This window comes from Streptomyces sp. NPDC091972 (genome assembly GCF_044756385.1).
GTDB lineage: Bacteria > Actinomycetota > Actinomycetes > Streptomycetales > Streptomycetaceae > Streptomyces.
Genome location: NZ_JBIVSV010000012.1, coordinates 282,517 through 324,232, shown reverse-complemented (window position 1 = coordinate 324,232; position 41,716 = coordinate 282,517). Strand labels below are relative to the sequence as shown.

Annotated in this window: 30 protein-coding genes, 1 tRNA gene and 1 rRNA gene; 17 read left to right on the top strand and 15 right to left on the bottom strand. The window is 70.8% G+C overall.

Going from position 1 to position 41,716, the window contains the following annotated elements; all coding sequences use genetic code 11:
- The 3 genes from rrf to ACIQJT_RS31765 form a co-directional block, all read left to right on the top strand.
- Nucleotides 1–91 (top strand): 5S ribosomal RNA (rrf, locus tag ACIQJT_RS31775); the annotation flags it as partial.
- A 114-nt stretch (nt 92–205) separates the two neighbouring features.
- The gene (locus ACIQJT_RS31770) at nt 206–868 is read left to right on the top strand and encodes a DegT/DnrJ/EryC1/StrS family aminotransferase (RefSeq protein ID WP_365457195.1); all 663 of its coding nucleotides are present in this window, start codon (nt 206–208) and stop codon (nt 866–868) included.
- A 75-nt stretch (nt 869–943) separates the two neighbouring features.
- Nucleotides 944–1,019, top strand: a tRNA-Thr gene (locus ACIQJT_RS31765).
- A gap of 47 nt (nt 1,020–1,066) precedes the next feature.
- On the opposite strand, the gene ACIQJT_RS31760 is transcribed toward ACIQJT_RS31765, so the two are convergent.
- A complete protein-coding gene (locus ACIQJT_RS31760) occupies nt 1,067–3,820 on the bottom strand; it encodes a SpoIIE family protein phosphatase (RefSeq protein ID WP_402649292.1) in 2,754 nt (917 codons plus the stop codon).
- Between the two features lie 397 nt (nt 3,821–4,217).
- Between ACIQJT_RS31760 and ACIQJT_RS31755 the strand changes: the two genes are divergently transcribed.
- The 8 genes from ACIQJT_RS31755 (at nt 4,218) to ACIQJT_RS31720 (ending at nt 18,021) form a co-directional block, all read left to right on the top strand.
- On the top strand, nt 4,218–9,689 hold the full coding sequence (locus ACIQJT_RS31755; RefSeq protein ID WP_402649291.1) for a HAMP domain-containing protein: 5,472 nt from the start codon (nt 4,218–4,220) through the stop codon (nt 9,687–9,689).
- Nucleotides 9,690–9,933: 244 nt separating this feature from the next.
- Nucleotides 9,934–10,614 (top strand): response regulator, encoded by a 681-nt coding sequence (locus ACIQJT_RS31750; protein ID WP_365456267.1) that lies wholly within the window; start codon nt 9,934–9,936, stop codon nt 10,612–10,614.
- Between the two features lie 165 nt (nt 10,615–10,779).
- Nucleotides 10,780–13,506: a DNA translocase FtsK gene (locus tag ACIQJT_RS31745; RefSeq protein WP_365456270.1), complete on the top strand. Its 2,727-nt coding sequence runs from the start codon at nt 10,780–10,782 to the stop codon at nt 13,504–13,506.
- Nucleotides 13,507–13,751: 245 nt separating this feature from the next.
- The gene (locus ACIQJT_RS31740) at nt 13,752–14,585 is read left to right on the top strand and encodes a RodZ domain-containing protein (RefSeq protein WP_365456273.1); all 834 of its coding nucleotides are present in this window, start codon (nt 13,752–13,754) and stop codon (nt 14,583–14,585) included.
- Nucleotides 14,586–14,677: 92 nt separating this feature from the next.
- Nucleotides 14,678–16,171, top strand: coding sequence for a 30S ribosomal protein S12 methylthiotransferase RimO (rimO, locus tag ACIQJT_RS31735; RefSeq protein ID WP_365456276.1), 1,494 nt, complete (start codon nt 14,678–14,680; stop codon nt 16,169–16,171).
- The gene (gene pgsA, locus ACIQJT_RS31730; protein WP_365456279.1) at nt 16,168–16,989 is read left to right on the top strand and encodes a CDP-diacylglycerol--glycerol-3-phosphate 3-phosphatidyltransferase; all 822 of its coding nucleotides are present in this window, start codon (nt 16,168–16,170) and stop codon (nt 16,987–16,989) included. Before rimO ends, pgsA begins: the two co-directional genes overlap by 4 nt.
- On the top strand, nt 16,986–17,531 hold the full coding sequence (locus ACIQJT_RS31725) for a CinA family protein (protein WP_365456282.1): 546 nt from the start codon (nt 16,986–16,988) through the stop codon (nt 17,529–17,531). The genes pgsA and ACIQJT_RS31725 overlap by 4 nt, the downstream gene beginning before the upstream one ends.
- Before the next feature lie 109 nt (nt 17,532–17,640).
- Nucleotides 17,641–18,021, top strand: coding sequence for a helix-turn-helix domain-containing protein (locus tag ACIQJT_RS31720; RefSeq protein WP_007385114.1), 381 nt, complete (start codon nt 17,641–17,643; stop codon nt 18,019–18,021).
- Between the two features lie 516 nt (nt 18,022–18,537).
- Here ACIQJT_RS31720 and ACIQJT_RS31715 read toward each other — a convergent pair.
- From ACIQJT_RS31715 to ACIQJT_RS31700, 4 genes are all read right to left on the bottom strand, one after another.
- On the bottom strand, nt 18,538–19,302 hold the full coding sequence (locus ACIQJT_RS31715) for an SDR family NAD(P)-dependent oxidoreductase (protein ID WP_402649290.1): 765 nt from the start codon (nt 19,300–19,302) through the stop codon (nt 18,538–18,540).
- Between the two features lie 32 nt (nt 19,303–19,334).
- Nucleotides 19,335–20,189: an Fpg/Nei family DNA glycosylase gene (locus tag ACIQJT_RS31710; RefSeq protein ID WP_402649289.1), complete on the bottom strand. Its 855-nt coding sequence runs from the start codon at nt 20,187–20,189 to the stop codon at nt 19,335–19,337.
- A gap of 245 nt (nt 20,190–20,434) precedes the next feature.
- Nucleotides 20,435–25,390, bottom strand: a complete 4,956-nt coding sequence (locus tag ACIQJT_RS31705; RefSeq protein WP_402649288.1) for an ATP-dependent helicase — start codon at nt 25,388–25,390, stop codon at nt 20,435–20,437.
- 375 nt (nt 25,391–25,765) lie between these two features.
- Nucleotides 25,766–26,683 (bottom strand): hypothetical protein, encoded by a 918-nt coding sequence (locus ACIQJT_RS31700; protein WP_402649287.1) that lies wholly within the window; start codon nt 26,681–26,683, stop codon nt 25,766–25,768.
- A gap of 80 nt (nt 26,684–26,763) precedes the next feature.
- Here ACIQJT_RS31700 and ACIQJT_RS31695 point away from each other — a divergent pair, with 80 nt between their 5' ends.
- Together ACIQJT_RS31695 and ACIQJT_RS31690 are read left to right on the top strand one after the other, a co-directional pair.
- Nucleotides 26,764–26,958 carry a DUF3046 domain-containing protein gene (locus ACIQJT_RS31695; protein WP_355734159.1) on the top strand — a complete coding sequence of 65 codons (195 nt, stop codon included), beginning with the start codon at nt 26,764–26,766 and terminating at the stop codon, nt 26,956–26,958.
- Between the two features lie 123 nt (nt 26,959–27,081).
- The gene (locus ACIQJT_RS31690; RefSeq protein ID WP_402649286.1) at nt 27,082–28,344 is read left to right on the top strand and encodes an AI-2E family transporter; all 1,263 of its coding nucleotides are present in this window, start codon (nt 27,082–27,084) and stop codon (nt 28,342–28,344) included.
- Between the two features lie 13 nt (nt 28,345–28,357).
- On the opposite strand, the gene ACIQJT_RS31685 is transcribed toward ACIQJT_RS31690, so the two are convergent.
- Nucleotides 28,358–29,158 carry a hypothetical protein gene (locus ACIQJT_RS31685; RefSeq protein ID WP_402649285.1) on the bottom strand — a complete coding sequence of 267 codons (801 nt, stop codon included), beginning with the start codon at nt 29,156–29,158 and terminating at the stop codon, nt 28,358–28,360.
- The gene (locus tag ACIQJT_RS31680) at nt 29,158–29,406 is read right to left on the bottom strand and encodes a hypothetical protein (protein ID WP_402649284.1); all 249 of its coding nucleotides are present in this window, start codon (nt 29,404–29,406) and stop codon (nt 29,158–29,160) included. The genes ACIQJT_RS31685 and ACIQJT_RS31680 overlap by 1 nt, the downstream gene beginning before the upstream one ends.
- A gap of 344 nt (nt 29,407–29,750) precedes the next feature.
- On the opposite strand from ACIQJT_RS31680, the gene recA reads away from it, so the two are divergent.
- Nucleotides 29,751–30,875, top strand: a complete 1,125-nt coding sequence (gene recA, locus ACIQJT_RS31675) for a recombinase RecA (RefSeq protein WP_053848833.1) — start codon at nt 29,751–29,753, stop codon at nt 30,873–30,875.
- Between the two features lie 4 nt (nt 30,876–30,879).
- Nucleotides 30,880–31,812 (top strand): recombination regulator RecX, encoded by a 933-nt coding sequence (gene recX, locus ACIQJT_RS31670; protein WP_402649283.1) that lies wholly within the window; start codon nt 30,880–30,882, stop codon nt 31,810–31,812.
- A gap of 64 nt (nt 31,813–31,876) precedes the next feature.
- Here recX and ACIQJT_RS31665 read toward each other — a convergent pair whose 3' ends face one another.
- The 7 genes from ACIQJT_RS31665 to ACIQJT_RS31635 form a co-directional block, all read right to left on the bottom strand.
- Complete coding sequence (locus ACIQJT_RS31665; RefSeq protein WP_402649282.1) at nt 31,877–32,413, bottom strand: cysteine dioxygenase; 537 nt, start codon at nt 32,411–32,413, stop codon at nt 31,877–31,879.
- A 76-nt stretch (nt 32,414–32,489) separates the two neighbouring features.
- Nucleotides 32,490–32,537 (bottom strand): hypothetical protein, encoded by a 48-nt coding sequence (locus tag ACIQJT_RS31660; protein ID WP_309506048.1) that lies wholly within the window; start codon nt 32,535–32,537, stop codon nt 32,490–32,492.
- Between the two features lie 116 nt (nt 32,538–32,653).
- Nucleotides 32,654–34,258 (bottom strand): FAD-dependent monooxygenase, encoded by a 1,605-nt coding sequence (locus tag ACIQJT_RS31655; RefSeq protein WP_402649281.1) that lies wholly within the window; start codon nt 34,256–34,258, stop codon nt 32,654–32,656.
- Nucleotides 34,259–34,446: 188 nt separating this feature from the next.
- A complete protein-coding gene (locus ACIQJT_RS31650) occupies nt 34,447–35,361 on the bottom strand; it encodes an amino acid ABC transporter permease (RefSeq protein WP_402649280.1) in 915 nt (304 codons plus the stop codon).
- Nucleotides 35,358–36,026 carry an amino acid ABC transporter permease gene (locus tag ACIQJT_RS31645; protein WP_365456321.1) on the bottom strand — a complete coding sequence of 223 codons (669 nt, stop codon included), beginning with the start codon at nt 36,024–36,026 and terminating at the stop codon, nt 35,358–35,360. The genes ACIQJT_RS31650 and ACIQJT_RS31645 overlap by 4 nt, the downstream gene beginning before the upstream one ends.
- A 108-nt stretch (nt 36,027–36,134) precedes the next feature.
- Complete coding sequence (locus ACIQJT_RS31640; protein ID WP_053848839.1) at nt 36,135–36,980, bottom strand: glutamate ABC transporter substrate-binding protein; 846 nt, start codon at nt 36,978–36,980, stop codon at nt 36,135–36,137.
- Between the two features lie 61 nt (nt 36,981–37,041).
- On the bottom strand, nt 37,042–37,818 hold the full coding sequence (locus tag ACIQJT_RS31635) for an amino acid ABC transporter ATP-binding protein (RefSeq protein ID WP_365456327.1): 777 nt from the start codon (nt 37,816–37,818) through the stop codon (nt 37,042–37,044).
- Nucleotides 37,819–38,130: 312 nt separating this feature from the next.
- On the opposite strand from ACIQJT_RS31635, the gene ACIQJT_RS31630 reads away from it, so the two are divergent.
- Both ACIQJT_RS31630 and ACIQJT_RS31625 read left to right on the top strand, forming a co-directional pair.
- Nucleotides 38,131–38,817 carry a response regulator transcription factor gene (locus ACIQJT_RS31630; protein WP_365456330.1) on the top strand — a complete coding sequence of 229 codons (687 nt, stop codon included), beginning with the start codon at nt 38,131–38,133 and terminating at the stop codon, nt 38,815–38,817.
- Between the two features lie 209 nt (nt 38,818–39,026).
- A complete protein-coding gene (locus ACIQJT_RS31625; protein ID WP_402649279.1) occupies nt 39,027–40,409 on the top strand; it encodes an ATP-binding protein in 1,383 nt (460 codons plus the stop codon).
- Here the strand turns inward: ACIQJT_RS31625 and ACIQJT_RS31620 are convergent.
- Nucleotides 40,399–41,394, bottom strand: coding sequence for a TAXI family TRAP transporter solute-binding subunit (locus ACIQJT_RS31620; RefSeq protein ID WP_402649278.1), 996 nt, complete (start codon nt 41,392–41,394; stop codon nt 40,399–40,401). The genes ACIQJT_RS31625 and ACIQJT_RS31620 overlap by 11 nt on opposite strands.
- Nucleotides 41,395–41,716 lie beyond the last annotated feature (322 nt).

The window sequence follows — 41,716 nt, the reverse complement described above, 5'->3', positions numbered from 1 at the left end:
GCCCGGTTACATTCCGAACCCGGAAGCTAAGCCTTACAGCGCCGATGGTACTGCAGGGGGGACCCTGTGGGAGAGTAGGACACCGCCGAACAATTCTTGAAAGGGTTGGATCCTGAACTTCGGTTCGGGGTCCAACCCTTTTTTGTTGTGCGTCACTTGAAGTTCACGTTGCGCCACCACCATCCGCAGCATGGGTACTGCTGCAATGCTCAGGGCCGCCGGCGTCGGAGTCGGTGACGAGGTCGTCGTACCGGCCTTCGGGAACGTCGAGGTCGCCGAGGCGGTGACGCTCACGGGTGCGCTGCCGGTGTTCGCGGACATACATCCGGTCAGTTACTGCCTTGACGCGTCCGCTGTCGAAGCGGCCGTAACTCCGCGTACGGCGGCCGTCGTTGTCGTCCACCGGTTCGGGCGGCCGGCCGACATGGCTTCGCTGCACGCGGTCGGGCGGCGGCACGGGTTGCTGGTGCTGCAGGAGGGCGAGTCCGATGCACCGTACGACGAGATAGCGCAGCGTCGGGAGCGGGCCTGTTATCTCGACGGGAAGTTGCGCGGGGTGCGCACGCCCGATGGCGGGGACGGGCACACGTATCAGCAGTACGTCGTGCGGGTGCCCGGCAACGGGCGGCCGGACCGGGACGCGTTCGCCCGGGCCCTGCGGGGCAAGGGTGTTGAGTGCCGTGTTCCGGTGAAGACGCCCGTGCACCGGCTGCCCGAGTTCCGGCGTTGTGTGTCGTTGCCGGAGACCGAGTCGGCCGCCGACGAGACGCTCGCCCTGCCGGTGGATGCCTCGCTGACAAAGCGGGACATGCAGCGAGTCGTGGCCGCGTGCAATGCTCTCGGGGGACTGCTTCAGCCCGCTTTCTGAGCGAGTTGGGAGCACGGGTCTGTTCGGGGTATGATCTATTCCGTTGCCGCGGGGGAAACCTCGAAAAAGCGACAGGCCCCTATAGCTCAGTCGGCAGAGCGTCTCCATGGTAAGGAGAAGGTCAACGGTTCGATTCCGTTTGGGGGCTCCAGCCAAAAGGCCCCGCCCATTCGGGCGGGGCCTTTTTCGTGCGCTCTCTCAGTCGTTGTGCAGGCCCGGGACGCGCATCGCCAGGATCGCCATGTCGTCGGACGGGGCGTCCGAGGCGAAACGCTCGACCGCGCGCATGATGCGGGCGGCGACCGCGCCGGCCGTCAGGCCCGTGCAGGTGGTGAGGACGTCGGCGAGCCCGTCGTCGCCCAGCATGCGGGTGCCTTCCCGGCGCTCGGTGACGCCGTCGGTGACGCAGAGGAGGACATCGCCCGGGTCGAGCGTGACCGTCTCCTCGTAGAGCTCCAGGTCGTCCATGACGCCGAGGAGGGGCTGGGGTTCGGCGGCCGGTTCCACGGTGCCGTCCTGACGCAGCCGGAGCGGGAGGGGATGGCCGGCGCAGACGACCTTCAGGCGGGCGCTGCCGTCCTCCTGCGGCCACAACTCGCCGTAGAGGAGAGTCAGGAAGCGGCTGCGGGCGCCCTCGTCGAGGATCGCGGAGTTCAGGCGCTCCAGGACGGCCGGGCCGCTCAGGCCCTCCCTGGCCAGGAGGCGCAGGGCGTGCCGTGCGAGGCCCGTCACCGCCGCCGCGTTGGGGCCCGTGCCGCAGACGTCGCCGATGGCGAAGCCGTACGCGCCGTCACTGATGGGGAAGACGTCGTAGAAGTCACCGCCGACCTCGTTGCCCTCGCCGGCCGCGCGGTAGATGACCTCGACCTCGACGCCGTCGATCTCGGGGAGCTCGGGCGGCAAGAGGCTGCGCTGGAGGGACTGGCTGATGGCCGTGCGCTCGGAGTAGAGGCGGGCGTTGTCGAGGGCGAGGGCGGCCCTGCGGCTCAAGTCCTCGGCCAGTTCCAGGATTTCCTGGCGGAAGTGTTCGTCGGCGGGCTTGCCGAGGGTCAGCATGCCGATGACGCGGTTGCGGGCGACCAGGGGGAGGACGACGGTCTCGCCGCCGACCGCGGAGGCCGTGGCGAGCGTGGGGCCGATCCCGGAGGCGATCTGGTGGGTGGGGCCGCCGCTGAGGCCGAGGCTGCGCATGGAGCTGCGCAGGGCCGCCTGGTGGGCCGCCTCGGAGGGGGCCGACCAGACCCGGGCGCCGGGGGTGGGGACCGGGTCCGGGGGCTGGATCTTCGACAGCAACGACTTGATGCCGTCGATGAGTTCCTCGTCCTCGTGCAGGACGTACGACAGATAGGGATCCGAGGCCTGGTCGGCGATCGTGTAGACGGCACACCAGGTGGCCAGGGTGGGGACGGTCATCTGGGCCATGAGGGCCAGCGTCTGGTCGCGGTCCAGGGTGCCCGCGAGGAGGTCGGAGGCCTCGACGAGGAAGCTCAGGGAACCGCGGCGCAGGCGTTCGAGTTCGCCCAGGCGGGCCGACTCGACGGCCAACGCGATGCGGTCGGCGGCGAACTGGAGGCGCAGGGCCTCTTCGTTCGAGTATCTGCCGGCTCCCTCCGCGGCCACGCCGAGGGAGCCGGTGAGGCGGCCCTCGACCTTCAGCGGGACGGTGACGACCGAGCGCATGCCGGTGCCGCTCAGGAGCGGTACGGCCCCCGGGACGGCCGACAGGTCGTCGTGGACGGCCGGCATGCGGGCGGAGCCGTATCTGCCGGGGCCCGCCTCGACGGGCACGCGCGCGAAGCGCTGCCGGGCGGAGGGCAGGCCGGTGGAGGCGCGGACCTCCAGCTCCGTCTCGTCGTCGGTCGCGAGGAGCAGGAAGGCGGAGTCGCCGTCGAGCATGTCGCGCGCGCGTTCGACCGTGCGCTGGAGGAGGCCGTCGAGGTCGTCCGGGGCGGGGGAGCCGATGAACACCTCGAACGGATCGGTGCTCTGGCCGTCGGCGGAGGTGGCCGTGTCGGTGGCGGGGCCGCGCAACGGTGTCTGGAGTACGGCCCGCTCGTGGTCGCGCACCAGGAGGCAGACGGTGGAGGGCTCGCCGCCGGTGTCGCGGACGCGCAGGTGGGAGGCGTAGACCGAGGTGACGCGGCCGTTGGCGGCCCTTATGCCGTAGCTGCCCTCCCAGCGCGAGAGCTGGAGGGCCTCGGCGATTCCGGTGCCGGTGCCCGGGGTGTGGGGCCAGGCCGCGAGGTCCGTCAGGGGCTTGCCGATGACCTGTTCGGCGGCGTAGCCGAAGAGTTCCTCGGCGTCCTCGTTCCACGAGGTGATGGCGCACGTGCGGTCGATCTGCACCACGGCGACGCGGACGCGGCCGTCGGCCAGCGGGAGGAGGTCCGCGGGCAGCGAAGGGCCGGCCGTGCGGGTGCCCACCGGGCGTTCGGGCAGGTCGAGTTGGAACCACACCTGCTTGTGGGTGGGCGTGTACTCGACGCCCCACCGGCCGGCGAGCGCCGCGCAGAGCTGGAGGCCGCGGCCGCCCTCGCGGTCGAGGTTGCCCATGTTGACGGCCTGGCCCTGGAGGGGGATCTCCCGCTCGGGGTAGCGATCGGCCACCTCGATCCGTACACCGTCGTCGCTCCGCAGGCACAGCACGTCGGCGGAGGTGCCCGCGTGCACCACGGCATTGGTGACGAGCTCGCTGGTGAGGACCACCGCGTCGTCGACGATGTCGGCGAAGCCCCAGCCCTGGAGGGTGTCCCGGACGAAGGAACGGGCGGTCGCGACCGATCGTCCGAGGGGCTCGAAGCTGGCGGCCGCGCGCGCGGTGATCACAGAACTCCTCGACCGGTTGTCGACGTGCAGGGCTGCCTGGCCGACCGGCTCGTGCCGCTGCTGCGGCAGACCGCCCGTCGGCCGGGGATCCGGGTTCTGTCCCCCGGGGATCAGTCCGGTGGTCATGTGTGCGGCCGCCCTCCGATGCCCGCTCGTGCTCGTGCCACCGCCCAGGCCGGACGGGACCGGCTCGGCTGGACAGCCGCATGCAAGGTTACTTACCTTCGACGGCCATGCGGATGCCGGTCTGCAGTGTTTCCGTCCGGAGGGTGTGCGGACGATGTGCGAAGCTGCCGAACTGTTATGGCCGGGTTCTACCAGGGTGAAACACTGGGCAGGCTTCTGAAGAAGGTTCGGGCAGGCCGAGTGGCTCGCGCGTACGGCGGGCAGCAGCCCGTGGTACGGCTCCGCACGCCTGGCTGAAATATCGCTGTAGTAGGCAGAAGCACGCGACAGCAACCGGTGTGCCGCGCGGTGGCACCCGAGCACAGCAGTAACGGTCGACCCCTGCGGGAGGGACACAGTGGAGTCTGGCGCAGCGACGCGGGGCACTAGGACGCGCGCGAAGGGTGGACAGTCCCCGAGCGGCCAGCGCAAACCGCGGGGCGGGACCACCGCGGTCGACACGGCTGCGCTGGACCGGCTGCTGACGGCGCTGGTCTCGATGCGCGACGGGAACTTCCGCAAGCGGCTCACCGTGTCCGGCGACGGGGTGATGTCGGAGATCGCGGCCGTCTTCAACGAGGTCGCCGACCGCAATCTGCATCTGACGGGCGAGCTGTCCCGGGTGCGGCGCATGGTGGGCCGTGAGGGCAAGCTCACAGAACGGCTGGAAACAGGCGCCTGTGAGGGCTCCTGGGCGGCCGCCATCGACGCCTCCAACGCGCTGGTGGACGATCTCGTACGGCCCGTCTCCGAGGTCGGCCGGGTGCTGTCCGCGGTCGCGGAGGGCGATCTGTCCCCGCGCATGGAGCTCAGGACCCAGGCGCCGGACGGCACCGGGCATCCGCTGCGCGGGGAGTTCCTCAAGGTCGGGCGGACGGTGAACAACCTCGTCGACCAGCTCTCGACCTTCACCGACGAGGTCACCCGGGTGGCCAGCGAGGTCGGTACCGAGGGCAAGCTCGGCGGACAGGCACGCGTGCGGGGCATGTCGGGTTCCTGGAAGGACCTGACCGAGTCCGTCAACACCATGGCGTACCGGCTGACGGCCCAGGTGCGGGACATCGCGCTGGTGACCACGGCGGTCGCCAAGGGCGACCTGTCCCGCAAGGTCACCGTGCACGTGGCCGGCGAGATGCTGGAGCTGAAGAACACCGTCAACACGATGGTCGACCAGCTCTCCTCCTTCTCCTCCGAGGTGACCCGTGTCGCCCGCGAGGTGGGTGTCGAGGGTGAGCTGGGCGGTCAGGCACAGGTGCCGGGTGTGGCCGGGGTGTGGAAGGACCTCACCGACTCGGTGAACCTCATGGCCGGCAACCTCACGGCCCAGGTGCGCGGGATCGCCCAGGTGACGACGGCGGTGGCCAGCGGTGACCTGTCGCAGAAGGTGACGGTCTCCGCACGCGGCGAGGTCGCCCAGCTGGCCGACACGATCAACCAGATGACCGAGACGCTGCGGATCTTCGCGGACGAGGTCACACGGGTGGCCAACGAGGTCGGTGCCGAGGGACAGCTCGGCGGACAGGCGAACGTGCCGGGTGCGGCGGGGACGTGGAAGGACCTCACCGACTCGGTGAACACGGTCTTCCGGAACCTCACCACCCAGGTGCGCGACATCGCCGCCGTGACCACGGCCGTGGCCAACGGTGACCTGTCGCAGAAGGTCACCGTGGACGTGGCCGGCGAGATGCTGGAGTTGAAGAACACCGTCAACGGGATGGTGGACCAGCTCTCCGCGTTCGGTGCCGAGGTCACACGCGTGGCGCGTGAGATCGGTGTCGAAGGTGAGCTGGGCGGTCAGGCGCAGGTGCCCGGTGCCGCCGGTACCTGGAAGGACCTCACCGACTCCGTCAACACCGCGTTCAGGAACCTCACCGGACAGGTGCGGAACATCGCCCAGGTGACCACGGCGGTGGCCAACGGCGACCTGTCGCAGAAGGTCACCGTGGACGTCTCCGGCGAGATGCTCCAGCTGAAGAACACCGTGAACACGATGGTGGACCAGCTCTCGGCGTTCGCCGACCAGGTGACGCGAATGGCCCGGGACGTGGGCACCGAGGGCCGGCTGGGCGGTCAGGCCGTGGTGCCCGGCGTCTCCGGGACCTGGAAGGAGCTCACCGACTCCGTCAACTTCATGGGTGGCAACCTCACCTCGCAGGTGCGGCAGATCGCCCAGGTGACGACGGCGGTGGCCCGGGGTGACCTGTCGCAGAAGATCGACGTGGACGCCCGGGGCGAGATCCTGGAGCTGAAGAACACCATCAACACGATGGTCGACCAGCTCTCCGCCTTCGCCGACCAGGTGACCCGGGTGGCCCGTGAGGTGGGCACCGAGGGCCGGCTCGGCGGACAGGCGCAGGTGCCCGGTGTCGCCGGGGTGTGGCGTGACCTGACCGACTCCGTGAACGGGATGGCGGGAAACCTCACTGCCCAGGTGCGCAACATCGCCCAGGTGGCCACCGCGGTGGCCCGGGGTGACCTGTCGCAGAAGATCGACGTGGACGCCCGGGGCGAGATTCTGGAGCTGAAGAACACGCTCAACACGATGGTCGACCAGCTCTCCAGCTTCGCCGACCAGGTGACGCGGGTGGCCCGTGAAGTGGGCACCGAGGGCATCCTGGGCGGGCAGGCCGAGGTGCAGGGGGTCTCCGGCACCTGGAAGGACCTCACGCAGTCCGTGAACTTCATGGCGAACAACCTGACCATCCAGGTGCGCAACATCGCCGAGGTCACGACCGCGGTCGCCAAGGGCGATCTCTCCAAGAAGATCACCGTCGACGCGAAGGGCGAGATCCTCGAACTCGTCACCACCGTCAACACGATGGTCGACCAGCTGTCGTCCTTCGCCGAGCAGGTGACGCGGGTGGCCCGCGAGGTGGGCACCGAGGGCATCCTGGGAGGCCAGGCGCACGTTCCGGGTGTCACGGGCATCTGGAAGGACCTCAGCGACAACGTGAACCTGATGGCCAACAACCTGACCATGCAGGTGCGCAACATCTCCCAGGTCGCGAACGCGGTCGCCAACGGTGACCTCACGCGGACGGTGACGATCGAGGCGCGCGGTGAGGTGGCACAGCTCGCCGACACCTTCAACACCATGGTGAAGACGCTGAGTTCGTTCGCCGATCAGGTCACCAAGGTGGCCCGTGAGGTGGGCACGGACGGCATCCTGGGCGGCCAGGCGCGGGTGCCCGGTGTGGCCGGCACCTGGAAGGACCTCACCGAGTCCGTGAACCAGATGGCGTCCAACCTGACCGGTCAGGTGCGGAACATCGCCATGGTGACCACCGCCATCGCCAAGGGCGACCTGACCAAGAAGATCGACATCGACGCCCGTGGCGAGATCCTGGAGCTGAAGACGACCATCAACACGATGGTCGACCAGCTCTCGTCCTTCGCCGAGGAGGTCACCCGCGTCGCCCGCGAGGTGGGTACCGAGGGGCAGCTCGGCGGCCAGGCACGCGTGCGTGACGTCGACGGCACCTGGCGCGACCTCACCGAGTCCGTGAACGAGATGGCGGGAAACCTCACCCGGCAGGTCCGCGCGATCGCCCGCGTGGCGACCGCGGTGACCCGGGGCGACCTGAACCTCAAGATCGACGTGGACGCGTCCGGGGAGATCCAGGAGCTCCAGGACTACATCAACAAGATGATCGCCAACCTGCGCGACACCACGATCGCCAACAAGGAGCAGGACTGGCTCAAGGGCAACCTGGCCCGTATCTCGGCGCTCATGCAGGGCCGCCGGGACCTGGAGGACGTGGCCTCGCTGATCATGAGCGAGCTGACGCCGGTGGTGACGGCGCAGCACGGCGCGTTCTTCGTCGCGATGCCGCTCCTGGACGGCAAGGACATGAGCGCCGAGGCCGAGGACCAGTACGAGCTGCGGATGCTCGGGTCGTACGGCTACTCGATGGGCTCCATGCCGACGTCGTTCCGGCCGGGCGAGGCGCTCATCGGGACGGCCGCGGAGGAGAAGCGCACTATCCTGGTGGACAACGCGCCCAGCGGCTATCTGAAGATCTCCTCCGGTCTCGGAGAGGCGCCGCCCGCACAGGTGATCGTTCTTCCGGTGCTGTTCGAGGGCAAGGTGCTCGGTGTCATCGAGCTGGCGTCCTTCACCCCCTTCACGCAGATCCAGAAGGACTTCCTCAACCAGATCGCCGAGATGATCGCGACCAGCGTCAACACCATCTCCGTCAACACCAAGACGGAGGTGCTGCTGAAGCAGTCGCAGGAGCTGACCGAGCAACTGCGGGAGCGGTCGGCCGAGTTGGAGAACCGGCAGAAGGCCCTCCAGGCGTCCAACGCCGAGCTGGAGGAGAAGGCCGAGCTGCTGGCCCAGCAGAACCGTGACATCGAGGTCAAGAACACCGAGATCGAGGAGGCGCGGCAGGTCCTGGAGGAGCGTGCCGAGCAGCTCGCCGTGTCCATGCGCTACAAGAGCGAGTTCCTGGCCAACATGTCCCACGAGCTGCGGACACCGCTGAACTCGCTGCTGATCCTCGCCAAGCTGCTCGCCGACAACGCCGACTCCAACCTCACCCCGAAGCAGGTCGAGTTCGCCGAGACCATCCATGGCGCGGGCTCCGACCTGCTCCAGCTCATCAACGACATCCTCGACCTGTCGAAGGTCGAGGCGGGCAAGATGGACGTCTCGCCGACACGCATCGCGCTCGTGCAGCTCGTGGACTACGTGGAGGCCACCTTCCGGCCGCTGACCGCGGAGAAGGGCCTCGACCTGTCCGTGCGGGTCTCGCCGGAGCTGCCCGCCACGCTCCACACCGACGAGCAGAGGCTGCTCCAGGTGCTGCGCAACCTGCTGTCCAACGCGGTGAAGTTCACCGACTCCGGGGCCGTCGAGCTGGTCATCCGGCCCGCCGGGCGGGATGTGCCGGTGGCGATCAGGGAGCAGCTGCTGGAGGCCGGTTCGCTGCGCGACCCGGACGCCGACCTGATCGCGTTCTCGGTGACCGACACCGGCATCGGCATCGCGGCCAGCAAGATGCGGGTGATCTTCGAGGCGTTCAAGCAGGCCGACGGCACGACCAGCCGCAAGTACGGCGGCACCGGTCTGGGTCTTTCGATCTCGCGGGAGATCGCGCAACTGCTCGGCGGAGAGATCCACGCGCAGAGCGAGCCGGGACGCGGATCGACCTTCACGCTGTATTTGCCGCTGCACCCCAGCGAACTGCCGCCGCAGGGCTACCAGCAGTCCATGCCCGCCCTGGAGGCCGGCGACCTGGTGGCGTCCACGTCGGAGAACGGGCTGTCCGGACCCGAGGTCGAGACTCCGGCCGAGGTGAAGTCGTACCAGGAGACGCAGAACGGTGCCGCGGCGCTCTTCCGGCGCCGGCGCAGGACCGCACCGGCCCCGGAGCAGCGGATCGGGCAGCCGGACCAGTGGTCGGCGGTGGAGCACCAGTCCGCGCCGCAGCCGCGCCGGGGCATCCGGTTCGGCGGGGAGAAGGTCCTGATCGTCGACGACGACATCCGCAACGTCTTCGCGCTCACCAGCGTCCTCGAACAGCACGGACTGTCGGTGCTCTACGCGGAGAACGGCCGTGAGGGCATCGAGGTGCTGGAACAGCACGAGGACGTGGCGGTCGTCCTGATGGACATCATGATGCCCGAGATGGACGGGTACGCGACGACGAACGCGATCCGCAGGATGCCGCAGTTCGCCGGGCTCCCGATCATCGCGCTGACCGCCAAGGCCATGAAGGGCGACCGGGAGAAGGCGATCGAGTCGGGCGCCTCCGACTACGTGACCAAGCCGGTCGATCCCGATCACCTGCTGTCGGTCATGCAGCAGTGGATGCGGGGGGAGTGAGGGGAATCATCGAAGTTCACGCGGAGTTGCTGACCGAGTGTGCCCGACGCCGTGTAGAAGTACGGGATTCGGGGAACCTTCTGGTCTCCCGCTACGTTTCTGCTACGTGCACAGTGACATCACGGTGACAGGGTGTGGCGACAGACAGGGTGCGGCTACGATGACCGGCACAAGGACGGGCGGCGAAAGGGAGTCGTCCCCAGGGGCGGCACCCGGTGCACATCCGGGGCGAGGAGGGCGGGCCATGGTGCAGAAGGCCAAGATCCTCCTGGTCGATGACCGGCCGGAGAATCTGCTGGCGCTGGAGGCCATCCTCTCCGCGCTCGATCAGACACTGGTGCGGGCATCGTCCGGGGAGGAAGCGCTCAAGGCGCTGCTCACGGACGACTTCGCGGTGATTCTGCTGGACGTCCAGATGCCTGGCATGGACGGCTTCGAGACCGCGGCGCACATCAAGCGGCGGGAGCGGACCCGGGACATCCCGATCATCTTCCTCACCGCCATCAACCACGGTCCGCACCACACCTTCCGGGGGTACGCGGCGGGTGCGGTGGACTACATCTCCAAGCCGTTCGACCCGTGGGTGCTGCGCGCCAAGGTCTCGGTTTTCGTCGAGCTCTACATGAAGAACTGCCAGCTCCGGGAGCAGGCGGCGCTGCTGCGGCTCCAGTTGGAGGGCGGCGGCAAGGCGGCGCTCGGGGACGCGAAGGAGCCGGCGGGACTGCTCGCCGAGTTGTCCGCGCGGCTCGCGGCGGTCGAGGAGCAGGCCGAGGCGCTCTCCAAGCAGCTGGACGACGAGTCCGCGGACGCGGCCGCGGTGGCCACCGCCGCCCATCTCGAACGCAAACTCACGGGGTTGCGGCGGGCACTGGACGCGCTGGAGCCGGGCACCGGGAGTTCCCCGTCGTTGCCCTCGCAGAACTGAGCGGAACCACTGCCGGACACCGGGCGGACCGGCGTGCGGCGCAAGTGATCCCGCCTTCCTCGTGGGTGAGCTCGCGTCAGCTCGTCACCTCTTCAGCAGCGACACGAACGGGTGAAGCAGTGGGCACACGTGTCCGCGGTCGTCTCCACCGGTAATCTCACACCCATGGCCTCACGTCCCTCCGCAGCCAAGAAGCAGCCCGCCAAGAAGGCTGCCGCTCCCGCGAAGGGTCCGGCGAAGAAGGCCGCTGCCAAGAGAGCACCGGCCAAGAAGGCGCCCGCCCGCAAGCCCGCGGCGAAGAAGGCCGTGCCGCCGAGGCCGGCGCCCAGCCCGACCGGTGGCCTCCTCCGCCTGATCCGCGCCCTCTGGCTCGGCGTCGCCCACGCCGTCGGCGCGGTGTTCCGCGGGATAGGGCAGGGCGCGAAGAACCTCGACCCCGCGCACCGGAAGGACGGCGTGGCACTCCTGCTCCTCGGCCTCGGCCTGATCGTGGCCGCCGGTACCTGGTCGAACCTGCGCGGCCCCGTCGGCGACCTCGTCGAGATCATCGTGACCGGCGCCTTCGGCCGGCTCGACCTGCTGGTGCCGATACTGCTCGCGGTCATCGCCGTACGGTTCATCCGGCACCCCGAGAAGCCCGAGGCCAACGGCCGGATCGTGATCGGGCTGTCCGCGCTCGTCATCGGCGTGCTCGGGCAGGTCCACATCGCGTGCGGCGCGCCCGCCCGCAGCGACGGCATGCAGGCCATAAGGGACGCCGGCGGCCTCATCGGCTGGGGAGCGGCGACCCCGCTGACGTACACCATGGGCGAGGTCCTCGCCGTACCGCTGCTCGTGCTGCTCACCGTCTTCGGGCTGCTCGTCGTCACGGCCACCCCGGTCAACGCCATTCCGCGACGGTTGCGGGAGCTCGGTGTGCGGCTCGGGATCCTGCCCGACCCGGTGGACGAGTTCGGCGAGGACGACGAGCGCTACGACGAGCAGTGGCGTGAGGCGCTGCCCGCGCGGGGACGCAAACGGGGTCCGGCGCCCGCGCCCGAGGCGTACGACCCCGACGGAGCGGAGCAGGAGGCCCTCTCGCAGCGCCGTGGGCGCCCCCGGCGGTCCGCTGTCCCGCAGCCCGCGATGGACCGGCAGATGGACGCCGTGGACATCGCCGCGGCCGCCGCGGCGGACCTGGACGGCGTCGTCATGCACGGCCTGCCGCCCTCGCCGCTGGTCGCCGACCTCACCCACGGCGTCAGCGTGGGCGACCGGGTGGAGACGACCCCCGTACCCACCCCGGTCCCGGCCGCGCGGCCCAAGCAGGAAGCGCGGCCCAAGCAGGACAAGCTCAAGGTCGAGGTCGCCGACCTCACCAAGCCCGCCCCCGAGGCTCCGAGCGAGATGCCCGCGCGCGCGGAGCAGCTCCAGCTGTCCGGCGACATCACCTACGCGCTGCCCTCCCTCGATCTCCTGGAGCGCGGCGGGCCCGGGAAGGCGCGCAGCGCGGCCAACGACGCCGTGGTCGCCTCGCTGACGACCGTCTTCACGGAGTTCAAGGTCGACGCCGCCGTCACCGGCTTCACGCGCGGGCCGACGGTCACGCGCTACGAGGTCGAGCTCGGCCCCGCCGTGAAGGTCGAGCGGATCACCGCGCTGGCCAAGAACATCGCGTACGCCGTCGCCAGCCCGGACGTGCGGATCATCAGCCCCATCCCCGGCAAGTCCGCGGTCGGCATCGAGATCCCCAACACCGACCGCGAGATGGTCAACCTCGGGGACGTGCTGCGGCTCGCGGCGGCCGCCGAGGACGAGCACCCCATGCTGGTCGCGCTCGGCAAGGACGTCGAGGGCGGCTACGTGATGGCCAACCTGGCGAAGATGCCGCACGTGCTCGTCGCCGGAGCCACCGGTTCCGGTAAGTCGTCGTGCATCAACTGCCTGATCACCTCCATCATGGTCCGCGCGACCCCCGAGGACGTGCGCATGGTCCTCGTCGACCCCAAGCGCGTGGAGCTGACGGCCTATGAGGGCATCCCGCACCTGATCACGCCGATCATCACCAACCCGAAGCGGGCCGCCGAGGCGCTCCAATGGGTCGTACGGGAGATGGACCTGCGCTACGACGACCTGGCGGCGTACGGGTTCCGGCACATCGACGACTTCAACGAGGCCATAAGGAACGGCAAGGTCAAACTGCCCGAGGGCAGTGAGCGCGAGCTCCAGCCGTACCCGTACCTGCTGGTGATCGTCGACGAGCTCGCCGACCTGATGATGGTGGCCCCGCGGGACGTCGAGGACGCGATCGTGCGGATCACGCAGCTCGCGCGCGCGGCCGGCATCCACCTGGTGCTCGCCACCCAGCGGCCGTCGGTGGACGTCGTCACCGGTCTGATCAAGGCGAACGTGCCCTCGCGGCTCGCCTTCGCCACCTCCTCGCTCGCCGACTCCCGGGTCATCCTCGACCAGCCGGGAGCGGAGAAGCTGATCGGCAAGGGTGACGGACTGTTCCTGCCGATGGGCGCCAACAAGCCCACCCGTATGCAGGGCGCCTTCGTGACCGAGGAAGAGGTCGCGGCGATCGTCCAGCACTGCAAGGACCAGATGGCGCCGGTCTTCCGGGACGACGTCGTCGTGGGCACCAAGCAGAAGAAGGAGATCGACGAGGAGATCGGCGACGACCTCGACCTGCTGTGCCAGGCGGCCGAGCTGGTCGTCTCCACGCAGTTCGGGTCGACCTCCATGCTCCAGCGCAAACTGCGGGTCGGGTTCGCGAAGGCGGGCCGGCTGATGGACCTGATGGAGTCCCGGGGCATCGTCGGACCCAGCGAGGGATCCAAGGCTCGTGACGTTCTTGTGAAGGCTGACGAGTTGGACGGAGTGCTCGCGGTGATCCGCGGGGAGGCTTAAAGGGAGCCCCGAGCGGGTGCGGCCACCGATGTTCGATCGTGACTCACCCGTAAGGGATCATCGAGCAACCGTTTCCCTTCGACGTACGTCAAGTTGAGGGAAGCGAAAAGTCGCTGCCCGACCATCGGCGTGTTCGGCCATTCCGATGGCGTACAAAGTCCCACCGCCCGGTTGCCCCACCCTTTCGCACCCCCCCTAGACTGAACCTCCAGCACAGGTGGCTTAAACGCTCGAAAGGCGCCCCCGTGTCCATCGGCAACTCCCCTGAAGACGAGCGTCCGTTCGAAGACGACCCGCAGGAAGCCCACCTCTCCGTCGGCCGCGCCCTGAAACAGGCGCGGATCGCGGCCGGGCTGACCGTCGACGACGTCAGCAACGCCACCAGGGTCCGCATCGCCATCGTGCACGCCATCGAGGCGGACGACTTCGCCCCCTGCGGTGGCGACGTGTACGCCCGGGGCCACATCCGGACCCTGGCCAAGGCCGTCCATCTGGATCCGGCCCCCCTTCTCGACCAGTACGCCGCCGATCACGGCGGCGGCCGTCCGGCCCCCACCCCGGCCGCCCCGCTGTTCGAGGCGGAGCGCATCCGTCCCGAGCGGCGCGGACCCAACTGGACCGCGGCCATGGTCGCCGCGATCGTCGCGGTGGTCGGCTTCGTCGGATTCACCGCCTTCAAGGGCGGCGACGACGGCGGGACCACACAGGTCGCCGACGGCACCACGCCCTCCACCAGCAAGTCCCCGACCCCCAAGGCCGACAAGACCAAGGACCCGAAGCCCACGCCGTCCGACAGCGCCATCGCGGCAGCACCGCAGGACAAGGTGACCGTGCAGGTCAGCGCCGACGACGGCAAGAGCTGGATCCTCGCCAAGGACCACAACGGCAGGACCCTCTTCGACGGACTGCTCAAGCAGGGCGACAGCAAGACCTTCCAGGACAGCGACAAGATCAACCTCGTCCTCGGCGACGCCGGCGCGATCCAGCTGTACGTGAACGGCAAGAAGATCGACGACGACTGGCAGCCGGGAGCCGTGGAGCGCCTGACCTACACCAAGGGCGACCCGCAGGTCGGCTAGGCAGCTGTTCGGTTTCCGTTTCGAAGGGGTTGGCCGGGATCGGCCAACCCCTTCGACGTGGGGTGTCAGCGGGACGAAGTAGTCTTGAGCCCATGCCTGAACGCCGTACCGTCGCACTTGTCACTCTTGGCTGCGCCCGCAACGAGGTGGACTCGGAGGAGCTCGCAGGCCGTTTGGAGGCGGACGGCTGGGATCTCGTGGAGGACGCCGCGGACGCGGACGTCGCCGTCGTCAACACCTGTGGCTTCGTCGAGGCCGCCAAGAAGGACTCCGTCGACGCCCTCCTGGAGGCCAACGACCTCAAGGGACACGGCAGAACCCAGGCCGTCGTGGCGGTGGGCTGCATGGCCGAGCGCTACGGCAAGGACCTCGCCGAGGCGCTGCCGGAAGCGGACGGAGTGCTCGGCTTCGACGACTACGCCGACATCTCCGACCGGCTCCAGACCATCCTCAGCGGGGGCATCCACGCCGCCCACACCCCGCGCGACCGGCGCAAGCTCCTGCCGATCAGCCCGGCCGCGAGGCAGGAGTCGGCGGCGTCCGTCGCGCTGCCGGGCCACGGTCCGGCCGAGGAGGCCGTTCCCGCCCCCGCAGACCTGCCGGAGGGCCTCGCCCCGGCCTCGGGCCCCCGCGCGCCCCTGCGGCGCCGTCTGGACGGCTCCCCGGTCGCCTCGGTGAAGCTCGCCTCCGGCTGCGACCGGCGCTGCTCCTTCTGCGCCATCCCGTCCTTCCGCGGCTCCTTCATCTCCCGCCGCCCCTCGGACGTCCTCAACGAGACGCGCTGGCTGGCCGAGCAGGGCGTCAAGGAGATCATGCTGGTCTCCGAGAACAACACGTCGTACGGCAAGGACCTCGGCGACATCCGGCTGCTGGAGTCCCTGCTGCCCGAGCTCGCCGAGGTGGACGGCCTCGAGCGTGTGCGCGTCAGCTACCTCCAGCCCGCCGAGATGCGGCCCGGCCTGATCGACGTGCTCACCTCCACGCCCAAGGTCGTGCCCTACTTCGACCTGTCCTTCCAGCACTCCGCGCCCGACGTGCTGCGCGCGATGCGCCGCTTCGGCGACACCGACCGCTTCCTGGAGCTCCTCGACACCATCCGCGGCAAGGCCCCCGAGGCCGGCGTGCGCTCCAACTTCATCGTGGGCTTCCCCGGCGAGACCGAGGCGGACCTGGCCGAGCTGGAGCGCTTCCTGAACGGCGCGCGACTGGACGCCATCGGTGTCTTCGGGTACTCCGACGAGGAGGGCACCGAAGCCGCGACGTACGCGAACAAGCTGGACGAGGAGGTCGTCGCCGAGCGGCTCGCGCGGGTCTCCCGGCTCGCCGAGGAGCTCGTCTCGCAGCGCGCCGAGGAGCGAGTCGGCGAGACCGTGCACGTCCTGGTCGAGTCCGTCGACGAGGAGGGCGTGTACGGCCGCGGCGCGCACCAGGCGCCGGAGACCGACGGCCAGGTGCTGCTCACGAGCGGCGAAGGCCTGAGTGTCGGTCGTATGGTCGAGGCGAAGGTGGTCGGGACGGAAGGTGTCGACCTGGTGGCCGAGCCGCTCGACGGCTCGCTCGGGTGTAGTGAGGAGGCGGGCAGATGACCGGAGTTCCGGCGTCCGCCGCGGGTGGCCCCTCCGCTGCGAAGGGCGGACCGGCGGCCGGGGTCCCGGGTGCCGCGTCCGGCGCGGCACCGAGCGCCCCCTCGGACGTGGTCTCCGGTACGGCTGCCGTCGTCCCCGGAGTGGGGATCGTCGCCGGAGCGGCTTCGGAGGCCGACGCCGACTCCGGGGCGAAGCCCGCGCGGGCGAAGATCGCGGCCGCGGCCGTCAACCAGGCCAGCGTCTGGAACATCGCCAATCTGCTGACCATGCTCCGGCTGGTCCTCGTGCCCGGCTTCGTCGCCCTGATGCTGGCCGACGGCGGGCACGACCCCGCGTGGCGGTCGTTCGCCTGGGCGGCCTTCTCGATCGCCATGATCACCGACCTGTTCGACGGGCATCTGGCGCGCACCTACAACCTCGTCACGGACTTCGGGAAGATCGCCGACCCCATCGCCGACAAGGCGATCATGGGGGCGGCGCTGATCTGTCTGTCCGGGCTCGGCGACCTGCCCTGGTGGGTGACGATCGTCATCCTCGGCAGGGAACTCGGGATCACCCTCCTGCGTTTCCTCGTCATCCGGTACGGCGTGATCCCGGCGAGCCGGGGCGGCAAGCTCAAGACCCTCAGCCAGGGGATCGCCGTGGGGATGTACATCCTGGCGCTCACGGGGTGGCTGGCCACCGCGAGGTTCTGGGTGATGGCCGTGGCGGTCGTGCTGACCGTCGCGACCGGGCTGGACTATGTGAGACAGGCCATTGTGCTGCGCAGACGGGGAATCGCCGAGCGCAAGGCGGCGTTGGAGGAGACGGAAGCGTGAATTCCTCAGCCGCCCAAGTGGTGCGACTACTCACCGTGAAGGGTCAGACGCTCGCGGTCGCCGAGTCGCTCACCGGCGGACTGGTTGCGGCGGAAATCACAGCGACCCCCGGCGCGTCCCGGGCGTTCCGGGGTTCGGTGACGGCCTACGCCACCGAGCTGAAGCGTGAGCTGCTGGGTGTCGACGCCACCCTGCTGGACCAGCGGGGTGCGGTGGATCCGCAGGTCGCGGCCCAGATGGCGGCCGGGGTGCGCAAGGCGCTCGGAGCCGACTGGGGCATCGCGACCACCGGAGTCGCGGGCCCCGAACCCCAGGACGGCAAGCCCGTCGGCACGGTTTTCGTGGCTGTCGAGGGGCCTCCCGCAGGCGCTTCCGAGGCAGCGGGTGGCGGGAAAGTGACCGCGCTGCGGTTGAACGGCGACCGCGCGGAAATTCGTATGGAGAGTGTACGGAGCGTACTCGCACTCCTCCTGGAGGAGCTCGCGAGCGAACAGACCGGAAATGAGCGGGCACAGGATACGGAACGGAACGGGGGGTTTTGATGTTTGCAGCCCTGAGTGAACACGACATCGCTCCCCGCACGGCCGCGGCGCAAGGCGGTACGGTGGGGCGTGAAGGATGCGGCTACGCGGTCCGAGGAGGGAGCCACCGATGATTCTGCTCCGTCGCCTGCTGGGTGACGTGCTGCGTCGGCAGCGCCAACGCCAGGGCCGTACTCTGCGCGAAGTCTCCTCCTCCGCCCGAGTCTCACTCGGCTATCTTTCCGAGGTGGAGCGGGGGCAGAAGGAGGCTTCCTCCGAACTGCTCTCCGCGATCTGCGACGCGCTGGACGTACGGATGTCCGAGCTCATGCGGGAAGTGAGCGACGAACTCGCCCTCGCCGAGCTGGCCCAGTCTGCTGCGGCCACCCCGAGCGAGCCCGTACCGGCGCCCGTGCGCCCGATGCTGGGTTCCGTGTCGGTGAAGGGTGTGCCACCGGAACGAGTGACCATCAAGGCGCCGAGCGAAGCGGTGGACGTCGTAGCGGCGTGACCTGCGCGCTCGGTATGCCGATGGCATGCCGAGAGGAAGTCTGCGAGGCCCCGGACGGGCTTCTCCAGTTGGTCTGGAGAGGCGCCGGTCGGGGTTTTCGTGCATCTTGGAGCGACGGCCGCGCCGTGCGTCCGTGTGCCCTTGGTGCGCCCTCCCCGCGGATCGGGCGGCCGTCTGGCGTCCGGGCTGGAGGTGGCTGCATGGCGGGACCGACAGTGGGCCGGAGTGTGGCTCTCGGGCTCGGGGCCTTGTGGTGGTGGGCGGTGGCACGACTGGTGCTGGCGCCGGGCGCCGGGGTGCTCGAAGGGGCGGTCGCGGCGGGCGGGTGGGGGCTGAGCCTGCTGCCGGTGCACTGTGTGCCGAAGGCGCGGGCCGCGGGCGCTGTGGCCGCGGGGCGCTGGGGTCAGGCGTGGCGGGCCGGGCGTCCTGCGGGGCCGGGGCGGCCTGGGAAGCCTCCGGGGTCCGGGCGGGCCGGCGGGGCCGGGGCGACGGGCGTGGAGGGCGTGGAGGCTGCGGTTACCAAGGCATCGCCACCCCGCCGTTCGGACGGAGGATCTGGCCCGTCGTGAAACACGAGGCGTCGGAGGCCAGGTAGAGCACGGCGTGGGCGACGTCCTCCGGTTCGCCCACGCGCCTCAGCGGCGACAAACGGGCCATGAGGGACTCGGTGTGCGCCTGGGCGTCCTCGTCGTGGCGGCGGGTCATGGGGGTGCGGATCCAGCCCGGCGCGACGGCGTTGACCCGGATGCCGTACCGGCCGACCTCGGTGGCCAGTGTCTTCGTGAGCTGTACGACGGCTGCCTTGGCCGCGCCGTAGCAGAGCAGGCCCGGGCCGCCCGTGTCCACGGCGCCGGAAGCCATCGTGACGATGCTGCCCCTCGTCCCGCGGTCGAGCATCAGACGGGCCGCCTCCTGGCAGGCGTGGAGCACGCCCTTGAAGTTGACGTTCAGGACCCGGTCCAGGTCCTCGTCCCGAGTCTCCAGTACGGGGCTGCTGTGCATGATCCCGGCGACGGCGGCCAGCACGTCCAGGTGCTCGCAGGACGAGACGGCCCGGTGGAGCTGTTCGCGGTCGGTGACGTCGAGGGGATGGGTGTGCGCGGTGCCGCCGGCGTCCTTGATCAGGGACGCCGTCCCGTCGAGCCCTGGCGCGTCGAGATCGGCGCAGTGGACGGTGGCGCCCGCCTCGGCGAGCAGGACGGCGGTCGCGCGGCCGATGCCGCCGGCGGCGCCGGTGACGAACGCGGTGCGTCCGGTGAGGTCGTACGCGCTGACGGCCATGAGGCGACGGTACGAGCGTTTCTGACGAACCGTCAATTGTCTGTGCGCCGGGATGTTCTGGAGTGTGGTCCGCCCGGTGTCCTGGGCCGCGGGGCGGGTGTCGGGCCGGTCTGGCAGGTCGGACACCAGTACGTGGGGCGCTCGCGGGAGCCGTCGCCCTGGTCGGCGACGCGGAGGGAGGTGCGGCAGCGGAGACAGGGGCGGGGCGCGCGGCCGTAGACGAACAGGTCCGGGCCGCGGCGGCCGGTCGTGTTGCGGACCGGGCGGTCACGGTTGGCCTCCAGGAGTCTCTTGGCGAGCACGGGAAGCTGGGCGGCGCGGTCTGCGGGGAGCGCGCCGACGGGCAGCCAGGGGGTGACACCGAGCAGGAAGCAGATCTCGCTCTTGAAGACATTGCCGACGCCGGCGAGATTGCGCTGGTCGAGGAGGGCCTCACCGAGAGGGCGGGCGGGGTCCTGGAGAAGGTTGGCGAGGGCGCGCTCGGGGTCCCAGTCCGGGCCGAGGAGGTCGGGGCCGAGGTGGCCGACGGCCTTGTGCTCGTCCGCGGTGCGGAGCAGTTCGAGGACGGGGAGGCGGTAGCCGACGGCGGTGAGGTCGGTGTTGGCGAGGATCGCGCGGATCTGGTGGGTGGGGCCGCCGTTCCAGCGCTGGTCGTCCGCGTAGATCCTCCAGGAGCCGTCCATGCGGAGGTGGGAGTGGAGGGTCAGACCGCCTTCGACGCGGGTGAGGAGGTGTTTGCCGCGGGCGGTGACGTCGAGGACCCTGCGGCCCGTGAGGTCGGCTGTGGCGAATCTCGGCACCCTCAGGTCGCTGCGGGTCAGCACCTTGCCCGCGAGGGCGCTGTCGAGGCGCTTCGCGGCTTGCCAGACGGTGTCTCCTTCGGGCATGGCTCCAGGGTGTCATGGGGGGTGGGGGAGGGGGGTGCGGCGGGGCGTGAGGTGGTCGTCGCTCGGCCTCGGATCGGCCTTCGGCGGGGGCCCACCGCACCACGGGTGCGGGTGGGGGCGCCGGTACGGGTGTAGGTGGGGTGCTCGGGCGGGTGTGGGCGGGGCGGCGCAGGTGCGCCGCGGGTGGGGGTGCGCCGCGGGTGGGGGTGTCGAGGGGCGGGGTGGGGGTTCGCGTGGTGTGGGAGTCAGGCGCGTAGGCGCAGGCCCCTCGGGGTGGCGATGAAGCCTGCCGATTCCAGGAGGGTGCCCAGGGGGGAGGTCAGGGCGGAGGTGCCGTTGATGCGTTCCACCGTGACCGTGCCCAGGGAGCCGGCCTTGGCGGCTGCTGCGAGGGCTTCGGCTGCCGGGCGCAGTCGAGGGTCGTCGGTGGGGGTGGCCTCCGTGGTGGAGGGCCAGGCCAGGAGGGTCTTGCCGCCGCGCTCCATGTAGAGCGTGAGCTCGCCGTCCACGAGGATCACGAGGGAGCCCGCCTTGCGGCCCGGCTTGTGGCCCGCCTCGGTCGGGGGATCGGGCCAGGGGAGGGCGGCGCCGTAGGCGTTGGCGGGGTCGGCGGCGGCTAGGACCACGGCTCGGGAGGCGTCGGAGGCGGTCTGCCTGCGGTTGCCGAAGCCGGAGCCGTACGAGGGGTTGGCTTGCCAGTGCTGGGGGGTGGGCTGGGGCGGGTAGTCGCGCGGTGAGACGTACTCGTCGCGGGAGGCCGGTGAGGCCGGGGAAGCGGGGCGTGAGGGGTCGGCAGTGGGGTTCGGGCCGGGACCGTCGGGGGTGTCGAAGGCGCGGGTCCAGTCCCAGTCCTCGGCTGCGGGGGCGTCCTGCGTGGCGCCGGGGGACGCCCAGGGGGTGTCGGGTGACGGGTCCGCGTCCCAGGTGCCGGCAGCGCCGGTCTCGGGCAGCGGCTCGCCGCGGTCGCGGGCGTTGGACACCGCGCGGAGGCGGTCGACCGCGCCGTCCATGGCGAACTGGGCGGCGCCGAGTCCCTCCACGACATAGCCGCGGCGGGCCTGGCCGCTGTCCTCGAAGGCGGAGAGGATGCGGTACGTCGCCGAGAAGCCGCCCTCCACGCCCTCCGCCGACACGGCTCCCCGGGTGACCACTCCGTGCCGGTCGAGAAGGGTGCGGGCCAGGGCGTGAGCGCGCACGGTCGGGTCGGCCTCGCGCGGCGGGAGCAGGGACCAGCGGCCGGCCACGGTCGGCGGTCCGGTACGCGAGGCCGTCCGGGCGGACGCGGTGAGGGAGCCGTAGCGGCCGCGGGGGATCGTGCGTTTGGCGCGATGGGCGGTGGAACCGGCGGTGCGGCCGGAGCCCAGCAGGGAACGCATCGGAGTGAGGGTGTCGTTGGTGAGCCGCCCGGACCAGGCCAGGTCCCACAACGCGTCGGCCAGTTGGGGGTCGGTGGCGTCCGGGTGGGTGGTGGCGCGGACCTGGTCGGCGATCTGGCGGAAGAACAGGCCGTAACCGCCGGTCAATGCGTCCAGGACGGACTGGTGGAGGGCCGTCAGCTCCAGGGGATGGGGCGGGGGCAGGAGCAGGGGTGCCGCGTCCGCCAGGTAGAGGGAGACCCAGCCGTCCTTGCCCGGGAGCGCACCCGCTCCGGCCCACACGACCTCTCCGGCGGCGGTCAGCTCGTCGAGCATGGCCGGGGCGTAGTTCGTGACGCGGGACGGCAGGACGAGTTTCTCCAGGGCGGAGGCGGGCACGGAGGCGCCCTGCAACTGCTCCACGGCACGCACCAGTCCGTCGATGCCGCGCAGGGAGTGGCCCTTGCCGATGTGCTGCCACTGCGGGAGGAACTGGGCCAGGGCCGGTGGCGGCACCGGTTCGAGCTCGTGGCGCAGGGCGGCCAGGGAACGGCGGCGCAGACGGCGCAGCACGGTCGCGTCGCACCACTCCTGGCCGATGCCCGCCGGGTGGAACTCTCCCTGCACGACCCGTCCGCTCGCGGCCAGCCGCTGCAGGGCGCCCTCGGTGACCGCCGTGCCCAGGCCGAAGCGGGCGGCGGCCGTCGCCGAGGTGAAGGGGCCGTGGGTGCGGGCGTAGCGCGCGAGGAGGTCGCCCAGAGGGTCCTTGACCGGTTCGGTGAAGGCCTCCGGGACCCCGACCGGCAGCGCGGTGCCGAGAGCGTCCCGCAGGCGGCCCGCGTCCTCGATCGCCGCCCAGTGGTCGGCGCCGGCGACCCGGACCTTGATCGTGCGGCGGGCTCCGGCGAGCTCCTGCGCCCAGTGCGGCTCGGCGCCCCGCTCGGCCAGCTCGGCGTCGGTGAGCGGGCCGAGGACGCGGAGGATGTCCGCGACGCCCTCGGCGTCCTTCACCCGGCGGTCCTCGGTGAGCCACTGGAGCTCCCGCTCCAGCTCGGTCAGGACCTCCGCGTCGAGCAGCTCCCGCAGCTCCGCCTGGCCCAGCAGCTCGGCCAGCAGACGCGAGTCCAGCGAGAGGGCCGCCGCCCGGCGCTCGGCGAGGGGCGAGTCGCCCTCGTACAGGAACTGGGCGACGTAGCCGAAGAGGAGGGACCGGGCGAAGGGGGACGGCTCGGGGGTGGTGACCTCGACCAGGCGGACCCTGCGGGACTCCAGATCGCCCATCAGCTCGACGAGACCGGGCACGTCGAAGACGTCCTGGAGGCACTCGCGGACCGCCTCCAGGACGATCGGGAACGAACCGAACTCGCTCGCCACCTGGAGCAGTTGGGAGGCACGCTGGCGCTGCTGCCACAGCGGGGTGCGCTTGCCGGGATTGCGACGCGGCAGCAGGAGCGCCCGGGCGGCGCATTCGCGGAAGCGGGAGGCGAACAGGGCCGAGCCGCCGACCTGGTCGGTGACGACCTGGTCGACCTCGCCCTTGTCGAAGACGACGTCCGCGGCGCCCACCGGAGCCTTCTCGGCGTCGTACTCCGTGCCGGTCCTGTCGGGTTCCCGGTCGAGGAGGTCCAGGCTCATCAGATCGGCGTCGGGCAGCCGCAGGACGATGCCGTCGTCGGCGTGCATGACCTGGGCGTCCATGCCGTAGCGCTCGGAGAGCTTGGCGCCGAGGGCGAGGGCCCAGGGGGCGTGGACCTGGGCGCCGAAGGGGGAGTGGACGACGACCCGCCAGTCGCCGAGTTCGTCCCGGAAGCGCTCCACGACGATGGTCCGGTCGTCCGGGACGTGGCCGCAGGCCTCGCGCTGTTCGTCCAGGTAGGACAGCACGTTGTCCGCCGCCCACGCGTCCAGGCCCGCGGTGAGCAGGCGCAGGCGGGCGTCCTCCTTGGACAGGGAGCCGACCTCGCGGAGGAACGCGCCCACCGCGCGGCCCAGTTCGAGGGGGCGGCCGAGCTGGTCGCCCTTCCAGAAGGGGAGCCTGCCGGGGACGCCCGGGGCGGGGGAGACCAGGACGCGGTCGCGGGTGATGTCCTCGATGCGCCAGGAGCTGGTGCCGAGCGTGAAGACGTCCCCGACGCGGGACTCGTAGACCATCTCCTCGTCGAGCTCGCCGACCCTCCCGCCGCCCTTCTTGGGGTCGGAGCCGGCGAGGAAGACGCCGAAGAGGCCGCGGTCGGGGATGGTGCCGCCGGAGGTGACGGCGAGCCGCTGGGCGCCCGGGCGGCCGGTGATCGTGCCGGCGATGCGGTCCCACACCACGCGCGGGCGCAGTTCGGCGAAGGCGTCGGAGGGGTAGCGGCCCGCGAGCATGTCGAGGACGGCGGTGAAGGCGGACTCGGGGAGGGAGGCGAAGGGGGCCGCCCTGCGGACCGTGGCGAGGAGGTCGTCGAGCTGCCAGGTGTCCATCGAGGTCATCGCGACGATCTGCTGGGCGAGGACGTCCAGGGGGTTCGCGGGGACCTTGAGGGACTCGATGGAACCGGTCCGCATGCGTTCCGTGACGACCGCCGCCTGGACCAGGTCGCCCCGGTACTTCGGGAAGACCACGCCGGTGGAGACCGCGCCGACCTGGTGGCCCGCGCGGCCGACCCGTTGCAGCCCGGAGGCGACGGAGGGCGGCGACTCGACCTGGATCACCAGGTCCACCGCGCCCATGTCGATGCCGAGTTCGAGGCTGGACGTCGCCACCACGGCCGGAAGGCGGCCCGCCTTGAGGTCCTCCTCGACCAGGGCGCGCTGTTCCTTTGAGACCGACCCGTGGTGGGCCCGGGCGATGACCGGGGGGGCACCCTGGGCCGCGCCCGAGCCGCCCATGAGCTCGGCCGGGGCGTGGTGTTCGTCCAGGGGCTCGCCGGTGGCCCGCTCGTAGGCGATCTCGTTGAGACGGTTGCAGAGGCGTTCCGCGAGGCGGCGGGAGTTGGCGAAGACGATCGTGGAGCGGTGGGACTGGACGAGGTCGGTGATCCGCTCCTCCACGTGGGGCCAGATGGAGGGCCGCTCCGCACCTTCGTTGCCCTCGGCGACCGGTGAGCCGCCGAGCTCGCCCAGGTCCTCCACCGGGACCACGACCGAGAGGTCGAACTCCTTGCCGGACTTCGGCTGAACGATCTCCACCTTGCGCTGCGGCGACAGGTAGCGGGCGATCTCGTCCACCGGGCGGACCGTGGCGGAGAGCCCGATGCGGCGGGCCGGTTTCGGGAGGAGCTGGTCCAGGCGCTCCAGGGAGAGGGCCAGGTGGGCGCCGCGCTTGGTCCCGGCCACGGCGTGCACCTCGTCGAGGATCACTGTCTCGATGCCCGTCAGCGCGTCTCGGGTCGCCGACGTCAGCATCAGGAACAGGGACTCCGGGGTGGTGATCAGGATGTCCGGGGGGCGGGTGGAAAGAGCCCGGCGTTCGGCCGGAGGGGTGTCGCCGGAGCGGATGCCCACCTTGACCTCGGGCTCGGGGAGGCCCAGGCGGACGGATTCCTGACGGATGCCGGTCAGAGGGCTGCGGAGGTTGCGCTCCACGTCGACGGCGAGGGCCTTGAGGGGGGAGACGTACAGCACCCGGCAGCGCTTCTTCGGGTCCGCGGGCGGGGGAGTGGAGGCCAGCTGGTCCAGGGCGGCGAGGAAGGCGGCCAGGGTCTTGCCGGAGCCGGTGGGGGCGACGACGAGCACGTCCGAGCCCTCCGCGATGGCCTGCCACGCGCCGGCCTGGGCGGTGGTGGGCGCGTCGAACGCACCCGTGAACCAGCCGCGGGTGGCGGGGGAGAAGCCGTTCAGGGCTCGGTGTGCGGAGCTGACCATGCGTCCATCCTGCACCCGGGGACTGACAACGGGTTGCCTCCGGCGGTGGGGCGGGTGGGTTGTCGGCTGGGTGCGGGTGCGGGTGCGGGTGCGGGTGCGGGTGCGGGTGCGGGTGCGGGTGCGGTGGGGGCGGGCGTTTTGCGCAGTTCCCCGCGCCCCTGAAATGCCTGCGGCGGCCCGTCGCTGTCCGGTGGGGGTTCGTGTAGCGCGTGCGGTTAGGTGAGTGGGTCGGTGCCGGGGTGGGGGGTGTCCGTCCTCGGTCCGGCGGCTCGGTCGCTGATTCAGGGCTCGGTAACGGACGCCGGCCGCTGCGGGCGGGCACCCCCCACCCCGGCCCCTTGCCGCCGTACGCGGCTACCGGTCCGTCGTGGGGGTTCAGCCCACTTCGCGGCCGTGGGCGCGGAGGGTCTGCAGGGCTCTGATGGTTGCCAGGGGGCGGGCCTCCAGGGCGGTGGTGGGGGCCCACGGGTGGCCGTGGGTCGGCCAGCCGCCGTCCTCCTGCTGTTCGGCCGCGAGGAAGTCCAGGGAACGGGACATCTCGTCGTCCGTGAACCACGCGCGCGCGAGCGAGTCCGGTGTCCTCGCGTAGTCGTGCGGGAAGTGGTGCGCGCCCGGGGCCGGGTTCGAGGGGTCCAGCGCGGCCAGACGCTGCTCGCGCACCAGGCGGCCCAGACGGTCGGCGGTCGCCTGCGCGCGCGGGCGGTCGGGGGCGGAGTCCAGGAAGGTCAGGGCGGCCTGGATCTCGTCCGGGTGGGACACCTGGAGGGACTCGACGGCCTGCCAGCAGAAGTCCGTGGCCCGGAACAGCCACGCGTGCCACACCTCGTTGCGGTGCAGCAGACCGACCACAGGACCGGTGGTGAGCAGTTCGCCGGGCGGGGCGTCCAGGACCTTCATGAAGGGGGCGGTGGGATAGCCGCGCTGGGCCGGAGTGACGGCTGGAAGGGCGCCCTCCGGGGTGGACACCGAGGTGAGATAGCGGCACACGCGCTCCACACGCTGTCCGCCGCAGCGGCCGACGGCGTCCAGAACCCGCAGGGCGTGAGCGGTGTGCAGGGGCTGGCTGACCGGGCCGCGCAGATCGGGGTCCAGTGCGTGGCCGTACCCGCCGTCCGCGTTGCGGTAGGCGTCCAGGGCCGTCTCCACCGGGTCGGGGCCGCCATTGAGGAAGAGGTACGCGAACAGACGCTGTTCCAGCACACGCGCGGTGAGCCAGACGAAGTGCTCGGCGCGGAAGAGCGGGGAGTGCGCCGGTGGCGTCTGGGGGAGTGGGGAAGCTCCTGTTTCGGGCATGCGTCAGACCGTAGGGCGGAAAGCGGTCTCGGCAAGCGGTCCCGGGCGAGGCCCACCCTCAGGGGCGGGATACTGGAGTCATGCGGTTGACGGTCTTCTGGCAGCGGATGGCGGAACACTTCGGTCCGGGGTACGCCGACACCTTCGCGCGCGATCATGTGATGACGGAGCTCGGCGGACGCACGGTGCACGAGGCGCTGGACGCGGGCTGGGACGCCAAGGACGTGTGGCGCGTGGTCTGCACCGTGATGAACGTTCCGGGCGAGCGGCACTGAGACCGCGTGGACGTCCCGGGCGAACTGCCGGGCGGGCGTGAAGATCTTACGAAAGTGGCACCGACCGGTCACGAAGATCGCAGGACGGCAGCCATTGTCGGTGGCGTGGGCGAGACTTGCTCCGTGGCACCCACTGACGAGTCCGGGCAGGCAGCCCAGCACGCATCTCCGCTCGGCACGACGCCCCCCGCCCGGCCCCCGGCCGACGGCCCCGGGCCGAACGCCCGCATGCCGCGCTGGCTACCGCGTGCCATGGTGCTCGCGCTCGCCCTCATCGCCGTTTTCCAGCTCGGCAGTTGGGCCTTCCACCAGCTCATCGGCCTGCTGATCAACATCCTCATCGCGTTCTTCCTGGCCCTGGCCATCGAACCCGCGGTGAGCAAAATGGCCGCGCGGGGCATGCGCAGGGGGCTCGCCACCTTCCTCGTCTTCTTCGGCGTGCTGATCGTGACCGCCGGCTTCGTCACGCTGCTGGGGTCGATGCTCGCGGGTCAGATCATCAAGATCGTCGAGGACTTCCCCGACTACCTCGACTCCGTCATCGCCTGGATCAACGGGCACTTCCACACCGAGCTGAAGCGGGTGGACGTCCAGGAGGGGCTGCTGCGCTCCGACTGGCTGCGCAACTACGTGCAGAACAGCGCCACCGGCGTCCTGGACGTCTCCGCCCAGGTCCTCGGCGGGCTCTTCCAGCTCCTGACGATCGCGCTGTTCTCGTTCTACTTCGCGGCGGACGGCCCCCGGCTGCGGCGCACGATCTGCTCCGTCCTGCCGCCCGCCCGCCAGGCCGAGGTGCTGCGCGCGTGGGAGCTCGCCGTGGACAAGACCGGCGGCTACATCTACTCGCGCGGTCTGATGGCGCTCGTCTCCGGGGTCGCGCACTTCATCCTGCTCCAGGCCCTCGACGTGCCGTACGCGCCCGTGCTCGCCGTGTGGGTCGGCCTGGTCTCGCAGTTCATCCCGACCATCGGCACCTATCTCGCGGGCGCCCTGCCCATGCTGATCGCCTTCACTGTCGACCCCTGGTACGCGCTGTGGGTGCTGGTCTTCGTGGTGATCTACCAGCAGTTCGAGAACTACGTGCTCCAGCCCAAGCTGACCTCGAAGACCGTCGACATCCACCCCGCCGTCGCCTTCGGCTCGGTCATCGCGGGCACCGCCCTCCTGGGCGCGGTCGGTGCCCTGATCGCCATTCCGGCGGTCGCCACGCTCCAGGCGTTCCTCGGCGCGTACGTGAAGCGGTACGCCGTCACCGACGACCCTCGGGTCCACGGGCACCGGAAGCGGGGCGAGGGGCCCTCACCGGTCACGCGCGTGCGTGCGCTGTGGGAGCGGCGGCGGCCGGAGACACGGCACGACACCACCGACGGCGACGGCTCGTCCTGAGGCCCCGCCGGGTTCAGCGGGCGAGGGCGGCCCACACTCCGGCGCCGATGACGGCCGTGACGTAGGAGCCGATCGCCGCGTACAGGATCCGTCGCCGCAGGGGTTCGCCCCAGGACGTCCGCGACAGCAGCCAGGCCAGTGCGGGCAGGACCAGGACGGCGTGCAGGCTCACGCCGTGCAGCGGCTCGAGCGGGGCGGTCGAGTGGTAGGCCGCCTCCTGGTGGCCGGTACGGGTGAGGACGACACCGCGCGCGATCATCGCGGCCCCCGAGGCGAGCGCGACCAGCAGGATCGCGAACCCCGACCGCACCGCGAGGTCCATGCCCGCCGGGCCCGAGGGCGGGTGGCGGAACGAGGCGACCGCGAACACCGTCAGCAGCACCACCAGGACGCCGCCGCCCACCGCGAGCGTCATGGACACCGCCGTGTCGAAGGGTGTCTCCATGTCGAGGTGCGAGGGCACCCCGCGCCACGCCTGGAGGGTGATGCCGCCCACCTCCACCACGCAGTCCACCGCGAACACCGCGAGGAGCAGGGCTCGTGACCGCGGGCCGACCCGCAGGTACGACGTGACCCAGGCGACCGCGATCAGGGTCACCCCGAAGGACACCCCGAACGTCACCGGCTTGCGCCAGGAGACCGGCCCGTCCCAGGGGCCGCCGTCCACGGCGAAAACCACCAGGTGCGCGAGCCCCGAGAGGACCAGGAGGAGGCCGGTCGCGTGACAGAGGCGCTCCACGCGGCCGGCGACGGCGGCATGCGGTGCCGACGTCCGGTCCGGCACCGCGGAAGCACTCGTCAGGGTCGGTTCCATCAGGCCCGCGCCGCCTTCCGGGCCAGGCGGGCCGCGGCTCCGGCGATCACCAGGGCGGTGAGGGCGACGGTTGAGGCGGTGACCACGGTGTCCCCCGAGGAGAGACGGCCGCCGGTGTCCGGGGTCAGAACCGCGGCCGGCAGGAGGAGCGCGGACAGGGTTGCGATCAGGGCGGGGGGACGCGCCGTCCCGCCGGGGTGCCGGTGGGCGGCCGGGATCGCTTCCCGGGTGCTCGTCGAGGTCTCCATGGCACAAGGCTCGTGTGAACGGCCCGTCCGGTCGTCGTACCGCCGAAGGCACCTGAAGTACGCCGTGGGAAGTAGCCGGAGGAGGGGGGAGGAGCGGAGGAGCAGCCCGCCGGAGAGGGGGCGGAGGAAGTGTCCCGGGTGCCGCGTGGTGCGCTTGACACAAAAATCGAACATCCATTCATATGGAGGCTCCGGCGAAGCGGACGGCGGGTGTTTCGACATGGTTTGCATGGAGAAGTCCCCGAGTTATCCACAGGCCGGACGGGCGTCGGGGCGCATTGTCAGTGGCAGGCGTTAGCGTCTTTGACGTGAAGCGATCGACTCAAGCAAATCGGGTGGAACCCATGGCAGGAACCGACCGCGAGAAGGCGCTCGACGCCGCGCTCGCACAGATTGAACGGCAGTTCGGCAAGGGCGCGGTCATGCGCATGGGCGAGCGGCCGAACGAGCCCATCGAGGTCATCCCCACCGGGTCGACCGCGCTCGACGTCGCGCTCGGCGTCGGCGGCATCCCGCGCGGCCGAGTGGTGGAGGTGTACGGACCGGAGTCCTCCGGCAAGACGACCCTGACCCTGCACGCGGTGGCCAACGCACAGCGGGCCGGCGGCCAGGTGGCCTTCGTGGACGCGGAGCACGCCCTCGACCCCGAGTACGCGCGCAAGCTCGGCGTCGACGTCGACAACCTGATCCTGTCCCAGCCGGACAACGGCGAGCAGGCTCTGGAGATCGTGGACATGCTGGTCCGCTCCGGCGCCCTCGACCTGATCGTCATCGACTCCGTCGCGGCCCTCGTCCCGCGCGCGGAGATCGAGGGCGAGATGGGCGACAGCCACGTGGGTCTGCAGGCCCGTCTGATGAGCCAGGCACTGCGGAAGATCACCAGCGCGCTCAACCAGTCCAAGACCACCGCCATCTTCATCAACCAGCTCCGAGAGAAGATCGGCGTGATGTTCGGCTCCCCCGAGACCACGACCGGTGGCCGGGCGCTGAAGTTCTACGCCTCGGTGCGCATGGACATCCGCCGCATCGAGACACTGAAGGACGGCACTGACGCGGTCGGCAACCGCACCCGGGTCAAGGTCGTCAAGAACAAGGTCGCACCGCCCTTCAAGCAGGCCGAGTTCGACATCCTCTACGGCCAGGGCATCAGCCGTGAGGGCGGCCTGATCGACATGGGCGTGGAGCACGGCTTCGTCCGCAAGGCCGGCGCCTGGTACACGTACGAGGGCGACCAGCTCGGCCAGGGCAAGGAGAACGCGCGCAACTTCCTGAAGGACAACCCCGACCTGGCCAACGAGATCGAGAAGAAGATCAAGGAGAAGCTGGGCGTCGGCGTGCGTCCCGAGGAGCCCGCCGCGGAGCCGGGAGCGGACGCCGCGGTGACCGCTGCCGCGGACGACACCGCGAAGGTGCCGGCACCGGCGGCCACCAAGGCGACGAAGGCCAAGGCTCCGGCGGCCAAGAGCTGATCCCGTGACACGGCGAACCGACTGGGCCGAGTACGAGGACGCTCCGCGAGGGCGGGGCGCGCAAGGCGACGGGGGTTCTGCCGGGCCGATCGGCGAAGGCTTCGGCGACGGTACGGGGCATGGAGCGGACGGGGGACACAGCCGTGCGGTGCCGTACGGCGGCGAAGGGGCGGTCGGCGACGACTTCCCGTACGGCGCCGGTCCGTCCCGCCGCGGCGGTCGTTCCCACAGTGACGGGGGGACGTACGGCGACGGTGGGCCGAGCGGCGACGAGTCCGGTGACGGCCCGTTCGGCCGCAGCTCGCGCCGAGGCGGCGGAGCACCCGGCGCGGGCGGTTCCCGGGGGCGTCGGCAGCGCCGGCGCGGCTTCGGGGAACCGCTCGGCGAGGACGGAGGCGGCCCCTCCTTGTCGAGGGCCGAGAAGGGGGAGCCTCCGGCGGACCCGGTGGAGCGGGCGCGGGCGATCTGTCTGCGCCTGCTCACCGGGACCCCGCGCACGCGCAAGCAGCTCGCCGACGCCCTGCGCAAGCGGGAGATCCCGGACGAGGCCGCCGAGGAGGTGCTGTCGCGGTTCGAGGAGGTCGGGCTGATCAACGACAGTGCGTTCGCGGACGCCTGGGTGGAGTCCCGGCACCACGGCCGGGGACTTGCCCGGCGGGCACTCGCCCAGGAGCTGCGCACCAAGGGCGTCGACTCCACACTGATCGACGCGGCCGTCTCGCAGCTCGACTCCGAGCAGGAGGAGGCGACGGCCCGCGAGCTCGTCGACCGCAAGCTCCGCGCGACGCGAGGCCTCGACCGCGACAAGCGACTGCGCCGCCTCGCCGGCATGCTCGCCCGCAAGGGCTACTCCGAGGGGATGGCCGTGCGGGTGGTCCGGCAGGCGCTGGAGGAGGAGGGGGAGGAGACGGAGTTCCTGGGGGACGAGGGGCTCTGAGACGGGGAGTCCCCGTGAGCCCACCCGGCCTCCCCCTACGAGCAGCCCTCCGGCGTTCTCGTGCTCACTGCCAGTCCTCCGGACGCTCCACGTGCTCCAGCCGCAGGATCGGGCCCGTGCGGCTGTAACGGCGGATCTGGGGGAGGGGCGGGTAGTAGGCGTGCACGGAGATCGCGTGCACCTCGGTGGACTCGTTGAGGACCTCGTGGACGTGGTGCTGTCCGAAGGAACGGCCCTTGCCGGCCGGCAGCCGCCGCTCGCGGTCCACGTCGTCGGAGAGTTCCAGCGTCTTCCAGCCGTCGGCCGGCAGCCGGGCGGCGAGGGAGTTCTCCCTGAGCTCACCGGCCGCGGTGATGAAGGCGCCGACCGACTCGGCGTGGTCGTGCCAGCCGGTGCCGGTGCCGGGCGGCCAGCCGATCAGCCAGGCCTCGCTGCCACCGGGCCCCTCCAGACGCACCCAGGTGCGGCCTTCGGGGTCGAGCGGGAGCGAGTCGATCAGCTCGGTGTCGGCGGCGGTGCGCCGTACGAAGTCGAGGAGTTCGGCCTGGGTGGGCGGCGCGACGGCGGTCGAGACCGAGGGAAGGGCGGGGGAGACAGACACGGGTACCGTCCTGAGAAGAGTTCGCGACAGCGTGCCGTCGCACAGGCGCGGCACGCGGGGGAGAGAAGAGGCGAATTCAGCAGGACGGGCGACACACGCAGCCCGCATAGCGGACGAGGTCCATATGGACCCTCCGCCACAGGCGCACACAGGTGTCGGTCACGATCCGGAGTACACCATGACGCCGACGGCTGTTTCAACTCACTGTCACTATGTGGACGCACAGTGACAGTGAGCACGTCAACGTGAACCGGCCCCCGCGTTCGCCTCGGTCTTCGCCGGAGGGCCGCCGAGCGCCGTCTCGGCCGCCGAGTACAGATCGGCCGGGCGGACCCCGCTCAGTGCCGTGACGAGGTGGCCGTCGGGGCGTACGAGAAGGACCGTGTGCGGGGCCGCGCCCGGGTACTCCTCGGCGACCAGGAGTTCGGCGGAGTGCGGCAGCGCGCTCACCGCCGCGGCCAGGCGGGGCATGATCCCGGCGGTCACCCAGTGCTTGCGCTCCCACACCCCGGTGCCCGGTGCGATCAGGACGACGAGCAGCGCGCCCCGGCCGAGCCGGTCGCGCAGTCGTACGAACGAGCCGTCCTCGGCGGTGACCCGCACATCCGTGACCGACGACCCCGGGAGTGTGTCGACGGGCACCTCCCCTTCGAGGTGCCTGGGCGCGAGGGGTGAGTCGGCGTACGCCCCCGGCGCGCCGAGCGGGCCGCGCCCCAGGTGACCGTCCGTGAGCAGCGCGTCGTGGCCGCGGGCCGAACCGGGGACGACCGAGCGCAGGCCTCCGCCGCCGCGCAGCAGCGGCAGCGCCTGGTCGGCGGCGCGCAGCCGCCCGGCGACGACCGCGCGCCGCTCGGTCTGGTAGCTGTCGAGAAGCGCCTCGTGCGGGCCGTGGTGCCAGGCCAGGGCCAGTTTCCAGGCGAGGTTGTCGGCGTCCCTGAGGCCCTCGTCGAGCCCCTGGGTGCCGAGCGCCCCCAGACAGTGCGCCGCGTCCCCGGCGAGGAAGACCCGGCCGGCACGCCAGCGGCGGGCCAGCCGGTGGTGCACGGTGTGGACTCCGGTGTCGAGAAGTTCGTACGGCGGTGTCGAGCCGCCTGTCCAGCCCGCCAGGGTCTCCCGGACGCGGGACACCAGGAGCTCGGGGGTGACCAGGTCCTTGCCCGGCGGCAGCAGCCAGTCCAGACGCCACACGCCCTCGGGGAGCGGGCGGGCGGTGATCTCCCCGGCCGACGGTCCCGAGGTCCGCCACGGCGGCATCCGGTGGAGCAACGCCCGGTCCTCCCAGGGGAGTTCCGCGCGCAGGGCGGCGACGGCGTGGCGTTCCACGGCCGTACGGCCCGGGAAGCGGATGTCCTCCAGCTTGCGTACAGTGGAGCGCGAGCCGTCGCAGCCGACCAGGTAACTCCCGCGCCACCACGTGCCCTTGGCGCCTCGGGTGTGGGCCGTGACGCCCGAGCGTTCCTGCTCGACGGTGTCGAGACGGCTGTCCGGGACGAGCCTGACCAGCTGCTCCCCCGCGAGGGCGGTACGCAGGGCGCCGGTCAGGACGTGCTGGGCGAGGTGCAGGGGCGCGTCCCCGGCCTCCTCGAAGTCGACCTCGCGCATCACCTGCTTGCGGCGCATCGACCGCCATCCGGCCCAGTGCACACCCAGCTCGCCGACCGGCACCCCGGTCAGCCGGGCCATGAGGGCGGCGGTGTCCTCGTGCAGTACGACGGTGCGGGCCAGGCGGGGTTCGTCCTTGCCGGGCCCCTCGTCGAGGACCACGGAGGGGACCTCCTGACGCGCCAGCGCCAGGGCGAGCGTGAGCCCGACGGGCCCCGCTCCGACGATGATCACCGGGTCCACGACGCGGCGCCTCCTGCCCGCGGCGGAGTCCTCAGGAACGTAGGTGAACAGGAGGTTGGAGCAGGGTGCACGATCACAGAACGTATGCAACCCATTGCCGGTGCTTGCGTCAAGTGACGGAGGCAGTGGCGATCATGCCACTGCCTCCGTGTCGGTGGCATGCGCGGTTCATGCCGCCTGACCCACTGTCAGAACGCGCCGCCACCGGTGTTCTCGCCGGTCCCGTAGGTGCCGCGCACCGCGGCCGGGTTGACCTCCACCGTGTCCTCGCCCAGCACCGCCCCGGTGCTCTTCTTGCTGCGCCGCAGCCGCTGCTCCAGCCAGCTCGCGAAGCTCGTGAGGAGGAAGTTCACGATGATGTAGACGATCGCGACGACGATGAAGCTCGGGATGACGTTGGCGTAGTTGGCGGCCAGCGTCTGGCGCGCGTTGAGCAGCTCGGTGAAGCCGAGCATCACGCCGCCCAGCGCGGTGTCCTTCACGATGACGACGAGCTGGCTGACGATCGCCGGCAGCATCGCGGTGACCGCCTGCGGCAGCAGGATGTTGGTCATCGTCTGGCCCTTGCGCAGGCCGACCGCGTAGGCCGCCTCCGTCTGCCCCTTGGGCAGCGAGAGGATGCCGGCCCGGACGACCTCTGCGAGCACCGAGGCGTTGTAGAGCACGAGGCCGGTGACGGCGGCGTACAGGGGGCGCTGCTCGCTGGAGATGTCCGTGGAGCGGACGTAGAACTCGTTGGCGAACAGCATCAGCAGCAGGACCGGGATCGCCCGGAAGAACTCGACCACCGTGCCGGCGGCGCCCCGGACCCAGGCGTGGTCGGACATGCGGGCGATGCCGAAGACCGCGCCCAGCGGAAGGGCGATGATCATGGAGATCGCCGCGGCCTTGAGGGTGTTGCCGAGGCCCGGCAACAGGTAGGTCGTCCAGGCCTCACCGGTGGTGAAGGGCTCCCAGAGGTTCCACTCGAGCTGGTTCTTGTCGTCCATCTTCTGCCACACCCACCACAGCAGCAGGAGGAGCAGCAGGGTGAAGACGACGGACAGGAGGACGTTGCGCCGTTTCGCGCGGGGTCCGGGAGTGTCGTAGAGGACCGAACTCATCGCTTCACCGCCAGTCGCTTGGCGAGCCAGCCGAGGATGAGGCCGGTCGGCAGGGTCAGTACCACGAAGCCGAGCGCGAAGACCGCGCCGATGGCGAGCGTCTGGGCCTCGTTCTCGATCATTTCCTTCATCAGGAGGGCGGCCTCGGCCACACCGATCGCGGCCGCCACGGTGGTGTTCTTGGTCAGCGCGATCAGCACGTTGGCCAGCGGGCCGATGACCGAGCGGAAGGCCTGCGGGAGCACGACGAGACGCAGGGTCTGGCTGAAGTTCAGCCCGATAGCGCGCGCCGCCTCGGCCTGGCCGAGCGGCACCGTGTTGATGCCGGAGCGGATCGCCTCGCAGACGAACGAGGCGGTGTAGACGATGAACCCGAGCACCGCCAGCCGGAAGCCCTGGACGTCGAAGTTGTCCGCCGCGCCCATCGTCACACCGAAGATGTCGGCGAGGCCGAGCGAGGTGAAGACGATGATGACCGTCAGGGGGATGTTCCGGACGATGTTGACGTAGGCGGTGCCGAATCCGCGCATCAGGGGGACCGGGCTGACCCGCATCGCGGCCAGCACGGTGCCCCAGATCAGGGAGCCGACAGCGGACAGGGCGGTGAGTTTCACCGTCATCCAGAACGCCCCGAGGACGTCATAACCTTCTAGAAAGTCGAACACGATCTCCCGCGCTTCCGGGTGTGTGGCGTGTGTGGGGCGTACGTGGACGGGCGCGGCGCGCCGCCGCCCTGATCGCGGCGGGCGGCGGCGCGCCGGTGGGTCCCTGCGTTACTTGACGATGGTGCCGATCTTCGGGGCGGGCTCGTTCTTGTAGCCGGCCGGGCCGAAGTTGGCGTCGACCGCCTTCTGCCAGGAGCCGTCGCTGACCATCTTCTCGAGGGCGGCGTTGACCTTGTTGACGGTCGCCGTGTCGCCCTTCTTCACGCCGATGCCGTAGTTCTCGTTGCTCAGCTTGAGGCCGGCGAGCTTGAACTGGCCCTTGTACTTGTCCTGGGAGGCGAAGCCCGCGAGGATCGAGTCGTCCGTGGTCACCGCGTCCACGGCGCCGCTCTGGAGGCCGGCGATGCACTCCGAGTAGCCGCCGTACTGCTTGAGCTGGGCCTTCGGGGCGAAGTCGTCCTTGACGTTCTGAGCCGAGGTCGAGCCGGTCACGGAGCACAGCTTCTCGCCGTTGAGGTCCGTGGCCTCGCTGATCTTGGAGTCCTTCTTGACCAGCAGGTCCTGGTGGGCCAGCAGGTACGGGCCGGCGAAGTCGACCTTCTGCTTGCGCTCGTCGGTGATCGAGTAGGTGGCCGCGATGATCTTCACGTCGCCGCGGGCGAGCGCGTTCTCACGGTCGGCGCTCTTGGTCTCGACGAACTCGATCTGGTCGGGCTTGTAGCCGAGCTCCTTGGCCACGTACGTCGCCACGTCCACGTCGAAGCCGGAGAAGGAACCGTCGGGCTCCTTCAGGCCGAGGCCGGGCTGGTCGTACTTGATACCGATCTTGATCTTGCCGCCGCCGCCGGAGCCCGAGCCGGAGCTGTCGTCCTTGCTGTCACCGCCGCACGCGGTCGCGGACAGGGCGAGGGCGAGGACGGCGGCCGAGGCGGCGGTGACCTTGCGGAGCTTCATGGTGAACATCCTTTGGTGGTGAAGAGAGCGAGAGCCGTCGGTGGTCGATCCGGGTGGCACGTCAGTGGTGCAGGATCTTCGACAGGAAGTCCTTGGCGCGGTCGCTGCGCGGGTTGCTGAAGAACTGGTCGGGCGCAGCCTCCTCGACGATCCGTCCGTCCGCCATGAACACCACGCGGTTTGCGGCCGATCGTGCGAAACCCATCTCGTGCGTGACGACGATCATTGTCATGCCGTCGCGGGCGAGCTGCTGCATGACCTCCAGCACCTCGTTGATCATCTCAGGGTCGAGCGCCGACGTGGGCTCGTCGAAGAGCATGACCTTCGGGTCCATCGCCAGGGCCCGGGCGATGGCGACACGCTGCTGCTGACCGCCGGACAACTGGGCGGGGTACTTGTCCGCCTGGGTGGCGACGCCGACCCGGTCGAGCAGGGAGCGCGCCTTCTCCTCGGCCTTCTTCTTGTCGGCCTTGCGGACCTTGATCTGGCCCAGCATCACGTTCTCGAGCACGGTCTTGTGCGCGAAGAGGTTGAAGGACTGGAAGACCATGCCGACGTCGGCGCGCAGCCGGGCCAGTTCCTTGCCCTCCTGGGGCAGCGGCTTGCCGTCGATGGTGATCGAACCCGTGTCGATCGTCTCCAGGCGGTTGATGGTGCGGCACAGGGTGGACTTCCCGGACCCGGAGGGTCCGATGACCACGACGACCTCGCCGCGGGCGATCGTCAGGTCGATGTCCTGGAGTACGTGCAACGCGCCGAAGTGCTTGTTGACGCTCTTCAGGACGACCAGTTCGCCGGTCGCGGCCACATCTTCCTTGGCCACCGATACTTCGGTCATCGCTCTCTGGCTCCGTCCTCCTCGGTTTCGGAGGACAGTAGTGACCCCACGCGACCAGCGTCATTAGTCTTGAGGGGAATCTGAGCATCACGATCCGATAGCAATCGGACACGTGTCGTAGCACTTGCCACCAGTGCGCATCCGGTGTGCGTATCGGCCGGGTAACGGAAGGGCGGCGCAACCGGAACGCTCTTGACGCCGTCCTCATCCATCAGCATGACTGCACGGTGCGCACGCGCGCGTGCGTACGCACATTTGTACCTGTTCACTGCATATTCAGATAGTACGTCCGATGGTCAAAAGGGGGCCGGGGTGAGACTTCTCCTCGTCGAGGACGACAACCACGTGGCCGCCGCGCTGTCCGCGGTGCTCGCCCGGCACGGTTTCGACGTCACGCACGCGCGCAGCGGCGAGGAGGCCCTCCAGGCGCTCGTCCCCGAGGGCGACGGCTTCGGGGTCGTGCTGCTCGACCTCGGGCTGCCCGACCAGGACGGCTACGAGGTGTGCGGCAAGATCCGCAAGCGCACCAGCACTCCGGTGATCATGGTGACCGCGCGCTCCGACGTCCGCTCCCGCATCCACGGGCTGAACCTCGGCGCCGACGACTACGTGGTCAAGCCGTACGACACGGGGGAGCTCCTCGCCCGCATCCACGCCGTCAGCCGGCGCACCGTCCACGAGGACGCGCCCGGCGGCGCGGACACGGCGCTGGTCCTCGGCGCCGTGCGCATCGAACTGCCGACCCGGCAGGTCACCGTGGACGGCACGGTCGTGCAGCTCACCCGCAAGGAGTTCGACCTCCTCGCACTGCTCGCCCAGCGGCCCGGTGTGGTCTTCCGGCGCGAACAGATCATCAGCGAGGTCTGGCGTACGAGCTGGGAGGGCACCGGTCGCACGCTGGAGGTCCATGTGGCGTCCCTGCGGGCCAAGTTGCGGATGCCGGCGCTGATCGAGACGGTGCGGGGGGTCGGGTACCGGCTGGTGGCGCCGGGAGCGTGAGGCGGGCTTCGCGCGGGTGCGGGGAGCCGGGGCGAGGGCTCCGGTGGCCGTGCGCGGGCGGGACCTGTGCGACGCTCGGGGGAGGAGATGTCCGGTCGGGTGAGGACGGTGGCTGTGGGCGCGGGTGACTGCGGTGCTCGGGGTGCCCCTGTGAGCCGTGGCGGCCGCGGGGTGCGCTCGCGGCTTCGCGGCGGGGCGTAGGCGGAGCCGTGCGTACACGTCTTCTCCCGTTGCTCATCATGCTCATGGCCGCCGTGCTCATGGCCCTGGGCGTGCCGCTCGCCGTCGGGATGGCCTCCGCGCAGCAGCAGAAGGTCGTCGTCGACCGGATCGACGACACCGCGCACTTCGCCGCGCTCGCCCAGTTCGTCACCGACGCCTCCGACGAGCGCCTGGAGACCCTGGAGAGCGAACTCGCCAGCTACTACAAGGTCTACGGCATTCGCGTCGGGGTCTTCTACGACGGTGATGTGCCCATGGCCACCGCGCCCGGCGGATGGTTCCTCCCCAAGGAGGGCGAGGTCCGCGACGCGTTCGGCGAGGCGCTGCTCAGCCGGCGCAGCCAGGACCCCAAGCAGGTGTGGCCCTGGCAGCGCGGCCGGCTGGTCGTCGCCTCCCCGGTGATCCGGGACGGTGACGTGATCGCGGTCGTCGTCACCGACTCGCCGACCGGACCGATGCGTTCGCGGATCCTGCACGACTGGCTCGTCATCTTCGCGGGCGAACTCGCCGCCATGCTGCTGGCCGTCGGCGCCGCGCTCCGGCTCACCGGCTGGGTGCTCAGACCCGTACGGGTCCTCGACGCCACCACCCACGACATCGCCACCGGGCGGCTCAAGTCGCGCGTGGCGGTCGCGGGCGGCCCGCCCGAACTCAGGCGCCTGGCCAAGTCGTTCAACGAGATGGCGGACAACGTCGAGGACGTGCTGGAGCAGCAGCGGGCCTTCGTCGCCGACGCCTCGCACCAGTTGCGCAACCCGCTCGCCGCACTGCTGCTGCGCATCGAGCTGCTCGCCTTCGAACTCCCCGAGGGGAACACCGAGATCGCCTCCGTGCAGGCGGAGGGCAAACGGCTGGCCCAGGTGCTCGACGACCTCCTCGACCTCGCGCTCGCCGAGCACACCGAGGCGGACCTGAGCGTCACCGACATCGGGGAGCTCACCGCCGAGCGCGTCGCCGCCTGGACGCCGACCGCCGAGGCCAAGGGGGTACGCATGGTGGGGAACTGTCCGCCCACCACCGCCTGGGCCGACCCCGTCACCCTCTCCAGCGCCCTCGACGCCGTCATCGACAACGCGCTCAAGTTCACCCCGGAGGGCGAGACGGTGTCGGTCACCGTCGCCGCGGACGGGGACACCTCGACGGTCGTCGTCGCCGACCGCGGACCCGGGCTCACCGACGAGGAACTCTCACGGGTCGGTGACCGGTTCTGGCGCAGCGGGCGGCACCAGAACGTCAAGGGGTCCGGGCTGGGACTGTCCATCTCACGGGCCCTGCTGGCCGCGGGGGGCGGGTCGATCTCGTACGGTCACCACGAGCCGCACGGGCTGGTCGTGACCGTCTCCGTGCCGCGCAGCCGTCCTACGGCTTGACCGAGCGGTAGTAGCGGCGGGCCCCGTCGTGAAGGGGGACCGGGTCGGTGTAGATCGCCGTGCGCACGTCCACCAGCTGGGCGGAGTGGACGTCCCGGCCGATGCCGTCCCTGCTCTTGATCACGGTCCGGGTGAGCCACTCGGTGAGCCCGGGGTCCATGTCCTTGCGGGTGATCAGCAGGTTCGAGACGGCCATCGTCGGGACGGTCGTGTTGTTCTGGACGGACGGGTACGCCGACGCCGGCATGTTGGTGGCCCGGTAGTAGCGGGTTGGCTCGCCCTCGGCGTGCAGCTTCGCCACGAGGGCCGGCTCGATGGGAACGAAGCGGAACGCGGAGCGTTCGGCCAACTGCTTCAGACCGTCGGTGGGCAGACCGCCCGACCAGAAGAACGCGTCCAGGCCGTGGCCGAGGAGCTTCGGGCCGGTGTCGATGCCCTCGGCCCTCGGCTCGATGTCCCTGTCCGGGTCGATGCCGGCGGCGTCGAGCACCCGGTCCGCTATCAGCCGTACGCCGGAGTTGGGGACGCCGATGGAGACGCGCTTGCCCTTCAGGTCGGCCACCGTGCGGATGTCCGAGTCGGCGGGGACGACGAGCTGGACGTAGTCGTCGTAGAGGCGGGCCACGCCGCGGAGCTGGTCGGCGCCGGGGTCGCGGTTCTGCTGGTAGCTCTCCACCGCGTCGGCGGCGGCGATGGCGAAGTCGGCCTTTCCGGTCGCCACGAGTCTGACGTTCTCCTGGGAGCCCGCGCTGGTCTCCAGCCTCACCTTCACGTCCGGCATGTCCTTGTGGATCTCGTCCCGGAGGAGCCGGCCGTACTTCTGGTAGACGCCCGCCTTCGTGCCCGTGCTGAAGGTGATCGTGCCGGTCGGGGGGGTCTCGCCCAGCGGGAGCAGCCACCACAGGAGCAGGCCGAGGGCCACGAGGGTGGCGACCGCGGTCTGGAGCGCCTGGCGGCGGCTGAGGTGGGGGAACGGCGGGGGCATGCGGTGATCCTGCCAGGGGGGGTGGGGGGCTGGCCAGTGTGGTTGGTTTGCGGGGGGCTCTGCGTGCGGGTTCGGTGGGGGCGGGCGTTTTTGCGCAGTTCCCCGCGCCCCTGAGATCCTGCGGCGGCCCGTTGCTGCCCGGTGGGGGCGTGTGTAGCGCGTGCGGTGCGGTTTGGGGGCGGGGCCGGGGGGGGGGGGGGGGGGGGGGGCGGGGGCGGGGGCGGGGGGGGGGGGGGGGGGGGGGGGGGGGGGGGGGGGGGGGACGTTGGTTCTGGTGGTTCTCGGGGTGTGGGCCGTGGTGGGGCGGCGGCGGGCTGCGGGG

What these genes read in the sequence shown, in the direction of transcription:
- ACIQJT_RS31770 (WP_365457195.1), top strand. Translation starts at nt 206, where the DNA reads ATGCTCAGGGCCGCCGGCGTCGGAGTCGGTGACGAGGTCGTCGTACCG.
- ACIQJT_RS31760 (WP_402649292.1), bottom strand. Translation starts at nt 3,820, where the DNA reads ATGACCACCGGACTGATCCCCGGGGGACAGAACCCGGATCCCCGGCCG.
- ACIQJT_RS31750 (WP_365456267.1), top strand. Translation starts at nt 9,934, where the DNA reads ATGGTGCAGAAGGCCAAGATCCTCCTGGTCGATGACCGGCCGGAGAAT.
- ACIQJT_RS31745 (WP_365456270.1), top strand. Translation starts at nt 10,780, where the DNA reads ATGGCCTCACGTCCCTCCGCAGCCAAGAAGCAGCCCGCCAAGAAGGCT.
- rimO (WP_365456276.1), top strand. Translation starts at nt 14,678, where the DNA reads ATGCCTGAACGCCGTACCGTCGCACTTGTCACTCTTGGCTGCGCCCGC.
- pgsA (WP_365456279.1), top strand. Translation starts at nt 16,168, where the DNA reads ATGACCGGAGTTCCGGCGTCCGCCGCGGGTGGCCCCTCCGCTGCGAAG.
- ACIQJT_RS31720 (WP_007385114.1), top strand. Translation starts at nt 17,641, where the DNA reads ATGATTCTGCTCCGTCGCCTGCTGGGTGACGTGCTGCGTCGGCAGCGC.
- ACIQJT_RS31715 (WP_402649290.1), bottom strand. Translation starts at nt 19,302, where the DNA reads ATGGCCGTCAGCGCGTACGACCTCACCGGACGCACCGCGTTCGTCACC.
- ACIQJT_RS31710 (WP_402649289.1), bottom strand. Translation starts at nt 20,189, where the DNA reads ATGCCCGAAGGAGACACCGTCTGGCAAGCCGCGAAGCGCCTCGACAGC.
- ACIQJT_RS31705 (WP_402649288.1), bottom strand. Translation starts at nt 25,390, where the DNA reads ATGGTCAGCTCCGCACACCGAGCCCTGAACGGCTTCTCCCCCGCCACC.
- ACIQJT_RS31700 (WP_402649287.1), bottom strand. Translation starts at nt 26,683, where the DNA reads ATGCCCGAAACAGGAGCTTCCCCACTCCCCCAGACGCCACCGGCGCAC.
- ACIQJT_RS31695 (WP_355734159.1), top strand. Translation starts at nt 26,764, where the DNA reads ATGCGGTTGACGGTCTTCTGGCAGCGGATGGCGGAACACTTCGGTCCG.
- ACIQJT_RS31685 (WP_402649285.1), bottom strand. Translation starts at nt 29,158, where the DNA reads ATGGAACCGACCCTGACGAGTGCTTCCGCGGTGCCGGACCGGACGTCG.
- ACIQJT_RS31680 (WP_402649284.1), bottom strand. Translation starts at nt 29,406, where the DNA reads ATGGAGACCTCGACGAGCACCCGGGAAGCGATCCCGGCCGCCCACCGG.
- recA (WP_053848833.1), top strand. Translation starts at nt 29,751, where the DNA reads ATGGCAGGAACCGACCGCGAGAAGGCGCTCGACGCCGCGCTCGCACAG.
- ACIQJT_RS31650 (WP_402649280.1), bottom strand. Translation starts at nt 35,361, where the DNA reads ATGAGTTCGGTCCTCTACGACACTCCCGGACCCCGCGCGAAACGGCGC.
- ACIQJT_RS31640 (WP_053848839.1), bottom strand. Translation starts at nt 36,980, where the DNA reads ATGAAGCTCCGCAAGGTCACCGCCGCCTCGGCCGCCGTCCTCGCCCTC.
- ACIQJT_RS31635 (WP_365456327.1), bottom strand. Translation starts at nt 37,818, where the DNA reads ATGACCGAAGTATCGGTGGCCAAGGAAGATGTGGCCGCGACCGGCGAA.
- ACIQJT_RS31620 (WP_402649278.1), bottom strand. Translation starts at nt 41,394, where the DNA reads ATGCCCCCGCCGTTCCCCCACCTCAGCCGCCGCCAGGCGCTCCAGACC.